Source organism: Nocardia sp. NPDC052566 (assembly GCF_044547285.1).
GTDB lineage: Bacteria > Actinomycetota > Actinomycetes > Mycobacteriales > Mycobacteriaceae > Nocardia.
Window position 1 is genome coordinate 745,673 of the sequence record NZ_JBIUAF010000002.1, and the last position, 57,130, is coordinate 802,802.

The 57,130-nt window shown below is 65.4% G+C and carries 55 protein-coding genes (2 of these 55 cut by a window edge); 43 read left to right on the top strand and 12 right to left on the bottom strand.

All coding sequences use genetic code 11. The features are described 5' to 3' along the window. The 4 genes in view from ACIG5A_RS10415 to ACIG5A_RS10430 are tightly spaced (at most 45 nt apart) and all read left to right on the top strand, a layout consistent with a single transcriptional unit that may run on beyond the window. On the top strand, positions 1–701 hold the 3' portion of the coding sequence (locus ACIG5A_RS10415) for a gamma-aminobutyraldehyde dehydrogenase (RefSeq protein ID WP_397239876.1). Its footprint begins 730 nt before the window's first position; only the last 701 of its 1,431 coding nucleotides appear in the window; its start codon lies off the left edge, out of view; its stop codon occupies positions 699–701. Between the two features lie 13 nt (positions 702–714). After that, on the top strand, positions 715–2,241 hold the full coding sequence (locus ACIG5A_RS10420; RefSeq protein ID WP_397239877.1) for an APC family permease: 1,527 nt from the start codon (positions 715–717) through the stop codon (positions 2,239–2,241). A 45-nt stretch (positions 2,242–2,286) separates the two neighbouring features. Beyond that, entirely contained in the window at positions 2,287–3,627 is a 1,341-nt protein-coding gene (gabT, locus tag ACIG5A_RS10425) for a 4-aminobutyrate--2-oxoglutarate transaminase (RefSeq protein ID WP_397239878.1), read from the top strand. A gap of 19 nt (positions 3,628–3,646) precedes the next feature. Further along, positions 3,647–5,101, top strand: coding sequence for an NAD-dependent succinate-semialdehyde dehydrogenase (locus tag ACIG5A_RS10430; RefSeq protein WP_397239879.1), 1,455 nt, complete (start codon positions 3,647–3,649; stop codon positions 5,099–5,101). On the opposite strand, the gene ACIG5A_RS10435 is transcribed toward ACIG5A_RS10430, so the two are convergent. Further along, positions 5,098–5,805, bottom strand: coding sequence for a DUF2993 domain-containing protein (locus ACIG5A_RS10435; protein ID WP_397239880.1), 708 nt, complete (start codon positions 5,803–5,805; stop codon positions 5,098–5,100). The two genes, ACIG5A_RS10430 and ACIG5A_RS10435, sit on opposite strands and share 4 nt — an antisense overlap. A gap of 150 nt (positions 5,806–5,955) precedes the next feature. On the opposite strand from ACIG5A_RS10435, the gene ACIG5A_RS10440 reads away from it, so the two are divergent. Next, a complete protein-coding gene (locus ACIG5A_RS10440) occupies positions 5,956–6,507 on the top strand; it encodes a hypothetical protein (protein WP_397239881.1) in 552 nt (183 codons plus the stop codon). 8 nt (positions 6,508–6,515) lie between these two features. On the opposite strand, the gene ACIG5A_RS10445 is transcribed toward ACIG5A_RS10440, so the two are convergent. Further along, on the bottom strand, positions 6,516–7,166 hold the full coding sequence (locus tag ACIG5A_RS10445; RefSeq protein WP_397239882.1) for a maleylpyruvate isomerase family mycothiol-dependent enzyme: 651 nt from the start codon (positions 7,164–7,166) through the stop codon (positions 6,516–6,518). A 72-nt stretch (positions 7,167–7,238) separates the two neighbouring features. Between ACIG5A_RS10445 and ACIG5A_RS10450 the strand changes: the two genes are divergently transcribed. The 3 genes from ACIG5A_RS10450 (at position 7,239) to ACIG5A_RS10460 (ending at position 9,675) form a co-directional block, all read left to right on the top strand. Beyond that, entirely contained in the window at positions 7,239–8,162 is a 924-nt protein-coding gene (locus tag ACIG5A_RS10450) for a MerR family transcriptional regulator (protein WP_397239883.1), read from the top strand. A gap of 282 nt (positions 8,163–8,444) precedes the next feature. Beyond that, positions 8,445–9,206, top strand: coding sequence for a glycine-rich protein (locus tag ACIG5A_RS10455; protein ID WP_397239884.1), 762 nt, complete (start codon positions 8,445–8,447; stop codon positions 9,204–9,206). Positions 9,207–9,297: 91 nt separating this feature from the next. Then, entirely contained in the window at positions 9,298–9,675 is a 378-nt protein-coding gene (locus ACIG5A_RS10460; protein WP_397239885.1) for a hypothetical protein, read from the top strand. Positions 9,676–9,826: 151 nt separating this feature from the next. Here the strand turns inward: ACIG5A_RS10460 and ACIG5A_RS10465 are convergent, their stop codons facing one another. From ACIG5A_RS10465 to ACIG5A_RS10480, 4 genes are read right to left on the bottom strand one after another with little or no spacing between them, the layout of a single operon-like run. Beyond that, positions 9,827–11,419, bottom strand: a complete 1,593-nt coding sequence (locus ACIG5A_RS10465; RefSeq protein WP_397239886.1) for an ATP-binding cassette domain-containing protein — start codon at positions 11,417–11,419, stop codon at positions 9,827–9,829. Beyond that, positions 11,416–12,240, bottom strand: coding sequence for an ABC transporter permease (locus ACIG5A_RS10470; RefSeq protein ID WP_397239887.1), 825 nt, complete (start codon positions 12,238–12,240; stop codon positions 11,416–11,418). The genes ACIG5A_RS10465 and ACIG5A_RS10470 overlap by 4 nt, the downstream gene beginning before the upstream one ends. Continuing rightward, positions 12,233–13,177 (bottom strand): ABC transporter permease, encoded by a 945-nt coding sequence (locus ACIG5A_RS10475; protein ID WP_397239888.1) that lies wholly within the window; start codon positions 13,175–13,177, stop codon positions 12,233–12,235. Before ACIG5A_RS10475 ends, ACIG5A_RS10470 begins: the two co-directional genes overlap by 8 nt. 2 nt (positions 13,178–13,179) lie before the next feature. Next, on the bottom strand, positions 13,180–14,796 hold the full coding sequence (locus ACIG5A_RS10480) for an ABC transporter substrate-binding protein (RefSeq protein ID WP_397239889.1): 1,617 nt from the start codon (positions 14,794–14,796) through the stop codon (positions 13,180–13,182). A 229-nt stretch (positions 14,797–15,025) separates the two neighbouring features. Between ACIG5A_RS10480 and ACIG5A_RS10485 the strand changes: the two genes are divergently transcribed. Beyond that, on the top strand, positions 15,026–15,556 hold the full coding sequence (locus ACIG5A_RS10485; protein ID WP_397239890.1) for a hypothetical protein: 531 nt from the start codon (positions 15,026–15,028) through the stop codon (positions 15,554–15,556). Here ACIG5A_RS10485 and ACIG5A_RS10490 read toward each other — a convergent pair. Beyond that, positions 15,542–16,192 carry a ScbR family autoregulator-binding transcription factor gene (locus tag ACIG5A_RS10490; protein ID WP_397239891.1) on the bottom strand — a complete coding sequence of 217 codons (651 nt, stop codon included), beginning with the start codon at positions 16,190–16,192 and terminating at the stop codon, positions 15,542–15,544. The genes ACIG5A_RS10485 and ACIG5A_RS10490 overlap by 15 nt on opposite strands. A gap of 375 nt (positions 16,193–16,567) precedes the next feature. Here ACIG5A_RS10490 and ACIG5A_RS10495 point away from each other — a divergent pair, with 375 nt between their 5' ends. From ACIG5A_RS10495 to ACIG5A_RS10565, 15 genes are all read left to right on the top strand, one after another. Further along, positions 16,568–17,050, top strand: a complete 483-nt coding sequence (locus ACIG5A_RS10495; protein WP_397239892.1) for a helix-turn-helix domain-containing protein — start codon at positions 16,568–16,570, stop codon at positions 17,048–17,050. A gap of 73 nt (positions 17,051–17,123) precedes the next feature. Next, positions 17,124–17,585 carry a hypothetical protein gene (locus ACIG5A_RS10500; protein WP_397239893.1) on the top strand — a complete coding sequence of 154 codons (462 nt, stop codon included), beginning with the start codon at positions 17,124–17,126 and terminating at the stop codon, positions 17,583–17,585. A gap of 38 nt (positions 17,586–17,623) precedes the next feature. Further along, complete coding sequence (locus ACIG5A_RS10505; protein WP_397239894.1) at positions 17,624–18,805, top strand: MAB_1171c family putative transporter; 1,182 nt, start codon at positions 17,624–17,626, stop codon at positions 18,803–18,805. A gap of 209 nt (positions 18,806–19,014) precedes the next feature. Next, a complete protein-coding gene (locus ACIG5A_RS10510; protein ID WP_397239895.1) occupies positions 19,015–19,350 on the top strand; it encodes a DMT family transporter in 336 nt (111 codons plus the stop codon). 9 nt (positions 19,351–19,359) lie between these two features. Then, a complete protein-coding gene (locus tag ACIG5A_RS10515) occupies positions 19,360–20,232 on the top strand; it encodes a class I SAM-dependent methyltransferase (protein WP_397239896.1) in 873 nt (290 codons plus the stop codon). Positions 20,233–20,272: 40 nt separating this feature from the next. Continuing rightward, the gene (locus tag ACIG5A_RS10520; protein WP_397239897.1) at positions 20,273–21,433 is read left to right on the top strand and encodes an acyltransferase family protein; all 1,161 of its coding nucleotides are present in this window, start codon (positions 20,273–20,275) and stop codon (positions 21,431–21,433) included. 44 nt (positions 21,434–21,477) lie between these two features. Then, on the top strand, positions 21,478–22,674 hold the full coding sequence (locus tag ACIG5A_RS10525; RefSeq protein WP_397239898.1) for an aminotransferase class I/II-fold pyridoxal phosphate-dependent enzyme: 1,197 nt from the start codon (positions 21,478–21,480) through the stop codon (positions 22,672–22,674). Then, a complete protein-coding gene (locus tag ACIG5A_RS10530) occupies positions 22,671–23,123 on the top strand; it encodes a DUF5360 family protein (RefSeq protein ID WP_397239899.1) in 453 nt (150 codons plus the stop codon). Before ACIG5A_RS10525 ends, ACIG5A_RS10530 begins: the two co-directional genes overlap by 4 nt. Continuing rightward, positions 23,120–24,334 (top strand): methionine adenosyltransferase, encoded by a 1,215-nt coding sequence (gene metK, locus ACIG5A_RS10535; RefSeq protein WP_397239900.1) that lies wholly within the window; start codon positions 23,120–23,122, stop codon positions 24,332–24,334. Before ACIG5A_RS10530 ends, metK begins: the two co-directional genes overlap by 4 nt. Further along, positions 24,331–25,311, top strand: a complete 981-nt coding sequence (locus tag ACIG5A_RS10540) for a carbohydrate kinase family protein (protein WP_397239901.1) — start codon at positions 24,331–24,333, stop codon at positions 25,309–25,311. The genes metK and ACIG5A_RS10540 overlap by 4 nt, the downstream gene beginning before the upstream one ends. After that, entirely contained in the window at positions 25,308–28,889 is a 3,582-nt protein-coding gene (metH, locus tag ACIG5A_RS10545; RefSeq protein WP_397239902.1) for a methionine synthase, read from the top strand. The genes ACIG5A_RS10540 and metH overlap by 4 nt, the downstream gene beginning before the upstream one ends. 19 nt (positions 28,890–28,908) lie before the next feature. Next, positions 28,909–30,384, top strand: a complete 1,476-nt coding sequence (gene ahcY / locus ACIG5A_RS10550; protein WP_397239903.1) for an adenosylhomocysteinase — start codon at positions 28,909–28,911, stop codon at positions 30,382–30,384. Positions 30,385–30,403: 19 nt separating this feature from the next. Beyond that, on the top strand, positions 30,404–32,257 hold the full coding sequence (locus ACIG5A_RS10555; protein ID WP_397239904.1) for an acyl-CoA dehydrogenase: 1,854 nt from the start codon (positions 30,404–30,406) through the stop codon (positions 32,255–32,257). After that, positions 32,257–33,189 (top strand): methylenetetrahydrofolate reductase, encoded by a 933-nt coding sequence (locus tag ACIG5A_RS10560; RefSeq protein ID WP_397239905.1) that lies wholly within the window; start codon positions 32,257–32,259, stop codon positions 33,187–33,189. The genes ACIG5A_RS10555 and ACIG5A_RS10560 overlap by 1 nt, the downstream gene beginning before the upstream one ends. 258 nt (positions 33,190–33,447) lie before the next feature. Beyond that, on the top strand, positions 33,448–33,999 hold the full coding sequence (locus tag ACIG5A_RS10565) for a hypothetical protein (protein ID WP_397239906.1): 552 nt from the start codon (positions 33,448–33,450) through the stop codon (positions 33,997–33,999). Between the two features lie 17 nt (positions 34,000–34,016). On the opposite strand, the gene ACIG5A_RS10570 is transcribed toward ACIG5A_RS10565, so the two are convergent. Further along, entirely contained in the window at positions 34,017–34,403 is a 387-nt protein-coding gene (locus ACIG5A_RS10570) for a hypothetical protein (RefSeq protein WP_397239907.1), read from the bottom strand. Between the two features lie 372 nt (positions 34,404–34,775). On the opposite strand from ACIG5A_RS10570, the gene ACIG5A_RS10575 reads away from it, so the two are divergent. Next, positions 34,776–35,582 (top strand): LLM class flavin-dependent oxidoreductase, encoded by an 807-nt coding sequence (locus ACIG5A_RS10575; RefSeq protein WP_397239908.1) that lies wholly within the window; start codon positions 34,776–34,778, stop codon positions 35,580–35,582. A 111-nt stretch (positions 35,583–35,693) separates the two neighbouring features. Next, positions 35,694–36,872, top strand: a complete 1,179-nt coding sequence (locus ACIG5A_RS10580; protein ID WP_397239909.1) for a DUF2235 domain-containing protein — start codon at positions 35,694–35,696, stop codon at positions 36,870–36,872. 106 nt (positions 36,873–36,978) lie between these two features. Here ACIG5A_RS10580 and ACIG5A_RS10585 read toward each other — a convergent pair whose 3' ends face one another. Next, positions 36,979–37,371, bottom strand: a complete 393-nt coding sequence (locus ACIG5A_RS10585) for a hypothetical protein (protein WP_397239910.1) — start codon at positions 37,369–37,371, stop codon at positions 36,979–36,981. 115 nt (positions 37,372–37,486) lie between these two features. Further along, positions 37,487–37,957, bottom strand: a complete 471-nt coding sequence (locus ACIG5A_RS10590) for a PPOX class F420-dependent oxidoreductase (RefSeq protein WP_397239911.1) — start codon at positions 37,955–37,957, stop codon at positions 37,487–37,489. Positions 37,958–38,286: 329 nt separating this feature from the next. Here ACIG5A_RS10590 and ACIG5A_RS10595 point away from each other — a divergent pair, with 329 nt between their 5' ends. From ACIG5A_RS10595 to ACIG5A_RS10675, 17 genes are all read left to right on the top strand, one after another. Beyond that, the gene (locus tag ACIG5A_RS10595) at positions 38,287–38,712 is read left to right on the top strand and encodes a MarR family winged helix-turn-helix transcriptional regulator (RefSeq protein WP_397239912.1); all 426 of its coding nucleotides are present in this window, start codon (positions 38,287–38,289) and stop codon (positions 38,710–38,712) included. 186 nt (positions 38,713–38,898) lie between these two features. Next, entirely contained in the window at positions 38,899–39,345 is a 447-nt protein-coding gene (locus ACIG5A_RS10600; RefSeq protein WP_397240589.1) for an SDR family oxidoreductase, read from the top strand. Between the two features lie 621 nt (positions 39,346–39,966). Next, complete coding sequence (locus ACIG5A_RS10605) at positions 39,967–42,873, top strand: BTAD domain-containing putative transcriptional regulator (protein WP_397239913.1); 2,907 nt, start codon at positions 39,967–39,969, stop codon at positions 42,871–42,873. A 132-nt stretch (positions 42,874–43,005) separates the two neighbouring features. Then, positions 43,006–43,713, top strand: a complete 708-nt coding sequence (locus ACIG5A_RS10610; RefSeq protein ID WP_397239914.1) for a hypothetical protein — start codon at positions 43,006–43,008, stop codon at positions 43,711–43,713. A gap of 51 nt (positions 43,714–43,764) precedes the next feature. Then, a complete protein-coding gene (locus ACIG5A_RS10615) occupies positions 43,765–44,055 on the top strand; it encodes a response regulator transcription factor (RefSeq protein ID WP_397239915.1) in 291 nt (96 codons plus the stop codon). Further along, entirely contained in the window at positions 44,052–44,930 is an 879-nt protein-coding gene (locus tag ACIG5A_RS10620) for an HAD hydrolase family protein (protein ID WP_397239916.1), read from the top strand. The genes ACIG5A_RS10615 and ACIG5A_RS10620 overlap by 4 nt, the downstream gene beginning before the upstream one ends. 34 nt (positions 44,931–44,964) lie before the next feature. After that, on the top strand, positions 44,965–45,462 hold the full coding sequence (locus ACIG5A_RS10625) for an NUDIX hydrolase (protein WP_397239917.1): 498 nt from the start codon (positions 44,965–44,967) through the stop codon (positions 45,460–45,462). Between the two features lie 140 nt (positions 45,463–45,602). Further along, the gene (locus ACIG5A_RS10630) at positions 45,603–46,382 is read left to right on the top strand and encodes an SDR family NAD(P)-dependent oxidoreductase (RefSeq protein WP_397239918.1); all 780 of its coding nucleotides are present in this window, start codon (positions 45,603–45,605) and stop codon (positions 46,380–46,382) included. A gap of 7 nt (positions 46,383–46,389) precedes the next feature. After that, positions 46,390–47,196, top strand: coding sequence for a histidinol-phosphatase (locus ACIG5A_RS10635; protein ID WP_397239919.1), 807 nt, complete (start codon positions 46,390–46,392; stop codon positions 47,194–47,196). Positions 47,197–47,244: 48 nt separating this feature from the next. Next, the gene (locus ACIG5A_RS10640) at positions 47,245–48,381 is read left to right on the top strand and encodes an inositol-3-phosphate synthase (RefSeq protein ID WP_397239920.1); all 1,137 of its coding nucleotides are present in this window, start codon (positions 47,245–47,247) and stop codon (positions 48,379–48,381) included. A gap of 1 nt (position 48,382) precedes the next feature. Then, positions 48,383–48,655, top strand: a complete 273-nt coding sequence (locus ACIG5A_RS10645) for an acyl carrier protein (RefSeq protein ID WP_397239921.1) — start codon at positions 48,383–48,385, stop codon at positions 48,653–48,655. Beyond that, the gene (locus tag ACIG5A_RS10650) at positions 48,652–49,656 is read left to right on the top strand and encodes an aminoglycoside phosphotransferase family protein (protein WP_397239922.1); all 1,005 of its coding nucleotides are present in this window, start codon (positions 48,652–48,654) and stop codon (positions 49,654–49,656) included. Before ACIG5A_RS10645 ends, ACIG5A_RS10650 begins: the two co-directional genes overlap by 4 nt. A 4-nt stretch (positions 49,657–49,660) precedes the next feature. Beyond that, a complete protein-coding gene (locus ACIG5A_RS10655) occupies positions 49,661–50,653 on the top strand; it encodes a hypothetical protein (RefSeq protein ID WP_397239923.1) in 993 nt (330 codons plus the stop codon). 36 nt (positions 50,654–50,689) lie between these two features. Then, positions 50,690–51,919, top strand: coding sequence for a methionine adenosyltransferase (locus ACIG5A_RS10660; protein WP_397239924.1), 1,230 nt, complete (start codon positions 50,690–50,692; stop codon positions 51,917–51,919). Continuing rightward, positions 51,916–52,914 carry a hypothetical protein gene (locus ACIG5A_RS10665; RefSeq protein ID WP_397239925.1) on the top strand — a complete coding sequence of 333 codons (999 nt, stop codon included), beginning with the start codon at positions 51,916–51,918 and terminating at the stop codon, positions 52,912–52,914. The genes ACIG5A_RS10660 and ACIG5A_RS10665 overlap by 4 nt, the downstream gene beginning before the upstream one ends. Further along, positions 52,911–53,432, top strand: a complete 522-nt coding sequence (locus ACIG5A_RS10670) for a hypothetical protein (RefSeq protein ID WP_397239926.1) — start codon at positions 52,911–52,913, stop codon at positions 53,430–53,432. The genes ACIG5A_RS10665 and ACIG5A_RS10670 overlap by 4 nt, the downstream gene beginning before the upstream one ends. 35 nt (positions 53,433–53,467) lie before the next feature. Beyond that, the gene (locus ACIG5A_RS10675) at positions 53,468–54,748 is read left to right on the top strand and encodes a DegT/DnrJ/EryC1/StrS family aminotransferase (protein WP_397239927.1); all 1,281 of its coding nucleotides are present in this window, start codon (positions 53,468–53,470) and stop codon (positions 54,746–54,748) included. A gap of 98 nt (positions 54,749–54,846) precedes the next feature. Here the strand turns inward: ACIG5A_RS10675 and ACIG5A_RS10680 are convergent, their stop codons facing one another. Both ACIG5A_RS10680 and ACIG5A_RS10685 read right to left on the bottom strand, forming a co-directional pair. Beyond that, positions 54,847–56,820, bottom strand: coding sequence for a carbamoyltransferase C-terminal domain-containing protein (locus ACIG5A_RS10680; RefSeq protein ID WP_397239928.1), 1,974 nt, complete (start codon positions 56,818–56,820; stop codon positions 54,847–54,849). Continuing rightward, a protein-coding gene (locus ACIG5A_RS10685) for a phytanoyl-CoA dioxygenase family protein (protein ID WP_397239929.1) crosses the window boundary here: on the bottom strand, positions 56,817–57,130 show its final stretch. It continues 736 nt past the right edge of the window; the window shows 314 of its 1,050 coding nt (coding positions 737–1,050); its start codon lies off the right edge, out of view — the gene reads right to left on this strand; its stop codon occupies positions 56,817–56,819. The genes ACIG5A_RS10680 and ACIG5A_RS10685 overlap by 4 nt, the downstream gene beginning before the upstream one ends.

A 57,130-nucleotide genomic window follows, 5' to 3' on the forward strand; every position in this document is an offset into this window, starting at 1 on the left:
AGCGCGCGCACCTCGAACTCGGCGGCAAGGCGCCCGCCGTGGTGTTCGGTGATGTCGATATCGACAGGGCCGCGAGCGGAATCGCGGAGGCGGCCTTCTTCAACGCCGGGCAGGACTGTACGGCGGCCACCCGGGTGCTCGTGCACGAGTCGATCCACGACCAGCTCGTCGACGCGCTGGTGCGCAAGGCGGAGACGCTGAAACCCGGCCTGCCCGACGATCCGGAGACGTTCTACGGTCCGCTGAACAACAGTCGTCACTTCGCCGCGGTGCTCGGCAAACTCGGCGCGCTGCCGTCGCACGCCAAGGTGGTCAGCGGCGGAAACCGGCTGGGCGACACGGGATTCTTCGTCGAACCGACGATCGTCACGCAGGTGCGCCAGGACGACGACATCGTCCAGGACGAGACATTCGGCCCGGTGCTGACCGTGCAGCCGTTCCGCGACGAAGCGCAGGCGATCGAATACGCCAACGGCGTGCGCTACGGCCTGGCCGCCAGCGTGTGGACGAGGGATCACGGCACCGTCGAACGGCTCACCCGCGCACTGGATTTCGGCGCGGTGTGGGTGAACTGCCACATCCCGCTCGTCGCGGAGATGCCGCACGGCGGATTCAAGTACTCCGGCTATGGCAAGGACCTGTCCGCCTACAGCGTCGAGGAATATACGCGCGTCAAGCACGTGATGAGCTCGCACGAGTAACCGGAGCGAGCAGATGAGCAGAACTGACGCCCTGGTCGACAAGGGCCTGGCCGCAGGACAAGTCGGCACGTTCGCCGGTGCGGTGATGGGCGTCTCGACCGTCGCACCCGGCTACACCCTCACCGCGAGTCTCGGTCTGATCGTCGCCGCGGTGGGCTTGAAGCTGCCCGCGATCCTGATCGCGGGCTTCGTCCCGATGTTCCTCACCGCCTACGCCTATCGCGAGCTGAGCGCGCGGATGCCCGACTGCGGCGCGTCGTTCACCTGGTCCACCAAGGCATTCGGGCCGTACGTCGGCTGGATGTGCGGCTGGGGCATGGTGATGGCGACGATCATCGTGCTGTCCAACCTGGCCTCGATCGGCGTCGAATTCCTGTACCTGTTCCTCGCGCGGGTGTCGGGCAATGCGGCGCTGGCCGACCTCGCGGGCAACAAGGCCGCCAACATCGCGACGACACTGTTGTTCATCGCGATCGCCACGGTGGTCGCCGGGCGCGGGGTCACCACCAGTGAGCGGGTGCAGTACGTGCTCGTCGGCTTCCAGATGATCGTGCTGCTCGCCTTCGCGGTGACGGCGCTGGTGCGGGTCGGCGCGGGCGAGGCGCAGAGCGGGCTGAGCTTCGAACTCGACTGGTTCAATCCGTTCACCGGAATCACGGTGAGCGCGTTCGCGATCGGCGTGACCGGATCCATCTTCGCGTTCTGGGGCTGGGATACCTGCCTGACCCTCGGCGAGGAGTCGAAGAATCCCGACAAGGTCCCCGGCCGCGCCGGATTGCTGTGCGTGCTGTCGATTCTGCTGACCTACCTGCTCGTCGCCGTCGCGGTGATGATGTACGCCGGTGTCGGCGAGGACGGTCTCGGCCTCGGCAATTCGGCCAACGCCAACAACGTGTTCGGCGCGCTGGCGGATCCGGTGCTCGGCGGCACGGCCGGGCCGCTGCTGCTGCTCGCGGTGCTCGCCTCCTCGGTGGCGAGCCTGCAGACCACCTTCCTGCCCGCCGCGCGCACCATGCTCGCGATGGGCGCCTACGGCGCGTTCCCGAAGAAGTTCGCCGACGTGAGCCCGCGCTTCCGGGTGCCCGCGTTCAGCACGGTCGTCGCCGGTGTGGTCACCGGAGCCTTCTACACCGTGGTGACACTGCTTTCCGAGCACACGCTGATGGATACCGTTGCCGCACTCGGGATCATGATCTGCTGGTATTACGGCATCACCGCCTTCGCCTGCGTGTGGTACTTCCGCGCCGAGCTGTTCACCAGCCTGCGCAATATCGTGTTCAAGTTCGCGTTCCCGCTGCTCGGCGGGATCATGCTGCTCGCGGTGTTCGTGGTCTCGGTGCGCGAGAGCATGAATCCGGACAACGGCAGCGGTGCCTCGATCGGCGGCATCGGGCTGGTGTTCTTCATGGGCTTCGGGATGCTGTGCCTCGGCGCGGTGCTGATGCTCGCGGCGCGCCGGTGGCATCCCGAATTCTTTCGCGCACGCGTGCCCGTGCGGGACGAGACCGTCACCGCACTGATTCCGGCCGACGCGGCATAGCGCCCGCCAATACTTTTCACCATTCGACCCGAGAGGGAAATTTCGATGCTCGATACTGCCCACCGACTGGCGCAGCGGCGCAATGTGATCACCAGTCTGCCCGGCCCACGGTCGGCGGCGCTCGCCGCACGGCGCAAGGCCGCGGTGGCCGCGGGCGTCGGCTCGTCGGTCCCGGTCTACGCGGCGGACGCGGACGGCGGCATCATCGTCGACGTCGACGGAAACTCGTTGATCGACCTGGGTTCCGGCATCGCGGTGACCAGTGTCGGCGCCGCCCATCCCGCGGTCGTCGCGGCGATCGCCGACCAGGCCGCCCGTTTCACCCACACCTGCTTCATGGTCACCCCTTACGAGGGCTATGTGCAGGTGGCCGAGGAGCTCGCCGCGCTGACGCCGGGTGACCACGAAAAGCGCACGGTCCTGTTCAATTCCGGCGCCGAAGCCGTCGAGAACGCGATCAAGGTGGCGCGCTTGGCAACCGGGAAGAGCGCGATCGTCGCGTTCGACCACGCCTATCACGGGCGCACCAACCTGACCATGGCGCTGACCGCGAAATTCATGCCGTACAAGGCGAATTTCGGGCCGTTCGCGCCGGAGATCCATCGGATGCCGATGTCGTATCCGTACCGCGACGGCGGCCTGTCCGGAGCGGAGGCAGCCAAGCGGGTGATCTCCCGCATCGAGGTGCAGCTCGGCGCCGACGCGGTGGCCGCGCTCGTCATCGAACCGATCCAGGGCGAGGGCGGTTTCATCGTGCCCGCACCGGGATTCCTTCCGGCGCTTGCCGATTGGGCCGCCCGCAACAATGTCGTCTTCATCGCCGACGAGGTGCAGACCGGCTTCGCCCGCACCGGCGCCTGGTTCGCCAGCCAGCACGAGGGTGTGGTGCCCGACATCGTCACCATGGCCAAGGGCATCGCGGGCGGTATGCCACTGGCCGCCATCACCGGCCGGGCCGATCTGCTCGACGCCGTCCACCCCGGCGGGCTCGGCGGCACCTACGGTGGCAATCCGGTCGCCTGCGCCGCCGCACTGGCCACCCTGGCGACGATGCGCGAGCTGAACCTGCCCGCCAGGGCGCGCGCCATCGAGGCCGCCGTGCTGCCGCGGTTGCGGGCGCTGGCCGAAGAGGTCGGCGTGATCGGCGATGTGCGTGGACGCGGCGCGATGCTCGCCATCGAGATCGTCCGGCCCGGCACCGGCGAACCGGATCCCGTACTCACCAAAGCCGTGGCGGCCGAGGCGCTTTCGCGCGGGGTGCTGGTGCTGACCTGCGGCACCTACGGCAACGTCATCCGGCTGCTGCCGCCGCTGGTGATCGAGGACGACCTGCTCGACGACGGCCTCGGCGTGCTCGCCGACGCGCTGCGCGCGCTGACCCGCTGACGGATACGGAGAACCCGGAATGCGTGATGTAACCGCTCTGCTCGCCTCGTTGCCCACCGGGCTGTGGATCGATGGGCAACAGGCAAAGGCGAGCGAAGGGGCCACCTTTCCCGTCCACGATCCGGCGACGGGGGAGGTGCTGCTCGAGGTGGCCGACGCGACGGCAGGCGACGGTGCGCGCGCGCTCGACGCCGCGGCCGCGTGCCAGCGGGAGTGGGCGGCGACGCCGACCCGTGTCCGGGCCGAGATCTTGCGCCGTGCTTGGGAATTGGTGATCGAACGCCGCGACGACTTCGCGCTGCTGATGACACTGGAGATGGGTAAACCGCTCGCGGAGAGCGACGGTGAGGTCACCTACGGCGCCGAATTCCTGCGCTGGTTCAGTGAAGAGGCGGTCCGGGTGCACGGCCGCTTCACCCCGTCGCCGTCGGGCAACGGCCGAATCCTGGTGACCAAACAGCCCGTCGGCCCCACCCTCGCGATCACCCCGTGGAATTTCCCGCTCGCCATGGGCACCCGCAAGATCGCCCCCGCACTCGCGGCGGGCTGCACCATGCTGGTCAAGCCCGCGCCCGAAACCCCGCTGACCATGCTGCTGCTCGGTCAGGTCTTCGCCGACGCGGGCCTACCGCCCGGTGTGCTGTCGATATTGCCGACTTCGCGCGCCGCCCAGCTGACCGACCCGATGTTCGCCGATCCGCGATTGCGCAAGGTGACCTTCACCGGATCGACCGCGGTCGGCAAAATTCTGCTCGCCCAAGCGGCTACGCATGTCCTGCGCACCTCCATGGAACTCGGCGGCAATGCACCCTTCGTCGTCTTCGCCGACGCGAATCTCGACGACGCGGTCGACGGCGCGATGGCCGCGAAGATGCGCAACATCGGCGAGGCGTGCACCGCCGCGAACCGTTTCCACGTCGACAACGCGGTCCGCCAGGAATTCACCGCGAAACTCACCGCACGCATGCGCGCACTGAAGATCGGCCCTGGCCATCTCGACGGCGTCCAGGTCGGCCCGCTGATCAACGAGCGCCAACGGAACACGGTGTCCGAGTTGGTCTTCGACGCGGTGGCCAAGGGCGCGGTGGTCACGACGGGCGGCGCGAGCCAGCCGGGACCCGGCTACTTCTTCGAGCCCACCCTCCTCACCGACGTCCCCGCCGACGCCCGCATCCTGCGCGAGGAGGTCTTCGGCCCGGTGGCCGCGATCACCGGCTTCGACGGCGAAGCCGAGGGCATCGCGGCCGCCAATGACACCGAATTCGGTTTGGCCGCATACATTTACACCACCGACCTGAATCGCGCCCTGCGCGTGGGCGAGTCGCTGGAATCCGGCATGGTCGGCATCAACCGCGGCATCATCTCCGACGTGGCCGCGCCCTTCGGCGGCATCAAACAATCCGGGCTCGGCCGTGAGGCGGGTACCGAGGGCATCGAGGAATACCTGGAAACCAAGTACCTCGCACTGCCCTAGCTCGTGCGCATCGGCAGGTCGGAGAAGCGGACGTTGTGGGCGACGGCCGTCAGGTGGAGGCCGTCCGCGCTCGGCTGAATGGTCGTCAGCTTGGCGCCGAGCGGCAGCCCCTGCAGCGGAATGGTGAATGCGAGCGATTTGCGCAGCGGGCCGAGGGGAATCTTCGGCCCGCCCGCGGTGGACTGGGCCGAGACCGGCGTGACCTGGATGCCTTCGTCGGTCGGTGCGACGGTGACGATGACCGTCGCAGGCACCGGGATCCCCTCCATCGAGAAGGTTCCGGTGATGCGCAAACCGTCCGCGCCGTACGCGATCGACTTCACGCCCGAGGGCGCGAAGCTCTGCACTGTGTCGTAGGGAATCACCGCCGTTGCCGTCGCGGTCGCGGCGACGATATTGGACGTGCGCTTGTCCATCAGGTCGCTCAGCGACGCGGACAGGTCGGTCAGCGCGACATCGAGATCGCGGACGGTGATCTTCTTGTCGGTCCAGTCGCCGACCCGGATGTCGATATCGCGATAGCTGCCGCCGAGCGCCTGCGTCAGGAACGGGAATCCGCCGATATCGACGCTCGGATCGTTCGTGAGTTTGTATTCGGCGGCGATCTGGCGGCCGATCTCGTTCTGCGCCAGCACCACCGCGATCCGGTCGCCGACGATCACCGCGATCGCCAGCACGACGATCGATATCACTAGTACCCGCATGCGCTCACCCGTTCGGCCATCCCACCATCATGCTGTGTCCCAGCCTCGCAGATTGTTCGTACCGGTCACAGCCGGGGAAAGGCATGTCGGAGTCGAGCCCACGGTAGCGGGGGCTGTCGCCGATGCCGACGGGCTGACACACTCGCCGCCGTGGATCTCGACGAAGTACTGCGCTGCCTGGTGGAAGCCGATGCCGGGCGGCTTCGCCCCGAGCTCTGTGAGCGGAGCTATGTGGTCCTGGAATACGTCGACCGCTGGTCGGAGTGCGAGGATAACGGTGATATCGACTGGGACGACGACTTCGACCCGAAGGCAGTCGAAGTGTCCGGTGCGGCGACGTCGCTGTACGGTGCGTTCGACCTGTTGGCGGAAATGATCGCCCGGCCGGGGGAGGACCCGGAGAGCATGACCGCGGACGTCCGGGAGCCCGGCGTGGAGGAGCGCGAGTACGAGAAGTGGCTGGGCGGCTGGGAGCTGCGCCATGTCTCGTCACTGCGTCGGATCCATACGCCAGGGAGGCGGATGCTCGCGTATTACCTCATGGGGATCGCCTCGGCCCCAATGAATCTCATCACTGAAAACTTCCAGAGCGATTACTATCTCGGCGGCGCGGCGACCATGTTCGACGGCGCTCGATTCGTGTTCCTTATCAGTGCGGCGCCGCCGCATCAGGACGAAGCGTATGCGATTCTCGAGCGGTAGCCCTGGGATCAGTCGCCTTTCGCGATGAGCCTCGCCACTCCGTCACCGGTGAGTTGAGCGTGTGCCGCCGTGCGGCCGGTGAGCAGCATGAGGAGGGCGGCGGCGGGGCCTTCGATCGTGGGGCCGTCGCCCGCGGTCCAGTCGGTGTCGGTGGCGACGAGGCGGTAGCCGCTGAATTTCTTGCGTGCGTGGAACGGGGTGCCCATGGTCCAGACGCGCTCGATGGCCGATCGTGTTGCGGCGATGGGCATTTCACGGGTCAGGCCGAGGGGGACCGCGATGTCCTGGCCGTGGACGAGTAGATCCATCAGCCGGTCGGCGGGCGTGGTGCCGACCACGGTGACCCGTGAACCGACGCTCGCGCGCAGCTCGGCGAGCAACTGCCGGGGCGTGCGCTGGCCCGCATGGCGGATGGCGGTGTCTGCGATGAATCGGTCGAGGTTGCCGCGTGCGCGGATCAGCGCGACAACGATCGTGCCGATCTTGGGCTGGGTGGGCAGAATCAGATGTGCGACGACGTCGCGAATCCGCCAGCCCGCGCAGAGCGAGGCGCGGTCCCAGTCGCTTTCGGGCAGGGGTGCCAGCAGGTCGGCCAGGCTCGCGCGCTCGGCGGCGACGGCCTGCCAGATCTGCTCGGTGGTCATCGTGTGCTCGGACATCCGGGTAGCTCCTTGTCGCAGTGCGTGTTCCAGTACGGTAGGAATTCCACTGGGGTGGAGGTTCCAGTAATTGTGACCGAGAACACGCTTCGTGACTTGCTGAGCATCGGTGATTTGTCGCGACTGACCGGCGTGCCCGTCCGCACGCTCCGGTTCTATTGCGACGACGGGATTCTGGAATCACGGCGCAGCGGTGGCGGGCACCGGATGTTCGATCCGGTCACCGCGGTCGACCGGGTGGTGCTGCTGCGCAGGCTCCGTGCGCTCGGCCTGAGCCTGGCCGCGATCACCGAAGTGCTCACCGGCGCACGGTCGATCGGCGAGGTCGTCGCGGCCGAACGTGCCGCGCTCGATACCGAGCTGGGTGTATTGGCATGGCGGCGGGCGTCGTTGCGCGCCGTCGAGGACGCTCCGCATCCCGAGCGTGCCGCGCGCCTGGAATTGCTTGCGGCCGTACAAGACCGGCATCGTGCCCACGACGGCCTGGTCGCGTTCTGGCGGCGACTGCTCACGCCCATTCCGCCCGCGATGTTCGACGGGTTCGTCGCGATGAACATCCCGGACCTGCCCGCCGACCCCGCACCGCGGCAACTCGTCGCCTTCGCCGAACTCGTCACCCGCGCCGCCGATCCCGCGCTGTCCGTGGTGATGTCGCGCCAGCTCTGGCGTGCGAACAGGTCGGAGATCCACGACAGGCCCGGCCTGGTCACCGGCGTGGCCGAGGCCTGCATGTCCGTGGACTCCGATGGACTCATCGACACCGAACCACGACCGGGAGCCGAACTCGACCATTTCATGGCCGCCCACGCCGACGCCCGACGGGTCTGCGACACACCGCGATTCAGGCGTCAGCTGCTCGCCGCGGCAGCGGACGGCGATGAGCGCATCCACCGGTACTGGCAGCTGACCAGCGAGATCACCGAAACATCGAACGCGGGAGCCGCCCTCGATTGGCTGTATCAGGCACTGACACGGTCGGTCGCCGCCGCAGCGTGAAGCGTTGCTGCTCGAGGGCTGACGATGCCCGTGTTCCAGGACGCTGACAGCTCCGAAACGGACAGGCGCCGCCGCTGGTTCTGGGACATGCTCAGGGAAGGGCGCCTGGCGAAAACCATTGCTGCGCAGCGAGTAACGGCTGGTCTCCGTTGCCCGATGGTCCTGGTAGGTCGGGACTTCGACAACAACATACCGGGGATGATCATGTCCGATCGCAGTGTTGGGGTTTTGCCGCACGGCCGACGCGATATGCGTTGGTGGGGAATACGATTCGCCGTCGGGATGATATTGCTGGCCGGATACGTCGCCGCGGCGCCCGATGCGGCCGCGACGGAGTTGCCACCCGGCTGCAGGCAGGTCGATGCCAAGGTGGCCTGCTATTACGAATTCACGGGCGGTGAACAGACATTCGTCGTCCCCGAGGCGGTGGCCGGCGTGACGGTAACCGCGATCGGCGGCCGGGCCGCGTTCAACAACGACTTTCCCGGCGATATGGTCGTCACCCCGCTGGCCGTCGCGCCGGGTGACACCCTCTACGTCGAAGTCGGCGGCGATGGCGGCACCGGCCAGGACCGCGGCGGTTTCAACGGGGGCGGTGCCGGTGGCGTCGGCAACCTACCCGGTGTCGGTGGCGGAGGCGCCTCCGACGTGCGCACCATCGGTTCGAGCGATCCCCGCAGCCTGGCGACGCGCCTGGTCGTCGCCGGAGGCGCGGCGGGCCCGAGCGGCTTCCATCTGATCGGCCGCGGCCACTCCGGCGCCGACGCGACCACCACCGCGGGTGGCGCGGGCGCCGCTCCCGCTCCCGGCGGCCAGCCCGGCACCGACGGAACACTCGCCCTCGGCGGCGCGGGTGGCGCGGGCTACTGCGGTGGCGGCGGAGGTGGCGGCGGCTACTTCGGTGGTGGCGGTGGCGCCTCCGCACCGAACACTCTGACCTGTGGCAACGGCGGCCGAGGCGCCTCGTACGGCCCACCCGGCGCGGTGATCACCCGCCCTCGCCCGGTCGTGGTGGCCATGGTCAAGATCGAATACACCTCCTGAGCAGCGCGCGGTTTGATACCGTGTGAGACCGATTGGTCTGCATCACCCGTTTGCCTGTCGCTGGGCACTTCCGACCAGGAGTGTGGTGATCATGTCGGTTCGTCGTGTACTGATCGTCTGGGTAATGCTTGCGGCCGCCGTACTCGGTGCAGGACCCGTCGGAGCCCAACCACCCGGGCCGTCCGGCAGTTCCGGTACCGGCCCCACCGAGCCCACCCTCACTGTGCGGGTCGATCCCGATACCGCCGGTCCCGGCCAGAATGTCCGAGTCATGGTTTTCGGTTGCCCGACCGCGGAGGGTTCCGCCACCTCGGGCCAATTCCTCCCTGTCACAACCCAATTGATGCCCGCCGCCGACGGTGGCCTATACAGCGAAGCGGCCATCGGCCCCGATCCGATGCCAGGTACCTATCCGGTCGACGTCTCGTGCGGAGGCGTCAGCGGCTCGGCCAACATCACCGTCCGCTGACGCCACAGCGTCCCGGTCCGACACGACGATCGACGGCGTCCTGGTCGCCTGCACTCCAGAACAGGGTGCCCACGTAGGCATCCCGGATCCCGCCGTGCTCGACCTTGCGGACCGGCGGCCGCTATTGATCGCGGAGCACACGGACAGCGGCTCACCTGTGCTCCGTCAACGTGGGGATCGGCAAAGCTGGTACGGCGGCGAGGAGTTCACGGGTATAAGGAGCGGTGGGGTGGGTGAAGAGTTCCTCGGTGGGGCCTGATTCGACTATCTTTCCGGCGCACATGACGATGACCTCGTCGCTGAGGTGGCGGACGACGCCTAGGTCGTGGGAGATGAAGACGAGGGCTACGCCCAGTTTTTCGCGTACCTGTAGCAGAAGGTCCAAGATCTGGGCCTGGACCGAGACGTCGAGGGCGGAGACCGGTTCGTCGCAGACGATGAGGTCGGGGCCGGGGGCCAGGGCGCGTGCGATGGCGACTCGCTGCTGCTGGCCGCCGGACAATTCGAGCGGGCGGCGCGGCAGCACCGAATCGGGGAGGCCGACGGCCGCGAGCAGGCGGCGCGCCTGGGCTGTTCGTTCGCCGCGCCGGACGCCACCGGCCTCGATGGCCTCGTCGAGTACGCGGCGCACGGTGAAGCGGGGATCGAAGGAGCCCAGCGCGTCTTGGAAGATCGCCTGCACGTCGGCGCCGGGCGCGACGGATACCGAACCGGAGTCGAGGGCTTCCAAGCCGAGCAGTACCCGGGCCAATGTGGTTTTGCCGCAACCGGATTCGCCGACCACCCCGACTATCCGGCCGGGCCCGACCGACAGGTCGACCCCGTCGAGTGCGGCGGTCACGCTCGCGTCGGGCCTGCGGAAGGTGCGGCGGGCTTCGCGCACGCGCACCAGCGCACCCGTGGCGGCGCTCACCTGCCGCGCCGGAAGCTGTGTGGCAAGGTCGAATTCGGCGGCGGACAGGCGGGTGCCCCTGGTGTGTGCCGACGGCACCGCCGCGAGCAGTGTCCTGGTGTACTCGTGTCTCGGCCGGGTGAGCACCTCGGCGGTGGGGCCGTGCTCGACGATTCGCCCGTCACGCATCAATGCGACGCGATCGGCGATCTCGGCCACCGTCGCCAGATCGTGGCTGATCAGCAGCAGTCCGGTGCCCGCATCCCGTATCTCGCTCAGCAGGGCGATGATTCGCCGCTGCACCGAGGGGTCGAGCGCGGTGGTCGGCTCGTCCGCGACGAGGAACCGCGGTGCGGCGGCGAGCACGGTCGCGATCAGCGCGCGCTGCCGCAATCCGCCCGACAGTTCGTGCGGATACTGGCGCAGGCGCTGAGCGGCGTCCGGCACACCGACTCGCTCGAGCAGTTGCTCGGCGGCATCGTCGAGATCGGTCCGCGGCACCCGGCGATGCACCTGCAATGTCTCGCGCACCTCCTGGCCGATCCGGCGCAGCGGATCGAGTGATCCCAGCGCGTGCTGCGTCACGTAACCGACGGTCCCGCCGCGTATTCGGCGCCACCGCCGCTGCGACCACGCGCGCGCGTCGTGCCCATCGATGTCGAGCCGCCGCGCCCGCACCCACCCGTCGCGCTGGGTGAGCCCGAGCAGCGCCCGTGCGGCGACACTCTTGCCCGAACCCGATTCGCCCACCAGGGCAACGCATTCGCCCGCTTCGATGCGCAGGGAGATGCCGTGCACGACCTCGGTGCGGCCGAAACCCGCCGCGAGGTCGGCGATATCCAACGCCGTCATCGTGCTGCCCTTCCTTCGGTGACCGCTTGCCAGAACCGGGCAAGCACCGTGATCGACACCACCGAGGCGACCACGAACAATCCTGGGAAGACTCCCATCCACCAGGCGCGGCTGAGCAGATTGCGGCTCTCCGCCAGCATCGAACCCCATTCGGGGTTCGGCGGTAGCGCGCCGAGACCGAGGAAGCTCAGCCCGGCCCCGGCCACGATGCCGGCGCCGACACCGAGCGGAGCGAGTACCAGCAGCGGGGCCAGCGCGTTGGGCAGTATGTGGCGCACCGTGATTCGCCAGCGGCTCTGCCGCAGCGTGCGCGCCGCCTCGACATATCCGCTGCCGCGCACGACCAGCGCCTGCGCGCGCATCAGGCGCGCGTAATACGGCAGCGACGCCACGCCGATGGCGAGCGCGGAGTTGGCGACGCCAGGGCCGGAGACCGCGATCAGTACGAGCGCGAGCAGCAATCCCGGGAAGGCGAGCAGGATCTCGGTCAGGCGCATCAGCACCGCGTCGAGCAATTTCGACGGGCCAGAAGACAGCAGCCCCAGTACCGAGCCGGACACCACGCCGATCACCGTGGCCGCCATGCCGATGCCCAGCGACGTGCGTGTCGCATAGATGGTGCGGGCGTAGACATCTCGGCCGAGCCGGTCGGTGCCGAAGGGATGGGCGCCGCTCGGTGGCTGCAATGTGGACCGCCAATCGGTTGTCGTCGGGTCCGCGGTGGTCAGCAGATGTGGTGCGGCAGCGGCCAATACGAGGAACGACAGGAGTAGGGCGGCGGGCCACACCACGGGCGGCACCGAGCGCAGGCGCTCACGCATGGCCGCTCCTTCTCAGCCGTGGGTCGAGCGCCAGGTACAGCAGGTCGACCGCCAGATTGATCACCACGAAGAGCAGCGCGGCGAGCAGCACCACCGCGTTCACCACCGGAAAGTCCTTGGTGACCACCGCGTTCACCGTGATCCTGCCGATGCCGGGGCGCCCGAACAGCGTCTCGACGAGCATGGTTCCGGTGAGCAGCGTGCCGACCATCCAGCCGGTCATGGTGGCGGTGGCCAGCGAACCGTGGCGCAGGACGTGCCGGACGCGCAGTGCGGGCTCGGACAGCCCGCGTGCCCGCAATGTCGTGATGAACGGCTGTTCCAGCGTCCGGTCCAGTGTCGCGCGCAGCACCTGTCCCAGCTCGCCCGCCATCGGCACCGCGAGGCTGAGCACCGGCAGCACCAGGCTCGCCACGCCGTGATCACCGGCGGAGGGGAACAGGTGGATGCGAAAGGAGAACGCGGTCAACAGCACCAGGCCGAGCCAGAACGAAGGCACCGACACGGCAAGGAGTTCGGCGCCGGAGAACAGGGTCCTGGTGCGGCGGGCCGGTCCGGCGGTCGACAGCGCGGCGGGTACGGCGATCAGCAGCGCCAGCACCGTCGCGCCCACCGTCACCTGCACCGTCGGCCACAGCTGGTCGCCGAGTACCGAGTACACGTCTTGCCCGAGCTGATACGAGTGGCCGAGGTCGCCGGTCAGCGGCTCCAGCACGGCACGCAGATACTGCCGCCACAGCGGTTGATCCAGGCCGAGATCGGCGGCGATCCGGTCGCGCACGCCGGGGGAGGCGTTCGTCTGCGGGCCGAGCAGCGTGGCGATCGGGTCACCCGGCGTCAGCCGCAGGGCGAAGAAGGCCACCGTCTGCGCCGCGAGCAGCACGAGCATCCCGGTCCAGATCCGGTGGGTGATGATTCGAATTACGTTGCGCGTCATGCTCATTCGATCCACGTATCGTAGAAGTCGCTCCAGCCGTTGGTATCGACGCCGAATCCGCGCACCCGTGGGCCCGCCGTATAGGCGCCCGCTGACACATAGACCGGCAGCGAGTAGGCCTGGTTCAAGATCCGCTGTTGCGCCTGGCGGTAGATGCCGAGCCGTTGGGCGGCATCGGTACTGGATCGCCCCTGCGCCAGCAGCAGATCCAGTTGCGGGTCGTGCACCCCGCCCACGTTCGCGCCACCCTGGGCGGGCAGCCGGTCGGACTGGTACAGCGTCGCCAGGATGTCCGGATCCGCGCGGGCCCAGCTCACGCCGATGAGGTCGTAGTCGCCGGCGTAGACGCGAGTGAGATGGGTGCCGTAGTCGACCGGTTCGAGCCGTACCTCGACACCGACCTTCTTCAGATCCTCCTGCACCGCTTGGCTGATCAGCTCGCGCGACTCCCGCTCCGCGTTCGAGGCCCAGGGGAAGGCGATGGTGAAGCGGCGACCGTCGCGGATGCGGTAGCCCTTGGCGTCGCGGCCGAGATATCCGAGCTCGTCGAGCAGCCGATTCGCGGTGGCGAGCGCGAATCCGGAACGCGCGTCGGCGCAACCGCCCGCGCCGGGCGTCGTCGGCGACAGCGGCTCGTAGGCCCTGGCGTACTCGCCGAAATAAATGCTGTCGATCATGCCGGTGAGATCGAGCGCCGCGACCACCGCCTGGCGTGCTCGAATATCGGAGAACGGCGGTCTGGACTGGTTGAAGAACAGGGAGTAGGGCACGCCGGGGGAGTCGCGGCGCAACAGCTGATACTTCCGATCGCGGCCGAGGTCGGCCACGTCGACCGGTGGCGTCCTGGCGATGAGGTCGACGCCGCCACCGCGCAGCGCGCCGGTGCGCACCGCGTCCTCGGTGAGGTAGCGCACCTCGATCTGGTCCAGGTATGCCCGCCCGGTGTGCCGCGCGGTCGCCGGGGCCCAGTCGTAGGCCTCGTTGCGGACGAATGTGATGCCCTGCCCGCGCCTGACCTCGACTTCACGGAACGGTCCCGATCCCACCGCGAAACGGCCACCGCCGCACAGCTTGTCGGGATGCTCGGCGAGCACGGCGGGTGCGTACATGCCGAGATACGAGGTGCTCGCGGCCTGGAGGAACGGAGCGTAGGGCGCGGTGAAACGGATGCGCACGGTGTAGTCGTCGATCAGGTCCGTACCGGCATAGGGGCCGAGCAGGCTCGCCGCGTATTGCGACTTGGTGGCCGGGGCGACGATGTGGTCGAGATTCGCCTGCACCGCGGCGGCGGTGAAAGCCGTGCCGTCGAAGAACTTCACGTCGTGCCGCAGCGCGAAGGTGTACTCGCGGCCGCCGTCGGCGATCTGCCATGACGTGGCCAGCCACGGCACGAAGGATCCGTCCTGTGCGCGAGCCACCAGCGAGTCGAAGACGTTGCGCTGCAATTCGCCGACGATGTCGGCGGGGCTGACATGCGGGTCGAGACACGCGTCCTCGCTGTCGACGGCGAAGGTCAGGCGTCCGCCGGTGGCCGGTGGCCCGGCGGCGTGTGGTGTCTCGGATACCTCGGTCGAACAGGCCGAGAGCAGCAGAACGGCGACGATACCGATAATTCGCATGGCATCTCCTTTTCGTCAGCCCGGAATGGCGCACGGATACACGCTCGCTCGAAGCGGATTCGGCTGTGCGGTTTCCCTCCCTGGCAACGGTGCTCATGCTAACCGCAGCGAGCTACGTGGCACGGAAAACCGGTCCCGCTTGCGCGATCCAAATATATTGGGACCAGCCACTATTCGCAGCGTCAAGAGATCCGATCGTCGAGTTTCTAACTCGCGCAACCATGCCCGGATGACAGACTTGATCTTGATCATTACGCTCGGCCCGGTGACCGGTTACTCACGTCGCTTCCACGCCGAGCTGCGCAGGCGTTGTCGTCGGCGCCTGGCCGAGGCCGGGCTGCTCGGGGCGGGCGACAGCCTGAGCGCCTGTGCCGAATTCGCTTCGCGCAGTGGACGTCCGATCGTTTCGAGTGCGATCACGATGCCGTCCAACTCGATGCACGCGATGCTCGTACGCACCACCGATATCGATTACATCGTGTACGAACGGGATACGACGCGACTGCACCAGCAACATATCATCGCCCACGAATTGGGCCATTTGATCTGGAATCACCGCGGCATTGCCGAATTCGGGGACGGGCAAGAGATAGTCGCGGTACTGGGCCGCGGAAATTACGATCCCGTAGAGGAATTGGAAGCCGAGGTCACCGCGACGCTCCTGCTCGAGCGGCAACGCAGCGTGCTGGGCAGGCCGGTCGGGTCGGACCGGGCGCGCGCCATGGGTGAGGCGCTCGGGTTCGAGTCAGCCCGCCGGTGATTCGGCGGCGGAGCACCAGCGTGCGGCACGCACCTGGTCCGCCTTCCTGCGCCTGCGGCCGGGCATGATGCCGAGCAGGATCGTGTCCCACATTTCGTCCACACGCTGTTCGAGATCACGACGCTCGGTGAGCACCGTCGACACCAGCTGCACGCCCATGAACGCCGAGATCGTGAAACGGGCGAGGATCGGCGGTGACACGGTGTCGATGATGTCGCCCTCCATGATCGCGCGGCGGATCATCTCCTCGCAGGCCATGATGCACCCGAGATACGGCTCCTTGGGGCTGTCCACGAAGGTGAGCTCGAGCGAGAGCCGCACTCCGGCGCGGACGACGGGATCGTTCTTGGTCAGCCGCACCATCTCGTGCGCGAGCATCACGACCTGCTCGATCGCCGGTGTCTTCCCGTCGTCGAGCTTCTGGATCGCCGCGAGTTCGCGCAGCCCCTGTTCCTCCATCACGGCTTTCGCCAGTTCTTCCTTGGTGCGGAAGTGGAAATGCAGCGCCCCACGGGTCGTCCCGGCCGCGGCGACGATCATGCCGATGCTGGCGCCGGCGAAACCCTCGGTATCGAAGACCTCAGCCGCGCCGTGGACGATCTGATTCCGGGTTTCGACCGCACGTTCCTGGACCAATTCCGCTACTCCCTGGTCGATATTCGCGTCGCGATGGCGTGCCTGATGGTTCCGCAATGATACTGGTCCGTCGCATGTCAGCGGCCTGATCCGGCGAGACCAACGGACCATAGCGGGTGCGGCACAGTGCCGCGGCATCTCAGTTGTCAAGCTCAACTGGCCGCCGCCTCGGCGCGGCGACCGATCGACGACTACGGCGGCGACCACGGCGCGCCAGCGGCCGGCGAGCTATCGTATTTTCCGCACTGACAGGGGAATTCGATTGAGGCAGTGTCGATCTACGAGGGTGGGATGAATGCGCAGGTCCGAAGGGTGCGACCGGTCGGTCTGCCAGCTCCAGATGAAAATTTCTACCAGCTGGGTTAGGCTTCGGCCATGATCGAGAGCGGACCGGAACGATCGGCCTCCCTTGCGGAGCGGATTGATCTGCTGTTCAGGCTGTCTCGGCCCGCTGGTCGCTTCTGGACCAATGACGAAGTGGCCGTCGAGGTCAAACGGATCGACCCCTCGGTCCGGGCGAGCGGGGCGTATCTGTCGGCCCTGCGCAACGGCAAGCGAACCAATCCCTCGCAGAGCCTGCTCTCGGCCGTCTGCCGCTTCTTCGGTGTTCCCGATACGTATTTGACGGATCAGCAAGCGGCCGGATCGATTTCGCAACAGCTGGCGGTGCTCGACACGGCGCGGCGCACCGGCGTACACGCGATCGCGTTGCGCGCGGTCGGCCTGAACGACGAGTCGCTGGCCACGGTGGCGGCGGTACTCGACCATATTCGCGAGCTGCAGGGGCTGCCACCGGTCGACGAGCCGGTGGTCGGGGATGGCCGAGGGGTGGAGGATTCGGATGTGGGTCGACCATAGCGGGCCGCTGACCGGTATCGGGGGTCGATACCACAGGCTGCTGCGCCGGCGTTGTCGCCGCAAACTCAGTGCGTTGCGACTGGTGGCGGACGGCGATATGCGCAACGTGTGCGTCGAGCTCGCCGCGCGCCGCGGCCGCGAGATCGTGCTGAGCCCACTCACCATGCCTACCAACGCGATTCACGCCGTACTGGTTCGCACCGCGGATATCGACTACATCGTCTACGAGCGTGACACCACCTGGCTGCATCAGCAGCTGCTCATCGCCCACGAACTCAGTCACCTGATCTGTGAGCACCGTGGCGCACTCGACGGTGCGGCCGATACCGGCGCCGCGCTGCTGCCTGACCTCGATCCGGAGCAGGTGGTCGACGCACTCGGCCGCGGTGATTACGGACCCGAACAAGAACTGGAAGCGGAGACCATGGCGACGCTGCTGCTGGAGCGGCAGCGGCTCCTCTCGGATCGGCAGGCGCGGTCCTGTCGTACTCATGCGATGGGGCAGGCACTCGGGTTCGAGGCCCCGCACAGATAACGACACGGCCGGCACGGGGCGATCGAGAGGCATTTTCGATGACCAACTTGGTAGGGCTGGAGACAGCCGGTAGGAACGCCGAAGTGGGTGCCGCGCTGTTGATGTGGGCGGTCACCGTAGTCCGGCTGCCCGGAGTGATCCGCCGGCCCAAGCATCGGCAGCTGTGGTTGGCCATTGCCGCTGCGGCGGTGGCGTTTTCGTTCGACCTGTCGCTGTTCGCGGAATTCTGCACCACGCTGGCCGGTTCGTGGACCCGGCTCGTCGGTGATCTGTTCGGACTGCTCGCGGCGGCGGCGATACTCGGCTTCAGCATGACGGCGGCCGGGTTCGGCAGGCTGACCAGCGTGATGTGGACGGTCACCGCGGCGGATGCCGTCTTCCTCGCCACCATCGACGTGGCATTCCTGCCACGCCGCGCCGCGGCCGAAATCTATGACTACCGTGGGCTTTCCGCGGGTGCGCTGTATCTGGTCGCGATCGCGGGCGCACACATCGCGGCCTGCACCTCGTGCGCGATCATCTGCTGGATTCGCGGCTGGCGCGAGGCGCACGGTGCGCTGCGCGCGTCGCTGCTGATGTTCGGCACCGGCGCGACGCTGCTCTGTTTCGGCTGGGCGGCCAACGTGCTGTACTTCGCGACGCTGTACCGGCCCTTCCATCTGCTGTCGCCACTGCTCGTCGGCTTGGGCGGCGCGGGATACGCGATGGCGACACAGGTTCCGTTCGTCCAGCGTGGCTGGCGAAACCTGAAGGATATCGGGACGCTGTGGCGGCTGTGGCCGCTGTGGCGTCGGCTGGTCGCGGTCACCCCGGAAGCGACGATGGCGCCGATGACGTCGCCGTTCGGTGGCTTGATGTACTTTGTCCGAGAACCGGGTATCGGCGTGCACCGTATCCTCATCGAGCTCCGCGATTCGCTGCTGTACCTGCGGGGATACGTCTCGTCCGAGACGATCGCCATGGCCGAGTCGGTCCCTCCGGTGGCGCGATTCCCGGACGATCACGCATTGCGGACCGCCTGTTGGATCCGGGTCGCCCTGCGCGCGAAGGTGTCGGGCGAAATACCGGTCCGGCGCGAAAAACCGTCGACCCGCGGCCGGGCCGGTGATTTCGTCGACGAGGTGGCCTTCTTCTCGGATCTGCGCGACAGCCTCGACTCGTGGGAAGCCATCGACTTCGAAAACGATTGCACCGGAGCGCTACTCGCCGCAGCCGCGTGATCGGGTAGGGCCGTAGAACGGTCCCGGGGAGCCGGAGTCGCCTCCCTGCGGGCACGCATGTCCAAAATTGTAAAGATATACGAACATGGGAAACAGGATGATCGACCCTGTTGTTGAAAGTAACAGGACGAACAACCTGTTTCGATGATAGAGTGACTATCGGAAGTGATCGATGTCTCTGAAGCGTGGTTCTACGATAAAGGGGAGAAATGTCACGGTTGGCGCTGGTATATCTGCTCATCGCCATAGTCTGCGAAGTCGCGGCCACGATGGCGCTCAAAGCGACGGACGGATTCAAGAACATCGGACCGGTAGCGCTCGTCGTGGTCGGCTACGGCGGCGCCTTCTTCGCGCTGAGTTTGACGCTCCGTGATCTGTCGGTGGGTGTGGCCTACGCGCTGTGGTCCGCGATCGGAACCGTTCTTCTGACGATTCTCGCTGCCGTCATCTACAAGCAGCAACTCGGCTTGACGACACTGCTCGGCATGGCGCTGACCATCGGCGGTGTCGTCCTGATCAACCTGGGAAGTTCGAACGTTCATTAAGGGGATGAAATGCTTATCTTGAACAAAGCCCGCACCGCGATCAAACATGTCGCGCTGTCGGTACGCGGCCAGTACTCGGACGTCAGGGACGACTACCAGAAGGTGGCGGGAACCTACGACGAATACTATTCGCACAATCTGGAGGCGGCGGCCCAGCAATTCCGGCGACTGCTCCCGTGGGAGGAGCTGAAGCGGCCGAATCTGAATGTGGTCGAGCTCGCGGCGGGGACAGGAGCGATCACCAAGACGCTGTCGGAGGCGCTGTCCGCCGACAGTGTGCTGACCGCCGTCGACATCTCCGAGGCGATGCTGGCGGAGAACCGGCGCAAGACGGAATCCCACCGCGGCACGAACTTCGTGGTCGGCGACGCCGTCGAGTATCTCGTCCAGCAGCCCGCGGATTCCGTCGACGCGCTGGTGTGCGCGTGGGGTGTCTGCTACATGCCGCACCCCAAGCTGAAGAAGGAACTGACCCGTGTGCTCAAGCCGGGTGCGTTCCTCGGCATCATGGAAAACCGCAAGGGCACGCTGAAGGAACTCGAATCGATCCTGCTCGACGTGATCACCAACGATCCTCGGCTGTTGCGCAAGGCCGTGCGGCTCGAGCTGCCGAAAGACAGTGCGTATATCGCACAGCGGATCGTTCCCGACGGTGCACGGGTGGCCGAGAGCTTCGACAGTGAATCGGCGCGGACGGTTGCCGATACCGAAAGCATCCTGGCCTATGTGACCAAATCGGGTGTCGCCTCCGGATATCTCGACGCGATCGCGCCCGATCTGTACGAGGAACTTATCGAGGGTTTGCGAATCCGCATCGACGCGATCGGCCCGCGCAACGTGCCGATCGTGCACCGGTACTCGATCGTGACAGCGAACGTCTAACTCGCTCGAGCGGGGATTTAAAACAGAATAAGGCTTTATCATGACAACGACGACTACGTCGCCGCGGCGGATAGCCATGCCGAAGTCCGTATGGTCGAAGCTGACCGGACTTCGCGGTGTCTGCGCATTCTATGTTCTCATCAGTCATATTTGGTTTCAGGTGTGGCCCGCCGCCGAGCCGCCGCTCGGATATGGAACGCATCCGGACGGGGCGCTCTATTGGCTCACCAGCTGGCTCTATCACGGGCATTTCGCGGTGATCGCCTTCATCGTCGTCAGCGGTTATTCGCTGCAGACCGCGCGTATCGGACGCGGTGAGGCGTATACGACGCTCGGATTCCTCAAACGCCGGTGCCGGAGAATCCTGCCCCCGTATTACGCGGCGATGGTCGCCTCCGCGATCGTCGGCCTGACCGTCGCGGCCACAGTGACCGGGAGCCAATGGGATATCAGTATCCCGGTCACCTGGAGTTCACTGGTGTCGCACACACTACTGCTGCAGGACTTCGTCGACTTCACGAAGATCAACTACGCGCACTGGTCGATCGCCGCGGAATTCCATCTGTACCTGCTGTTTCCGTTCTTCCTCTGGATGATCGGACGCATCGGTGAGCGCTGGGGCACCCTGGCCACCGCGACGGCCGTCGTCGCGCTCGTCGCCTGCCTGATGATCAGCTCCGACGCGCCCGCCTTCTTCGTCGGCCTGATCCTGTACTTCTTCCTCGGTATCGTCACGGCGAACTACGCGGCCCGGTCCGAGTATGCGTTCGCCGCTGACACGCGAAAGCTGTTGCGGCGCACCGCCACCGGAATCCTCATGCTGGTCATGGCGGTATCGGTCGCGGTGGGTTTCGATATCGTCGAGACGATACTGCCGGTCTTCGATCTCGGTGTCGCCGCCGGCATCTGCCTGCTGATCCTCGGGTTCCTGCCGACCACCGAAACGCCAACGGAAAGTGCTACTTCCGTTGGCAGGCAGCTCGTACAGAAATGGATACCCGACGTACTGGAGCGCATGGGGCGGTTCTCCTACAGCCTCTACCTCGTGCACGCACCGATCGTCATGGTCGTGTGGATGTGCCTGGGCGGCAACGACTTGACCAAGCCGACGATGTTCGTGGCCCTGATGGCCACCGCCGTGCCGGCGGCGCTGATCGTCACCTATGTGTTCTACCGAGTTTTCGAGAAGCCGTTCACCTGAGCGGCTCGAGGTAAACGGTTCTGACTTCGATGAGGAGAATGGAAATGAAAGTCGGCTGGCTGGAGCGTGAGTACGAGGGGTTCTTGCAGTTCAAGAGCGGACTCGAGGAAAGCAACGGGTCATTGGCCTACCTGAAGAGTCTGCCGCACGGAAACGTGCACCATTACTGGGCCGAAGAGCGCCGGGTGGTGAACTTCTCGACCTACGACTACCTGGGCCTCGGTGAGAACGAAGAGGTCCGCGAGTACGCGAAGACGTGTATCGACAGGTACGGCGTATCCACGAGCGCGAGCCGCCTGGTCTCCGGCCAGCTCGATATCCACCACGAACTGGAGGAGGCGCTGACGGCCTTCCTCGGCACCGAGGAGACCATCACCTTCGTCAGCGGACACGCGACCAACGTGATGACCCTCGGCTACCTGTTCGGCCCCGAGGACCTGCTGATCTGTGATCAGTACGCGCACAACAGCATCGAGATCGGCGCCAAGCTCTCCGGCGGTGAGGTGCGACGCTTCCGGCACAACGACGTCGGCGAACTGGAGGCGATCCTCGCCGAGGCCGGTACGGGCAGGCGCGTCGTCGTCTGCATCGAAGGCCTCTACAGCATGGACGGCGACCTGCCGCCGCTGCCCGAAATCCTGGCACTGAAGCGCCGATTCGGGTTCGTGCTCTATGTCGACGAGGCCCATTCGATCGGCACGGTCGGCGCGACCGGTCGTGGCGTCACCGAACACTTCGGCGTCGATATCGGTGAGATCGACGTGCTCATGGGGACATTGAGCAAAACCATGGGCAGCTGCGGCGGATTCGTGAGCGGTACCAGGGAGCTGATCGACTACCTGCGCTTCTCCGGCCCCGGCTTCATCTTCAGCACCGGGCTGCCCGGTCCGGCCGCGGGAGCGGCGCTGAAAGCGTTGCAAATTCTGCGGTCTCATCCGGAATACGTCGCCGACCTCCAGCGCAAGTCGCGACTGTTCAGCACGAAACTGCTCGGCGGCGGCACGCACCAGACACCGGTCATTCCGCTGCTCGTCCGGCACGACTGGGTGAACGACTTCGCGCTGCACTGCCAGCAGGCCGGAGTCCGGGTCTTCCCGATTTCGTATCCGGCCGTATCGCGCTCGGCGACCAGAGTGCGGTTCTTCCTGTCCCGCCTGCACACCGACGCTCATCTGCTCGAGGGCGCCGATGTCGTCAATTCCGTGTTCGACGAATTCTCTGCCGAAAGGAGTGCTTCGTGAGGTTGAAGGTAGGAAAGGTTCTCCTGCTTGTCACCGATGCTCTACTGATACTTTATTGGGTCGCCGTCGCCGTCAACGCGATACCGAAAGAGTCGGCGTTCCGCGACTACACCAATCCCATTGTCCAAGCCTGGAACTGGTCGTTCTTCCCGCTCGACCTGGCCGCCTCGATCTTCGGGTTCGCCGGGGTATACCTCGTCCGCATCCGCCATCGGCTCGGCTGGCTCGTCCTCACGATCGGGCTGACGCTGACGTTCTGCGCCGGCTTCATGGCCATCTCGTTCTGGGCCTACTACGGCGATTTCAACTTCACCTGGTGGGCGTCCAACGCGTTGTTGATGATCGTGCCCGCCATCGTCTTCGCCATCCTCGTCTTCGATCGCAGCGCCGGTGCGGAATTCACGCACGAGCAGCACCGCGTCGAACCGGAATTGAAGGAAAACGCATGACTACCTCAGCGATTCGGTCCAGCAGGCTGTTCACCAGCGAATCGGTCACCGAAGGACATCCGGACAAGATCTGCGACGCGATCAGCGACGCCGTCCTCGACGCGCTGCTGACCGCCGATCCCGCCGCCCGTGTCGCGGTGGAGACACTGGTGACCACCGGGCAGGTGCACGTCGCAGGCGAGGTCACCACGACGGCGTACGCCGATATCCCGACCATCGTGCGCGACACCGTCTTACGGATCGGGTACGACAACTCGGGCAAGGGTTTCGACGGCAACACCTGTGGCGTGAACGTCGCCATCGGCGCCCAATCACCGGATATCGCACAGGGCGTGAACCTGGCGTACGAGGCGCGGATCGACGGCGCCGACGATCCCGTCGCCCAGCAGGGCGCCGGTGACCAGGGGCTGATGTTCGGCTACGCCACCTCCGATACGCCCGAGCTGATGCCGTTGCCGATCGCGTTGGCGCACAGGCTGTCCCGGCGGCTGACGGAGGTGCGCAAGGACGGCTCGGTGCCGTATCTGCGGCCGGACGGCAAGACCCAGGTGACCATCGAGTACGAGGGTGACAAGCCGGTGCGGCTGGACACGATCGTGCTGTCGACCCAGCACGCGCCGGGGATCGACCTGGATTCCATGCTCGCGGTGGATGTGCGCCATCACGTCGTCGATCACGTGCTCGCGCACCTGCCGAGCGAGGTCGACACCAGCAACCCGCGGTTGCTGATCAACCCGACCGGCAAGTTCGTCATCGGCGGGCCGATGGGTGACGCGGGACTGACTGGGCGCAAGATCATCGTCGATACCTATGGGGGAATGGCCAGGCACGGCGGTGGCGCGTTCTCCGGCAAGGATCCGTCGAAGGTCGACCGCAGCGCCGCGTACGCGATGCGGTGGGTGGCGAAGAACGCGGTGGCCGCCGGGCTGGCGGACCGCATCGAGGTCCAGGTCGCCTACGCGATCGGCAAGGCTGCGCCGGTCGGGTTGTTCGTCGAGACCTTCGGGACGGAGAACTTCGACCCGGCGAAGATCCGCGATGCCATCTCGCAGGTATTCGATCTGCGGCCCGGCGCCATCATCAGGGATCTGGATCTGCTGCGCCCGATCTACGCGCAGACCGCCGCGTACGGCCACTTCGGCAGGCCCGATCTGGATCTGCCGTGGGAGCGGACCGATCGTGTCGAGCTATTGAAGGCGGCGGTCTTATGATCCTGGTGACCGGGTCCGTCGCGACGGACCATCTGATGAAATTCCCCGGCCGATTCGCCGACCAGCTGCTGCCCGATCATCTCGACCATGTGTCGCTCAGCTTCCTGGTCGACGACCTCGTGGTGCAGCGGGGCGGGGTGGCCGGAAACATCTGCTACGGGCTCGGCGTGCTCGGCCAGCGCCCGGTACTCGCCGCCGCGGTCGGCACCGATTTCCGGGAGTACGAGGTGTGGCTGTCCGGCCACGGCGTCGAGACCGGCGGGGCGTGGGTGTCGTATCAGGCGCACACGGCCCGCTTCACCTGCACGACCGATGACGATCTCGCGCAGCTGGCCAGCTTCTATCCCGGCGCGATGTCCGAGGCGTCGCGAATCTCGCTGGCGGAGTTGGTGGAACGGTTCGGCCGCCCGGAACTGGTCGTCGTCGGCGCCAACGATCCCGCGGCAATGATCAAGCACACCAACGAGGCTCGCGCGCTCGGCATTCCGTTCGCGGCCGATCCCTCGCAGCAACTGGCGCGGCTGGACGCGGCGCAGATACGCGACCTGCTGGACGGGGCGAGTTACCTGCTGACGAACGAATACGAGTGGGGGCTACTGCAATCCAAGGCGGGAGTCACCGCCGAGCAGGTCATCGAGAACTCGACGATCCGGGTGACCACGCTCGGCGCGCAGGGCGTCGAGATCACCGATCGGCAGGGCGCCGTGCTTCACGTACCGGCGGTTGCGGCGAACGCGACGGTGGATCCGACGGGGGTCGGGGACGGGTTCCGCGCGGGCTTCCTGCACGCGCAGGCCAACGGCGCCTCGCTGGCGCGTTCGGCCCAATTGGGTTCGGCCGTCGCGGTTCTGGTGCTCGAGGCCAGCGGTCCGCAGGGGTGGCGATGGGACCGGGAAGCCGCCGTGAAGCGGATCGCCGATGCGTATGGGCGGACCGCGGCCGACGAGATCGAAGCGCTGTGGGCGGATGGGCGATGAGTGGGTTCGACACCACACTGCTGGACACGCTGCGCCGGCGTGTGGTGATCGGGGACGGCGCGATGGGCACGATGCTGCAGGCCGCCGATCTGACGCTGGATGACTTTCGCGGGTTGGAGGGGTGCAACGAGATCCTCAACGAGACCAGGCCTGACGTGCTGCGCCATATTCATCGCGCGTACTTCGAGGCGGGTGCGGACGCGGTCGAGACCAATACGTTCGGCTGCAATCTGCCCAACCTGGCCGATTACGACATCGCCGATCGGATTAGGGATCTGTCGGAGCGCGGCACGCGGCTGGCTCGTGAGGTCGCCGATGAGATGGGGCCGAGTGCCGATGGGACGCCGCGGTATGTGCTCGGCTCGATGGGGCCGGGTACGAAGCTGCCGACGCTGGGGCACGCGCCGTACACCGCGCTGCGTGATGCCTACACCGAGGCGGCTTCGGGCATGCTCGACGGTGGCGCCGACGCCATCCTGGTCGAGACCTGCCAGGATCTCTTGCAGGTCAAGGCCGCGATCACGGGGAGCCAGGCGGCAATGCGGCTGCTCGGCAGGCGGATTCCGATCATCACCCATGTCACCGTGGAGACCACCGGGACGATGCTGGTCGGTAGTGAGATCGGTGCGGCGTTGACGGCGCTGGAGCCGCTCGGGATCGACATGATCGGGCTCAACTGCGCGACCGGGCCCGCGGAGATGAGTGAGCATCTGCGGCATCTGTCGCGGCATGCGCAGATTCCGGTGTCGGTCATGCCCAACGCGGGTCTGCCGGTGCTCGGTGCGAACGGCGCCGAATATCCGCTGACGCCAGAGGAACTCGCGGTCGCGCTGAGCGGGTTCGTGTCCGAGTTCGGGTTGGCGTTGGTCGGTGGGTGCTGTGGCACCACCCCGGAGCACATTCGTCAGGTGACCCAGGCGGTGCGCGAGCTCGAGCCGAGGCTGGCATCGATCGGTGATCGACGCACCCCGGTCCATGAGCCGAGCGTGTCGAGTATGTATACCGCGGTGCCGTTCGAGCAGGACGCGTCGATCATGATGATCGGTGAGCGGACGAATGCGAACGGGTCGAAGGCGTTTCGTGAGGCGATGTTGGCCGAGGATTGGCAGCGGTGCCTGGATATCGCCAAGGATCAGACTCGTGATGGTGCGCACATGCTCGATTTGTGTGTCGATTACGTGGGGCGTGACGGCACCAAGGATATGGAGGCATTGGCCAGCCGTCTCGCTACGTCCTCCACGTTGCCGATCATGCTCGACTCGACCGAAACCCCGGTGCTGCAAGCGGGTTTGGAGCATCTCGGTGGTCGGTGTGCAGTCAACTCGGTGAACTATGAGGACGGTGACGGTCCGGAGTCGCGGTTCCAGCAGACGATGCGACTGGTCGCCGAGCACGGTGCGGCTGTCGTTGCGTTGACCATCGATGAAGAGGGCCAAGCGCGGACCGCGGTGAAGAAGGTGGAGATCGCTGAGCGGTTGATTGCCGATATCACCGGTAATTGGGGGTTGTTGGAGAGCGACATCATCATCGACACCCTGACCTTCACTCTGGGCACCGGTCAGGAAGAGTCGCGCAAGGATGGTATCGAGACCATCGAGGCGATCCGGTTGCTCAAGCAGAAGCATCCGCAGGTGCAGACCACGCTTGGTCTTTCGAATATCTCGTTCGGGTTGAATCCGGCGGCGCGGCAGGTGTTGAACTCGGTGTTCATGCACGAATGTGTGCAGGCTGGACTGGATTCGGCGATCGTGCATGCCTCGAAGATTCTGCCGATGGCGAGGATTCCGGACGAGCAGCGCGAGACCGCGCTCGATCTCGTGTATGACCGCCGCACTGACGATTACGACCCGCTACAGAAGTTGATGGCGTTGTTCGAGGGCGTGTCGGCGTCCTCGTCCAAAGCCTCCCGCGCGGAAGAACTAGCCGCGTTGCCGTTGTTCGAGCGGTTGGCCCGGCGGATCGTCGATGGTGAGAAGGCCGGGATGGATGCCGATCTGGATGCGGCGATGGCCGAGGTGCCGCCGTTGCAGATCATCAACGAAACCTTGCTGTCGGGGATGAAGACCGTGGGTGAGTTGTTCGGGTCCGGGCAGATGCAGTTGCCGTTCGTGTTGCAGTCGGCGGAGGTGATGAAGACCGCTGTGGCTTATCTGGAACCGCATATGGAGGCCACCGACGACTCGGGCAAGGGCCGGATCGTGCTGGCCACGGTCAAGGGTGATGTGCACGATATCGGTAAGAACCTGGTCGACATCATCTTGTCCAACAACGGCTATGAGGTGGTCAACCTCGGGATCAAACAGCCCATCGCGACGATTTTGGATGCGGCGGTGGACAAGAAGGCCGATGTGATCGGTATGTCCGGGCTGTTGGTGAAGTCGACCGTGGTCATGAAGGAAAACCTGCAAGAGCTCAACGCCAAGGGTGTGGCCGAGCAGTTCCCGGTCTTGCTCGGTGGCGCGGCATTGACCCGCGGTTATGTCGAGAACGACTTGACCGAGGTTTACGAGGGCGATGTGCATTATGCCCGTGACGCTTTCGAGGGTTTGCGGTTGATGGATGACATCATGACCCGCAAGCGCGGTGGTGGTGGCGATCCCGACAGCCCGGAAGCGATCGCCGAACGGGAGAAGGCGGCTGAGCGTAAAGCGCGCCACGAACGGTCGAAGCGGATCGCTGAGCAGCGCAAGGCGGTCGAGGTGCCGATCGAGGTGCCCGCGCGTTCTGACGTCGCGGCGGACTTGCCGGTCGCGGTGCCGCCGTTCTGGGGCACCCGGGTGGTGAAAGGTGTGTCGCTGCAGGAGTATTCGGGTCTGCTCGATGAGCGCGCCTTGTTCCTGGGGCAGTGGGGTTTGCGTGGCCAGCGCGGTGGCGAGGGCCCGTCGTATGAGGAACTGGTGGAAACCGAAGGGCGTCCGCGGTTGCGGTATTGGCTGGATCGGCTGTCGACCGAGGGTGTGCTCCAGCATGCGGCGTTGGTGTACGGGTATTTCCCGGCGGTGTCCGATGGTGATGACGTGATCGTGTTGACCGACCCGAATCCGGATGCGCCTGAGCGGTATCGGTTCACTTTCCCGCGTCAGCAGCGTGACCGGTTCTTGTGCATCGCGGACTTCATCCGCTCCCGTGAGCACGCGCGGGTGACGGGGCAGGTGGATGTGTTGCCGTTCCAGTTGGTCACCATGGGCCAGCCGATCGCCGATTTCGCCAACGAGTTGTTCGCCGCCGACAACTATCGTGACTATCTCGAGGTCCACGGTATCGGTGTGCAGCTCACCGAAGCACTCGCCGAGTATTGGCATCGCCGGGTCCGTGAAGAGCTTGTCCTGGAAGGCCATTCGGTCGCCGACTCCGACCCGGCCGATGTGCTGGACTACTTCAAACTCGGTTACCGCGGCGCCCGCTACTCCTTCGGCTACGGCGCCTGCCCCGACCTGGAAGACCGCGCCAAACTCGTCGACCTCCTCGAGGCCGACCGCATCGGCGTCGTCCTGTCCGAAGAACTCCAACTCCACCCGGAACAATCCACCGACGCCTTCGTCCTGCTGCACCCAGAAGCCAAGTACTTCAACGCCTAACGACACCAAGGGATTTCAGATGACGATCGCATTGAGCAGAGAAGTAACAGCCGATGTTCGTAATGGCATCGATTTCAAGGTGGCGGACCTGTCGCTGGCCGAGTTCGGCCGCAAGGAGATTCGTTTGGCTGAGCATGAGATGCCTGGTTTGATGGCGTTGCGCCGTGAGTATGCGGAGGTGCTGCCGTTGCAGGGCGCCCGGATCTCGGGTTCGTTGCATATGACGGTGCAGACCGCGGTGTTGATCGAAACCTTGGTCGCGTTGGGTGCCGAGGTCCGCTGGGCGTCGTGCAACATTTTCTCGACCCAGGACCACGCTGCCGCCGCGGTTGTGGTGGGTCCGCACGGCACTATCGAGGAGCCGAAGGGCACTCCGGTGTTCGCGTGGAAGGGCGAAACCCTGGAGGAGTATTGGTGGGCGGCGGAGCAGATGCTGACCTGGGCGGGTGAGCCGGCGAACATGATCCTCGACGATGGTGGCGACGCGACCATGCTGGTGCTGCGTGGCGCCCAGTTCGAGAAGGCTGGTGTGGTGCCGCCCGAGGATGAGAACCACTCCGCCGAGTACAAGGTGTTCCTCAACCTGCTGCGGGAGCGTTTCGAGACCGACAAGGGCAAGTGGAGCGCGATCGCCGAGAGCGTGAAGGGTGTCACCGAGGAAACCACGACCGGTGTGCTGCGGCTGTATCAGTTCGCCGCTGCCGGGGAACTGGTGTTCCCGGCGATCAATGTCAACGATTCGGTGACGAAGTCGAAGTTCGACAACAAGTACGGCACCCGGCATTCGTTGATCGATGGCATCAACCGTGGCACCGATGTGTTGATCGGTGGCAAGAAGGTGTTGATCTGTGGGTATGGCGATGTGGGTAAGGGGTGTGCGGAATCGCTTGCCGGGCAGGGTGCTCGGGTGCAGGTGACCGAGATCGATCCGATCAACGCGTTGCAGGCGTTGATGGATGGCTATGACGTGGTCACGGTGGAGAAGGCCATCGGTAATGCCGATATCGTGATCACCTCGACGGGGAACAAGGACATCATCACCCTCGAGCATATGAAGGCGATGAAGGATCAGGCGATCCTGGGCAATATCGGTCATTTCGACAACGAGATCGATATGGCCGCCCTGGAGCGTTCCGGTGCGTCGAGGTTGAACATCAAGCCGCAGGTGGATTTGTGGACCTTCGGTGAGTCGGGTAAGTCGATCATCGTGTTGTCCGAGGGCCGGTTGCTGAACCTGGGTAACGCGACCGGGCATCCCTCGTTCGTGATGTCGAACAGCTTCTCCAACCAGGTCATCGCCCAAATCGAACTCTGGACCAAGCCAGCCGACTACGAGAACGAGGTCTTCCGGCTTCCGAAACATCTGGACGAGAAGGTCGCCAAGATCCACGTCGAAGCACTCGGCGGCGAACTCACCAAACTCACCAAGGATCAGGCCGAGTACATCGGTGTCGATGTCGAAGGCCCGTTCAAACCGGACCACTACCGGTACTGAAAGCCATCAAGGAACTGTGATGTCGCACTACAAGAGCAATGTTCGTGATCTGGAGTTCAATTTATTCGAAGTGCTCGGGCTGAACCATGTGCTGGAGTCAGGCGCTTTCGGTAGTCTCGATGCGGGCACCATCGAGGAGATGCTCGATACCGCGCGTCGCTTGGCCGAGGGGCCGCTGGCCGCCTCCTTCGCCGATGCCGACCGCAATCCACCGGTCTTTCATCCCGACACCCACAGCGTCGCACTGCCGGAGTCGTTCAAGCAGAGCTATCGCGCTCTCCAGGACGGTGAATGGCATCGCGTCGGCATCGCACCCGAACTGGGTGGCATCGATGTGCCGAAGGTCGTGCTGTGGTCGATCGCGGAGTTGATCCTCGGCGCACAGCCCGCGGCGTTCATGTACGGCATGGCCGGAAGTCATTTCGCGCAAATATTTTTCGACAACGCGACCGACGAGCAGAAGGAGTGGGCCAAGCTCGCCGTCGAGCAGGGGTGGGGCGCCACCATGGTGCTCACCGAGCCCGACGCCGGATCCGATGTCGGGGCGGGCCGCACCAAAGCGATTGCGCAGGAAGATGGTTCGTGGCACATCGAAGGGGTGAAGCGGTTCATCACCTCGGCCGATTCCGACGACCTGTTCCCGAACATCATGCATCTGGTGCTGGCCCGTCCCGAGAACGCGGGGCCAGGCACCAAGGGCCTGTCGCTGTTCTTCGTGCCGAAGTTCCACTTCGACGAGGACACCGGCGAACTCGGTGCGCGCAATGGCGTATTCGTCACCAATGTCGAGCACAAGATGGGCCTGAAGGCCTCGGCCACCTGTGAGGTCACCTTCGGCGGTCATGGCATCGCGGCCAAGGGCTGGCTGGTCGGTGAGAGGCACGACGGCATCGCGCAGATGTTCCAGATCATCCAGGGGGCACGAATGATGGTCGGCACCAAGGCGGTCGCGACGTTGTCGACCGGCTACTTGAATGCGCTCGACTACGCCAGAACCCGGCTCCAGGGCGCCGATCTGGCTCGGACGGCCGACAGATCGGCGCCGCGGGTACCGATCATCCGCCATCCGGAGGTGCGCCGCTCGCTGATGGCGCAGAAGGCCTACGCGGAGGGCTTGCGCGCGCTGTACCTGTACACCGCGGCACATCAGGACCCGGTTGTGGCACAACAGGTTTCCGGTGCCGACGCCGATCTGGCCGCGCGGGTGACCGATCTGCTGCTGCCGATCGTCAAGGGTGTGGGATCGGAGCGGGCCTACCAGTATCTGGCCGAATCGCTACAGATCTTCGGTGGTTCGGGCTACGTGCAGGATTACCCGATCGAGCAGTACATCCGTGACTCGAAGATCGACTCGCTGTACGAGGGCACCACGGCCATTCAGGCGCAGGACTTCTTCTTCCGCAAGATCGCCCGCGACCGCGGTGTCGCGCTGGCGCAGGTGGCCGGTGAGATCCGGCGGCTCATCGACCGTGAGGGCGGTAACGGGCGGTTGAAGTCCGAGCGTCTGCTGCTCGCCACCGCACTGGACGATGTGCAGGCCATGGCCGCGGCACTGACCGGATATCTGCTCGCCGCCAAGGAGGATTCGAACGAGCTGTACAAGGTCGGCCTTGGATCGGTGCGGTTCCTGCTCGCCGTCGGCGATCTGCTGATCGGCTGGCAACTGCTGCGCCAGGCCGAGATCGCCCTCCGGGCGCTGGACAACGGCGCCGTGTCCGGGGAGATCACGGCCGCCGACTCCGCCTTCTATCACGGCAAAATCGGTGTGGCACAGTTCTTCGCACGCAATGTGCTGCCGGAACTGGCCGCGGTCCGCGCCGTGCTGTCCGATCTCGACGACGACATCATGACACTGGCGGAGGCGGCTTTCTGATGACGACGACCCTGGCTCGTACGACAACGGTGACCGAGCGGATTCGGCAATCCCGTTCCGGCACAACCACTTTCTCACTCGAGTTCATGCCGCCCCGCGATGCCGACGGCGCGGCCCGGCTGTGGCGTGCGCTGCGCACGTTCGAACGCCTGGATCCGGCTTTCGTCTCCGTGACCTACGGGGCGGGCGGGTCGACCAGGGACCGCACCGCCCAGATCGTCAGGGAGATCGCCGAGTCGACGACCTTGCTGCCCGTCGCGCACCTCACCGCGGTGGCGCACAGCGTGGACGAACTGCGCGCCGTCGTCGGCGCGCACGCGGCGAGCGGCGTGCGCAACATCCTTGCGCTGCGCGGCGACCCGCCAGGGGATCCCTTGGGGGAGTGGACAAAACACCCCGAGGGTGTGCAGTATGCCGAGGAACTGGTGCGACTCGTCGACGGCTGGGGCGAATTCCACATCGGCGTCGCCGCCTTCCCCGAAGGCCACCACCGCGCGGCGGACCTGGCTCGCGACACCACCAACCTGGTCGGCAAACTCCGGGCCGGCGCCGAATACTCCATCACCCAAATGTTCTTCGATCCCGACCACTACCTACGCCTGCGCGACCGCGTCGCCGCCGCCGACCCCGCACAGGCCGCCAAACCGATCATCCCCGCGATCCTGCCGATCCTGTCCCTCGCGGGCGTCCAGCGCATGGCCGAACTCTCCGGCGCCACTCTCGCCACGGACATCGTCGACCGCCTGGAACGGGCAGCAGGCCCCGGGCCACACGAGAACAAAGAAGCCGTACGGGAAGTAGGCGTCGGTATCGCCACTCACATAGCCGAAAGGCTCATTGTCGAAGGCGTCCCCTGCCTCCATTTCTGCACCCTCAACACCGCACGGGCGACATCGGAGATCCTGTCGAACCTTGGGCTCGCTGCGCCATGACGAGGCCACGGCCGGGCAACGCCCGGCAAGCCGGTGGGGCCGTCACCGGTGATGGGCTCCGACATTGCGTTACGGCCAACGAGGCCGCGGCCGAGGTAACTGTTTCGCCAAAAATCAAGAACGCCAGCAATTGCTGGGTACATCTTGCGCAAGCCGGGCCGGACCCGGAGAACAACTGAGCAAGAAAGTACGACCATGCGTAGAGCAACGGCGCTCTTCGCCGCATTATTGTTGGCCATTCTCTTTTCCATTGCACACGTGGCGAATCCGCAAGCGCGCGCCGATGATTGCCTGGGTGACTGGGCCATCGGTGTCGGCGGTCTCGGTGACAACACCTCGTCGGTGTTCACACCGTTCGTGAATCAGCCGGTCGGCTACAACTCCGCCGATCCGATGTCGGGGTTGAACGAACTCGACCGGCTGTTCTGGTGGCACCGCAACGAATGCCCGGGTGATCACATCCGGTTGATCGGGCACAGTGAGGGTGCGGCGCTCGTCCACGCCTGGGTCACCGCGCACCAGGACGTCGACAACGCCAATGCGGTTCTCCTGTCGGATCCCAAGCGGGCGCCAGGGCCCGGCTGGGGTGGATTGTCCTCGACTCCCGGCAGTCAGGTCCTGGGTTATCCGCTGGCGGGCGTCGATGATTGGTTCGGCCCCTTCCCGGTGCTGACCGTGTGCAACCACGACGACCAGATCTGCGACACTTCGGCTGGTTGGTGGGGCTATCTCTTCGCGGGCGCGCATAGTCGCTACGATTTCAACGTATGGGATTACGGCGCTTGGGATTCCGGCGTCTGGTACCGGTAGCCGATGAACCATGGGGATCAGTAGCCGTGCGGCACTGGTCCCCATTGGCTGAATCCGTGACCCATCGAAGTGCATACCGCCGCGCCGGTGAAGGTGATTTGGCAATTCGCTCCGGCATAGGTGACCGAGTACTGCGGGTCGTGATAGCTCGCCTGTGTGAGGCGGGTCAACGGCGGATTTCCACCCGGCAGCGTGTGGCTGCCGTTCGAGTCCCACTGCGGGTGTGCGGGCAACATCGCCGAATCGATGACAATGGCAGGCACATTCGGCAACGACACCTGCATTCCGGCGTACAGCACATTCATCGATGCGGCGGGCACCGCGAGGTCACACCCCACGCCACCGCCCGCGTCGATCGAACAGTTCCACCCGCCGAGCGCGAAATACGCTCTGCCGTCTACCACGGTCGGCCCCGGCACCTCCTCCGCCTGCGCGATGCCACTCCCGCATACACACAGAACACTCCCGAGAACCCCTCCGCAAACCCGTACGGCGGTAACCTTCACACCCGTGAACACGGAATCTCCTACCCGCGTGAAAAGTAACAGGTCTAATCGGCCATAGAATGCAAAATATCACTTTACGGCGCAAAAGTGACTGTCCTGTCCAGGGCCCTTTCGCGGAAATGTGCCGCACGGGCCGGATTTCACCGATGCGCGGCCATCTGCGGCCCGTCCCGGCGTGCAGCCTCGAACCATCCCGGGGGCGGTACCGATGAATTTCGGATGGATACGTCGTCGAAGTCTGTGGACATGCCGAAGGAGAGGAACCCGATCATGACCAGACCGTTTCGATTCGGAGTCGTTGCGCCGCTGAGGTCCGACGTCCCCACCTGGCGAGATCACGTGCGCCGCATCGCCGACAGCGGGTACTCGACGCTGCTGGTACCCGATTTCCCACGGCTGCAACCGGCGCCGGGTCCGATGCTGGCCACCGTCGCGGCCCTGACAGACCTGCGCGTCGGCACCTGGGTGTACGCCTCGCCGCTCCGTCCGGCCTGGCTGACAGCGTGGGAAGCGCACTCGCTGTCGCTGCTGACCGACGGCCGTTTCGAGATGGGTATCGGCGTCGGCAGACCGGGCATCGAGGACGAGCTCCGCGAGAAGGGAATGCCTGCCGTACCGCCGCCGAACGAGCGGCTGGCCCAGGTGCGCGAGACTGTCGAGACACTGCGGGTACTCGACGGTCCCGACCGTCACACGCCTGTGGCGATGGCCGTATTCGGTCCGAGAGCCCGGGCGCTGGCGGCCGAGGTCGCGGACACGGTCACCTTCCCGCTGGGGGATCGGCCTCGGGCCGAAGTCGCCCGGCTGACAGACGGCTTCCGTGCCGACGGGAACATCGAACTCGCGCTCGCCGTACCGGTCATCGGCGACACCGTCGCGCCACACATGGCGCCCCCCGACACCGACACCGCCGCACTTCGCGCGGCCGACGCGCTGACCGTCCTTCCGGATGACCCCGCGGCCGCCGCCGAGGAAATCCAGCGCCGCCGCGAGGAATTCGGCTTCTCCTACTTCGTCTTCGGCGCTGCCTTCGCCGACCGATTCGCGCCGATCGTCGCCGAACTCGCCGGACGATGAGTCGATGGCGCGGAGCAGAGCTGCTCGCGAACCGATCTGCCCGTGTATCGCCCGAGGTTGCGCGACGATAGATCCCGGAAAGGTGGATCCGCATGTCCGGCAGGGGGACAGATGAAGCGACTCGTTGTCTGCTGTGACGGGACCTGGCAAGCCGAAACGGCGCCGTACTTCTCGAACATCGCCAAAATCGCACAACTGGTGAAGCACGAAAACACTGTTGTGCGAGAGGGATCGCGAACGCGGCGGATACCGCCGATCGCTCAGCGCGTCACGTATCTTTGCGGGCCGGGCGGCCGCGGGTTTCGCGCCGACCGCTTGTACGGCGGTGTACTGGGGAGAGGAACCGAGGCCAATCTCGTGTCCGCGTATTGGTATCTGGCACTCAACTGGGAACCTGGCGACGAGATCTTTCTGTTCGGGTTCAGTCGTGGTGCGTATACGGTGCGCAGCCTTGCCGGGATGCTCGATGTCCTCGGCCTGATGACACCGGAGGCGTTGCTCGAAGGGCAGTACGGCAACGCGATCGCGGCCTACCGCAAGAAGATTCGTAATCTATACGATCCGCGAGATCCGGTGCGGAGGGAACGGCGAACGTTCCGGAACGCATATTGCAGGCACCCGGTACCGATCCGTTTCATCGGAGCGTTCGACACGGTCGGCGCGCACGGAGTTCCGGGTATGCTCGGCTATCCATTCTCTGGATTCCATAATCTCTACTTGCTCGACAATGTCCAGTGCGCGCGCCATGCGCTCGCGATCGACGAGCGGCGCAGGCACTTCGCGGCATGCTTGTGGGAAGGGCCGCCGCCGTGGAGCAACTATATCCGCGAAGACGGACGCATTATTCTGGACGAAGACCGTCTTCGACAGGTCTGGTTCCGGGGTGTGCATACCGATATCGGCGGCGGCTACCCCGAGTGTGGTTTGTCCGACATCGCTCGCCGCTGGATGATGCGGGAGGCGTCGAAGGTCGGTTTGGAGTTCGATGCACGGCTCGTATCCGGGTTGGATGAGCAGTGCGCGCACCGCGAGAATCATATGGCCGAGCACAATTCACTCAATTCGGCCTACCGAATATTCAACAGCGTCATCTTTGCCAGGTCACCGCACAGCGGCAGCAGGGAGCTCCATTCGAACTCGTGGCGCCGGCTGCTGGCTCCGAGCGCGGTGGGGAACCTCATCGCGGCATCGGCCTTGAACGCCCCCGACTACCAGCCCTTCAATATCGAAATGTTGCGAAGAACCCTCGGCGGAGAGATACCAGGATCGCTTATCGAACAGACCGCGTGAGACAGACCTGGTCGATGCCTGGTGTGTCGGCCCGCGGCCCGCCCGTCGCGGACCACCTCGCTGGTGAGCCGCCGCCATCAGCAACGGTGAAAGCGGTTGCCAGAGGTCAGGGGGATCGTTTGATCCGTGCGCGGGCATCGGCCCACGAGAGGGGAAGCTCGGCGGAAGTCGCGGTGGAGTCGGCGAAATAGGGATTACCGAGACGACCGGCCATGTCCTGCAACATCTTCGCGTGTACGCCGCTGTGCACGAACGCCTCCATGGCCTCCTTGTCGGACCAGGCGGACAGGGTCCAGAAGGTCTTGGTGAACGGCTTCGCGTCCAGCGTGTAGCCCGCGCAGCCCGGCGTGGACTTCAGCTGGGTACGGATTTTCGCGGTCCAGCGCAGGAATCGGGGGATATCTCGATAGCGGGTCAACGGCAGGCAGGTGGTCAGCACATGTAACTGAATTCCGTCGGCGGGTTCGTAGACTCCGGCGGACCAGGGCAGGGCGGGCATCGACGGCCCCTTCCGATCGATGTGAGCGGCCGCGCGAGCAGCTCGGGCACGGTCGCCGAAATCTAAGAATACTCAGGCACTATCGGCCGCCGACTCGAATTCGAGGCCGCTGCGATCAGGAAAACCGTTGGCTGAGCTCCAGATACACCGTCTCTTCCGGCACGCCGCCGAAGAAGACCCGGTCGTACAGTTGCGGCACCAGGCGGTATATCGCATTCCGCGCTTGCGCGGCGCGCGGCCGGTCGGATTCGTCCAGCACGCGCGCCGTGGCCCGCACCGCGGGCCCGAGCGGCTTCCCGCGCACAGTGCACGGCGCGATCAGCGCATGCGGATTGTTCCGTATGCGCTTGACCTTCCCCGACTTCCGCTCGGTGAAGACGTAGACGTGGCCTTCGTCATCCATTCCGAACCAGACCGGTGACGGCACCGGCTCGCCGCTGCGCCGGAAGGTCACGAGCACCGCGTGGCGATGCCCGCGCAGGGCTTCGAAATCCCCTGCCGTCGCGGTTGATTCGGTGATCGAGAACGCGCGGCGATCTCGCATTCTGTCATACACCGCATTCATCCCGGTGCCGAACTTCGCCAAGATGCCCATGATTACCGCCCTCCGGCACCGTATGACATGGCTTGGCACCACGATACGCAAGCTCGCGCCGTCCATTGGTCGAATATCCGATGCGCCTGAACCGAGCGACCAAGTGGTCCGGCGGGTGAGAGCGGCTGCGGCGCAGGGAAATCCGCTACTGCCGACTAGGTGCGGCGCTCAACCGAAAGTCGCGGTTTCGGTGGTGTAGGTGTCGGAGGTGAACCAGCGGGCGGCGTCGGCGATGTCGTCGACCCATACCTCGACGACACCGTCGTAGAAGACGCTGGTGACGCCGGGTCAGGAAGCTCTGGCAGGACCTGCTCACCGACGTGATCGCGCTCCCCTCGGCACTGGACCGTCAGTTGCAGCGCGACGCCGGGATGTCGAACTTCGAGTACAGCGTGCTCGCACGGCTTTCGATGGCGGATCAGGACACCATGCGGCTCAGCGAGCTGGCTCGCGACAGCGACAGCACGCTCCCGCGCCTGTCGAAGCTGATGGACCGTTTCGAAGCCCGAAAGTGGATCACCCGCCGCGGCGACCCGAGCGACGGCCGCTACACCCTGGCCACGCTGACCGCCGCGGGTCGGCAGCAGGTGGTCGACAGCGCGCCCGGACATGTCGCGCAGGTGCGCCGTCTCGTCTTCGACCCACCCACAACCACGCAACGCCGCCACCTCGGCGCGGCGCTCGCCCGCGTCGCCGAGACCGTGCGGCGGGAGATCGCCGTACCTCGGCCGAAAGATTTTGGGTGACATAGGAATTGCCTATGGCATCCGCTCGATTTTCGTCTTTGCCTGTCGTTCTTATGCGGACATACAGTGAAACAGCTCGACGAGGTGCTCATCCGGGCACATCGCTGTCTTTCCGTCGAGCCGACAACACGCAAGCGAAAGGACGCCGTGGCCGCCCAGCAGATGCTCGGCGGGGTGGCGGTCCCCATGGTGGCGCCGCCGTTCCTGCACTACACGACGGCCAAGGCTGCGCTGGAGAACTGCAGCCGGGGATTGGCCACGGAGTTGGACCCGTTCGGAATTCGAGTCAGCACCGTGTCTCCGGGCCGAACCGCCACCCTCGGCGGCGAACCAACGCGGGAACAGTGGGCGCGCCTTGACGCGGGGCCGGGCCGGACAACACCACCCCACCGCTGGGGCGCGATGGTCAGCCCGACGACATCGCCCACGCGGTGCTGTTCCTCGTATCCCACCGCGCGTGGGGACGAGTCATGCGGTAGTGACCGCAAGGCTTCAACCGCTCGGCTGTCGGCAGCTCCGGAGCGTCTCGAAGATTGTAGGCAGACCTGCCGACATCCTTCGTCCGAACCGAGGCGTTTATGGACAATCTGCACCACGCGCGGATCGGGAGCGGGACTGCCCGGCTTCCGTTGACTCCTGATCTGAAGTAGGTAGGGGGCGGTCGCCGCGTGTCCGGTCTGCTCGTGCTCCCTGAAGTGGTTCGTGAATGGCATGAAATTGGCTGTGGGCTATCTCCGACGAATGAGACATTGATCTGGTCCCTCGGAGTTGACCGCCTCGGCCGCGGGTTAGTAGGTAGCGGCAGCGCGCATGGCGACGTAGTTGTGGATGCTGGGGAACAGGCGGCGGGTTGGTTACCTGGTGCGCTTCAACGAGTCTCGGGTCGCTTTGGCCAGGCCTACCGAAAGTGAGTGCGGCGGTATTGCCCCGTTCGGTGGCCGCGCGCCAAGTCTAATCGGCCGTAGAGTGCAAAATATCACTGTACGGCGCAAAGTCTTTGGTTCCATCCAGGGCTCTTTCGTGGAACCGGCTGAAACCCCCGAGTCATCCTTGCTCTCCGGCCGGAATCGCCGAAGTGCTTCGGTTCAGGTGGCGGCAGGCAGTTGCTGAACATACCGACCGATTGGAACTTATTTCCGTAGTCGTGGAATCATTACGACATCATCGTGCCGGGAACTGGCGCCGGATCCCTAGGTCGGGGAATTACTTTCGATAATGCGGTTCGTCGGCGCGATTTGAAGGTGTGGTTCAAAGGTGCGGTTCGAGATATTGGGACCAGTTCGGGCTTGGGGGAACGGGGCGGAGATCGAGATCGGATCGCCGCAGCAGCGCGTGGTGCTCGCCATGCTGTTGTTCGATGCGGGGCGCCCCGTCACCGTCGATCGTCTGGTGGACGGGTTGTGGGGCGAATCGCCACCGAAGCGCGCGGCGCAGGTCACGCGGACGTATGTGTCGCGCCTGCGCAAGATCGTCAACGCGGACCGCAAATTGCTCGTGACGGAGGTCAGCGGTTATGCGCTCCATCCGGGCGACGACGCGATCGATCTGACGGCGTTCGAGTCCGCGTCGGCGGCTGCCGAGGACGCCAGGACCCGAGGTGACCTCACCTGCGCCGATCAGTTACTGGGCCAAGCCCTTTCGCTCTGGCGCGGCGAGCCGCTGGCAGGCCTGCCGGGCCCGTGGGCGGAATCGAACCGTGCCGACCTGGTAGAACGTCGATTGACGACGCGACAGGCGCGGTGCGAGGTCGGATTGGAATTGGGGCGCCATGTACAGGAAGTGGCGGAGCTGACGGAACTGTGCCGGGTCCATCCCTATCGGGAACGGCTGCGCGAACTGTTGATGCTCGCCCTGCATCGATGCGGCCGGACCGCGGAGGCGCTCGGCGTATTCGCCGACACCCGGAAGCTCTTCGATGACGAACTGGGGATAGTGCCGGGCCGGGAACTGTCCACCATGCACGATCGGATCTTGCAGGACGACCCCGAGCTGCTGCTGTGGTCGCGGACCGCGAATCGGATCACCCTTGTGCCCGCGCAATTGCCCGCGGACACAAGGGATTTCACCGGTCGGGCGGAGATGGTGGGCACCCTGGTCGCGGCGCTCGGCAAGGGCGGGACGGTGGTGGTTTCGGGCATGGGCGGCGTCGGTAAGACAACGCTCGCCGTGCACGCCGCGCAATTGGTGCGAGCCGAATTCGGCGATGGGCAACTGTTCGTGAATCTGCGTGGCGCGGGATCTGATCTCGCCGACCCTGTCGCTGTGCTCGGTGCCTTCCTGACCGCGCTGGGGGTGGCCGACCCGGCGATGCCGACCGGTCTGGTCGAGCGGGCCGCGCTGTACCGGACGATGCTGGCGGGCCGGCGTGTACTGGTGCTGCTGGACAACGCGCGCGACGCCGCGCAGGTGCAGCCGCTGCTGCACGGTACGACCGGTTCCGCGGTGCTGGTCACCAGCCGGGCGAGGCACATCGTCATCGAAGGTGCGGTCCACGTCCATCTGGATGTCATGCCCCCCGACGAGGCGCTGTTGCTGCTTCGCGGTGTGGTGGGTGCCAAGCGCGTCGACGCGGAGCGGGAAGCCGCCGCGAAGCTGATCGCGACATGCGGGTTGCTGCCGTTGGCGATTCGCATGGTTGGGTCCCGGCTGGCCGCCCGGCCGGGTTGGTCGATCCTCGACGTCACCGAGCAATTGAGCGACAACCAGCGGATAATGGCACTCGGCACGGGTGATGTTGCGGTTGTTTCGGCGTTCGAACTGAGTTATCGGCAGCTCACGGTCGAGCAGGCGCGTGCGTTCCGGCTGCTGGCCGTTGCCGACGGGCCAGACATCTCGCTCGAGGCGGGTGCGGCGCTGCTCGGCGTCGACAGCCACGCCGCGCAGGTGCTGCTCGAATCCCTGGTCGACGTCAGCCTTCTCGATTCGCCCACCTACGGGCGGTACCGATACCACGGATTGTTGCGCACGTTCGCCCGTCTGCGGCTACCCGACTGCGAGGCGCGGCCCGTGTTCCGGCGTCTGCTCGACTACTATCTCGCCACCGGTTGTACAGCATTTCAGCTGGCCGTGCCGGGGGACCCCGTTACTGAGGTGGTCGATCCGCCGCAGTGCCACGGCGGGTGGATGCCCGACTTCGCCCACGCCGCGAGCTGGGTCGCCGCCAACGCGGACAACCTTGTCGCCGTGGTCTGCCAGGCGGCGACCGCCACCCAGCCCGACCCGATGGCGGTGACCGTCGCGGTGCAACTGCTCGTCGTGCTGTGCCCCTTCAACCAGCAGCTTCGGCATGTGCGGCTGGAGCCGGCGGTCATGGCGCTGTGCCGGGCGGTCTCCGAGGACGATCACCGTCTTGCCGGGCGGGTTTACTTCCTGCGATCGATGGTGGAACTCGGGCTGGGTCGGCCCGCGGATGCGGAGGCGGCGGCCCGGCAAGCGATCGTCTGGTGCCGCGCGGGCGGTGACGCGACCGTCCACTGCCAGGTGCTGAACGTGCTCGGTCGAATCAACCGGCGGCGAAGACACTTCGAAGAGGCGCTCGACTGCTACCGGCAGTCGATCGAGTTCGCCCGAACTGCGGGGCACCGTTCCGTCGAGGCGTTGACCATGGCCAATATCGCCGCCGTACTGGTGGACCGGGGCGACGCCGCCGATGCGGTACCTGTCTGCGAGTCAGCGATGCTGACGGCTACGGACGTCGACGACGTGAATGCCATTGTCTATGCGCGCTACACGCTCGGGGTCGCTCTCCAGCAGTCCGGCCGCTACGCGGAGGCTGCCGATGCGCACCGGCAATGTTTGCGGGCCAGCGATGCCGCGGGCCTGATGGTGTGGGAGGCGCATTCGCTTTATCAGCTGGCGAATTCGCTGCTTCACCTCGAGCAGCCGGCCGCGGCGGGGCGCTATGCCGAGCGTGCGTTGATCCTCTGTCGCGATATCGGTGATCAGGTGGCTGAGGCGCACGCGCTGACCAGCGTGGCGGCGGCGCTGACCCAGACAGGGGATGCCGATCGTGCTCGGTTCTGCCTGCAGAGCGCCTACCAAATATTCCGCGGTCTCGGGATGCCCGCAGCCGAGGACACGCTGCGACGGCTGCGGGATCTGGCCCCGGTCTCGCTCGGTCGCAGCGCCGACGGAACCGGAGGATCGGTCGCCTTGGGGTGAGCCGGGGTGCGGTCCTCGTCACTCCTCTGACCTGCTCGTATACGTGGCGTCGACCCCGTGTGGACAGGGGTTCCCTAGCGTCACTTCGTGATCGGACGTTCCGATCAGGCATTTCACGTGGCAGGGGTTGCGATGGCTACGCGCATCGGATTGAGCTCGGGGACTTTGCCGTCTTCCTCGGCGGGCGAGTTGGCGGCGCGCACGTTGCAGGGCAATGGTGACGCGGTGGATCTGCGGGCCGGAAAGGGCCACGCATGGGAGCGCGCGGGCCTGCGGCGCGGTATCGCCGATATCACCGATCGGGGGGTCACGGTCGTCTTCATCGGTGTCAGTATGGTCGCGGGCGACCCGGAATCCGCAGGCTTCTCGTACCCCGGTGTGCCGGGCTATCCGATAAAGGCATTCTGTGCGGGCACTCCCGATGTCGCAGTGCTCGCCGCGCAAGCCGATGCCGCCGTCGCGGCCGACACCGAGTTGTGGGTGGAACTGCACCGCGGCGGACCGAATGCCGCCGACCTGATCCGGCTCGCCGCCGAAGCCGGTGTCGGCGTGGTGGTCGACCTGCTCGGCCTTGTGGAGACGGGCGGCGCCTGCCAGGACACTCTCCGGGATTTGGCCCCCCATGTGCGCGCCGTCCAGGTCAAAGGGGTGCACACCACGCCGGACCGTCGGCACCGGCATCGTCCGCTGCGGCCGGTCGACCTCGAGCCGCTGCACACGCTACTGGCCGGCGGTGCGAGTCCGGCCGCGATCACCGTCGAGTCGAAGGCCGGTCGGCCGCTGGACGACTTGGCGGTGCTGCGCGCCGAGCTCGGCGATTTCGTCGCGTCCGCCCGATGAGCGGAGCGATGAAGCGTAAGAAACGGTTTCGCTCACAGAACGGTAATACGGTTGATTTCACATGAATATACGAGTTTCGAACGCGAAACTACCACGCAGCAACTATCGGAGTTTCCGCCGACGGCCGATGGCTCTGAGCATCCTTGGCTGCTACTCTCGAAAAGAGAGCAAGAAGTCCTCGCCCTCGTCTCCAGGGGGTTGACTTATGCTGCAGTAGCTCGTAGTCTGCGGATCAGCGTTCATACCGTCGACACTTATCTGCGTCGCATCCGCCGCAAGACGAGTATTTCGAGCATGGCCGAATTGGCTATTGTGGCATACACCGGCTCGTCGAAGTCGTGAATAATGAGATTTCCGCCGCGCCTGTTATTACGTTCGCGGCGTTCGATCTGGATGGCACCCTACTCGACGCCGACGGCAGACTTCCCTCCGCTGTGGACGACAGTCTGATCGGACTGCGAGCGGGCGGGATCACACCGCTGCTGGTGACCGGGCGCACCGTGCGGTCCATGCTCGAGCTGGACCCCGACCACACCGTGCTCAGCGGTTTGGCCAACCAACTCTTGCTGGCCGATGGCTGTGTCGTGTTGGACCGCAGCACCCACACGGTCACAAACCTGCTCGAGGTGCCTCGGCAGGCCGTCGCCCTGCTGCTGCGGGCGGGCGTGGACGAGTTCGTCGTGGATACCGGAACCGACCTGCGGGCGTCCTCGCGGCGGGCAGCGCTGAGCTATGCCCGGGCATACGCGTTGCCGCGCGACGCAATCGATATCGGCCTCGAATCATTCTGGCCGGTAACGGGAATCACCGTATTCGACCAGCCAGCGAAGGTGGCGGAGGCGCTCGCCGGGGTGCCGCACGACACGGACGCGATCGGCCCGTTCGATGCATTGCTGATCAAGCCACGTGGGGCGTGCAAGGCAACCGGCCTGGCCGCCTACCTCGCGCGCTGCCGACCGACGATCGATCTCGACTCGGTCATCGCGTTCGGCGATGCCTACAACGACGGATGCCTGCTCGGTTCCAGCGCGCTCGGTGTCGCGGTGCGCGGAGCCGACGAGACGGCTTGTCGTTGTGCAGATATCCGGTTGCGTCAACCTCTCGCAGCGTTCCTGGCGGATCTGACCCCGGTCGGTATCGCTGCGCTTCGCCTCCGTTTTCGTCGCAACGATATTGCGCGCGGCAGGCCATGCTTCGGCGGCCATCGCAGGCCGTGAAATCCGTCGTCCCTACAAATGATTGGAATGCTCCATGGAGCCGAGATTCGAGCAAGCCGAACTGGTGCCGCGTCCTACCGTGCGAGTGGTGTTACTCGACGAAGAAGACCGGCTGCTCCTGTTCTCCAGCATCGACGACTCCGACGGTCACATCTTCTGGTACCCCGTCGGCGGTGGTCGCGAAGAAGGCGAAACACTGGAACAGACAGCAGTCCGCGAAGCCTTCGAGGAAACCGGTCTCACCGAACTTCAGCTGGGGCCGGAACTTTGGCGTCGTCGAAAGATCGCGTGCTGGGACGGCGTCGCCTATGACTGCCGCGAGAACTACTTCCTCGCCCGCGTCGAGAACTTCGAAGTCGACACGGCGGGTTTCACGGCAACTGAACGTGCGTCGATCAAGGGGTACCGTTGGTGGACACTCGACGAGCTCAATGCGACGCGTGATCGTCTCGTCCCCGATGATCTGCGCACACTCCTGGCCGATCTGCTGATCTGCGGGCCGCCGGCGGAGCCGATCATCCTCACGGCCTGAGAATGTCCGAATATCATTTCGACAGCTGTCACGAGAAGTCGGGACGTTTTTCCGAACGTGCGTCGTGCGATTATTGATTCTACGGCGGTGACACCGACTCGGTCGAACCGGCAAAGTATTTCTATCAATGGGGAGGTGAAATGCGCGGGATCAACGGAAAGATTGCCGTCGTTACCGGAGGTGCCCAGGGAATCGGCCGGGCAGTCACCGAGCGGATTGTCGCCGAGGGTGGCAATGCGATGATCGCCGACAGTAACATGGATCATGGAAAACGCACCGTCGACGAGATAAACGGGCAAGCGGGCCGGGCCGCTGTGTGTTTTCACCCGACCGACGTGGCCGATGAATCCGCCGTAATCGATGTCATCGGCCGAACTGTCCGTGAATTCGGCGGTATCGACCAACTGGTGAATTGTGCGGCAGTTTTCATTATGCGTGGCATCGAGGCTACCGTCGAGGAGTGGCGTCGCATCATGGACGTGAATATCATGGGGCAAGCGCTGTGTGTGAAGCATGCGGTCCCGGAAATGCGTACGCGCGGCGCCGGTTCGATAGTGAACATCGCCTCGATCTCGGGCCACATCGCGCAGCCGGGTTATCTCACCTACAACGCCACCAAAGCGGCAGTCGCCAATATGACGCGTTGCATGGCCATGGATCTTGCCTGCGACGGAATTCGGGTCAATGCGGTCAATCCTGGAACAGTATGGAACAAAAACAACGAGCGTTACCACCGTGCGGAACTCGGCATGAACCGTGCCCAGGCCGACAGCCATCCCGAGATAGGTGGCAAACATATGCTCGGCCGAACCGCCGATCCGGAGGAGATCGCCGCCGCGGTGGTCTTCCTGCTGTCCGACGAGGCCAGCTACATAACCGGCGAGAACCTCATGGTCGACGCTGGATACACGGCGATGTGACACGTTCATGAAATTCGACCTGCATACCCATCATCAGCGATGTGGACACGCTCGCGGCTCGCTACGCGACTACCTCGAGGCAGCGCTCGCGGCCGATCTGGATGTGCTCGGCTGCTCCGACCATTCTCCATTCTTCGGCGAGGAAGCGGATCATTACAAACCATGGGTCGCGATGGCGCGGTCGGAATTCCATTCCTACCTCTCCGAATGTGTCGCGCTGCGCGAAGAATATCGTGGACGTATCGATCTGCGGATCGGTGTCGAATCCGATTTCTTCCCGGAGCACGTCGAAACCTACCGGCGGATCTATGAGGGTCTCGACTTGGACTATGTCATCGGCTCCGTGCACGTGGTCGGTGAGCTGGATATCTTCCACCCCGACCGCTGGATCGACGCTACCGACGAATTTCTGGAGGGGGAGAAGGAGCGCTACTGCGACCTGGTGGCCGAGTCTGCGCGGTCGGGCTTGTACGACATTCTCGGCCATATCGACGCGCTGCGGGGCGACTGCCCCCGGCTGGCGTCGATCGAGACTCCGGCGGTGGACCGCATGATCGAGGCGATCGTCGAGGCCGATGTGGTGGTGGAGGTCAACACCTCCGGAGTGACCAAGCGGTGCGGCGGTTGGTATCCCGATGACGCCCTCCTGATTCGGTTGCGCGACAACGGAATCAGGCTGACCTTTGGTTCCGATGCCCATGACCCGCACCGGGTCGGTGACCAGTTCGAGCGAGTGCGCATCCGGCTGCGCGAGCTCGGTTACCGGGAATGGTACGTGTTCGAGCGTCGCCAACCCCGGGCGATTCCGTTGTGAGCAGCGGCCGGGCCTGCTGTCGCTTTCCTATTTCCCAAGAGGTGTTCCGTGAACAATCGAACTATCAAGATCGCACTGGCGGGGGTGGGCTCCTGCGCGTCCAGCTTCGTCCAGGCGGTCACGTCCGGCCGCGATGCGGTGATCGACCGGCAGCCAGGCGTGATGTACCCCGAGATCGGCGGCTACCGGCTATCCGATCTGGAATGCGTTGCGGCCTTCGAGGTCGACGCGAACAAGATCGGCTGCGATCTGGCCGACGCACTACGGCGGCCGCCGACCGCCGCCGTCCAGCACGTGCATGTACCCGACACCGGGGTGATCGTGCGGCCGGGTCCTGTGCTCGACGGGATCGGGGGACGGCTGGTCGGCGTGGTCGAAGTGGATGAGCGTGCTCGGCAGGCCACGATCGAGGACGTGGCCGCTGAGCTGCGGCGCACCGGCGCCGAGGTGCTCGTGTGCCTCCTGCCGACGGGATCTGTCAAAGCGGTTCAGGCGTACGCCCGAGCCTGCATCGCGACCGGGACCGCGTTCGTCAACGCGACCCCGGAGTCCGTCGCGAACGATCCGGATCTGGCAAGCGCTTTCGCGGAACGTGGCATCCCCCTGCTCGGCGACGACCTGCGCAGCCATCTGGGGGCAACGACACTGCACACCGCGCTGCTGGACCTCCTGCTCGGCCGCGGTCTGGCGATCAAGGACACCTATCAGCTCAATGTGGGTGGTAACACCGACTTCTTGAATTTGGCGGACCCGCTACGGTCTGCCACCAAGCAGACGTCCAAGCGTCGCGCGCTGTCGAACGCTGGCATCGACGCCACCGATGTCGCGGCGGGTCCGAACGGGTACGTCAAATACCTCGGCGACCGGAAGGTGTGCTTTCTACGCATCGAGGCGGAGTCCATCATCGGAGCTCCGGTATCGATGGAGATCCGGCTGGAGGTCGAGGACAGTCCGAACGCCGCCGCGGTGCTCGCGAGCGCGGTCCGGATCGCTCGGGTCGCCGCGGACCAGGGCCGGTCCGGGGTGATCGATGCAGTCTGCGCATTCCTGTTCAAGAGCCCGCCGGTAGGCATGACGGAATCCAGCGGACTCGACAGCTTCCGCGAGTTCATCGCGGCCGCCGCGTCCCACTCCTGGCAGGATTCGCTGAGGGCTGCCGAGCTGGAAATCGCGAGGTTGGCCTGATATGGACGGCAGCAAAGTGCACGACCTGATCAGGGCGGAGCTGGCGCGAGTTCTGGGTCCCGACAAGCGATTCGGCGATCACGACCTGTTGGCCGACCACGGACTGGACTCGATGCGTAGCGTGGAGCTCACGCTCAACCTGGAGGACGTCTTCGCCATCGTGTTCGAGGACGAGGAGCTGGCGTTCGGCAACTTCGCGTCGGTGTCCGCGATCACCGAGCTCGTGTCCGCGAAGGTGGGGACACAGGACGGTGTGAAGGAACGACTCCCATGAGCGCACCCGCCTGGGTGCCGTGCACCGAAGACGATCCCGGCCCCGGCATCGCCCGCGAGCATTGGGGATTGACCGTCCTCGACGCCGAGCGCCTCGATCGCGAGAGCATGAACGGCGTTTGGCGGTTCCGGACCGACGACGGCCGCTTTGTTCTCAAAAGGCTAGGTCTGCCCGCCTCGGCGCGGTGGCTGGACTTCCAGTTGGCGGCCACCGAGGCCGCCGCCCGTGCGGAGATTCCGGCAGCGCGGACGATTCCGTCGATCCGCGGTATCCACACCGAGTCCACGACGATCGGGCAGTGCCAGCTGCGTCGCTACCGCGACGGCCGTTCCTTTACGGCCGGCTCGACCGCTGACATCACCCAGGCCGCGCAGATGCTGCGTTCGCTGCATCGGGTCCCGGTGGCCGGTCTGGCCCAGGTGCCGTGCCCGTCGGCAAACCTGGAGTCCTGGCTCGCCCCGGCAGAAAACGCTCTGCAAGATCTGGAAAAGGTACTGGCAGAGGTGGTTCCGGCTGATCTCGCCGATCGTGCGTTGCACGACTACGGCTCGGCGCTGGACCGCGCCACGCACCGGCTCGGTGCAGTCGGCTACGCGACCTGGCCGGTGGTACTGACCCACGGCGAGATCAGCGGATCGAACCTGGTGTTCGACGCGGAGGGAATGCTCGCGGCCGTGCTGGACTGGGATGCGATCCAGCTACGGCCGCGGGTGTACGACCTGGCGCTGGCCGCCCTCTTCCTCGGGCGCACGAAGCGCGGCAGCCTGAACAACGATCCGGCGGTCGCACGATTCTTCCTCGATCAGGCCACCATCGGAAATCCGTTGAGCGGCAAGGAGATCGATGCTCTTTCCGCTGTGCTCGAGCTGTACTTCGTACCGACTGCAGACCGGTTGGCCCGGTACGCTCATGGCGCGTCGAAGGACGTCGAGCGGTACGTCGGCTGGTCGGCTGAGGGCGCGAGACGATCGCGCGAACTGCTCGCGGCGATAATCGGGTGATCCGATGCCCGATACGAAGGTCACGCTGGACTTTTCGGTTGCCCGCCACCGTGTCGCCCTGACGGCGCCACCGGAGCTGATCGATGACGTCGTGGTCCGGGTAGCCCCGTACCTCACCGCCGGGGCATCGACCGGCACCGCACAGTGGACCGTGCAGTTCGGCGCGGATCCCCGCTTCGACTGCAGTAACAAGCAACAGGTCGTGCTCAGATCCACCACGGAGCCCGAAGCCGTGCTGTGGGTGGATCACCGGATACGTCGGATCGTCGTCGCCCCGTCGACCCCGCCGGGCTTCGCCGCTCACCTTGCCGCTCGTTACCTGCGGATCGTGCTGCGGCTGTGCCTGGCGGCGAGTTCGAACGAAATCTTCCCGCACGCCGGTATGGTGGCACGGCCGCAGCGGGCCGGGGTCGTCGTGCTCGGCCCGAAACGCGCGGGCAAGACCTCGACACTGCTGTCGGCGATGATCTCGGGCGCCGTATTCGTCGGCAACGACGATGTGAGTATCGCCCGTACCGGGTCCGGGTGGATCGGGCGTGGCTGGCCACGGGCGATCTCAGTGCGGCGGGACACCTTCGACGCCTTGGGTATTCGGCCGGAGAACGTCGTCCCGACGGCTTCCGGTCATCCCGGCGACGGCTCCGGCATCGGTTCGGTGATGCTACTGCCGAGTGCGCTGGCCGGAGCGTTGCGCGCGCCCGCGGTTCAGGCGTCGGCTCCGGTGACCGCACTGGTATTTCCGCAATTCGCCGAGGAGTCTCCGCCAAAGCTGCGCCCATTGGCGCGCGCGGAGACCGCTCGGCGCCTGTTGGGTGAACTGCTGCCTCAGCCGGTCAAACAAGCCGACTTCTTGCTACCCCATTTCAGCGCGGCGTCGCGGACCTCGACGACCAGGCTGTGCAACCGACTGGCGGCCGAGGTGCCCGCATTCGAGCTCAGGCAAAACTTCCGGGACCTCCGATCGGGCGCCGCGCGACTGACCACTCTGCTCGACTGACCCCCTGTTCGCTACCACAAAACCTAGGAGCCTGCCATGGCCACGACCATCGAGCGCCACATCGCCGTCTATGCCGACAACGACACGGGAATAGAGGACCTTCCCTATGAGCTCGTCGAACGTAAGGGCGTCGGCCACCCGGACACCATGTGCGACGCGATCGCTGAGCGCGCCTCCCAGCTGTACTCGAGGTACTGCCTGGACAACTTCGGCCGGATCGCGCACCACTGGTTCGACAAGGTGATGATCTTCGGCGGCGAAGCGGATCTCGACTACGGCCGCGGAGAGCTGACGAATCCCTACACCGTGCTGTTCGCTGGCAAGGGCGCCTACCGCGTCGGTGAGCATCAGATCCCGCTGGTGCCGATCCTCACGCAGGCCGCGACCGAGGTGCTGACCGCGGTCAGCACCGGCTTCGATGCCGATCGTCACCTGACCGTCGACTGCCGGATCGTCGACCATCAGGGAGCCGGCCGTGGCAATTCGCGTTACCAGCCCCAGACGCTGGACGACCTCGTCGAGATCGGTGACACCACACTGGTATCCAACGACACCAACCTGCTGCACTCGTACGCCCCGTTCAGTCGCCTCGAGCAGGCCGTGCTGGATATCGAACAGCTGATCAACGGTCCCGCGTTCAAGCAGCGCAACCCCGATACCGGCTGGGACGTGAAGGTATTCGGCAGCCGCAATGTCGAGTCGTTCAGCTTTGTCGTGAACATGCCGTTCCTGGCCAACGGAATTCGCTCGTTCGAGCACTACCTGGAACGCAAGCAGGCCTGCCACGCGGAAATCCTCGCTCTGCTGACCGAGCAGCTCGGCAGCGAGCCCACCCTGCTGGTCAACCCGACCGACCGCAACGGCCGTCCATACCTGACCGCGCTCGGCTCGGTTGCCGACACCGGCGACGTCGGTGCGGTCGGTCGTGGTAACCGCATCACCGGCCTGATCACCCCGATGCGGTCGATGAGCATCGAGGCGCCCGCCGGAAAGAACCCCTTGGATCACACCGGCAAGTTGTACGGCGTCTTGGCCCGCCAGCTCGCGGTGCGGTTGCACGAGTTGCTCGGCAAGCCGGTGGAGACCCACCTCTTCACCTCCAAGGAGGCCCCGCTGGACAATCCCGACGAGGTGGTTGTGCGGGTGCGCGGACTCTCGGACGACCCGGCGGAGACCGAAACCATCCGCAATGAGGTCGAAGCGGCGCTTGGTGCCACCGTCGATCTGACTCGGCGGATCATCGTCACCGGGGTGACGATGTGGTGACGACGACCGCCCTCGCGGACGACATCACCGATGTGGTCCAGCGCGGTGATGGCTGGGTCCGTGGTTATCGGGTTCCCACATCGGGCGATGGCGGACAGTTCCTGATCGTGCTCAAGCCGGAGTTCACCGCCGCGATCCGTCGCGGCACGGCCCCACTGCATCGGACGTTCGAACTGCTGGCTGACTCCGATGTGACGATCGGTGGGGTCCGCGTCGCCAGTACCGAAAAGCTCGCGGCCTTGCGGTTCATCGAAGGGCACTACCCGGTGCTGAATCGGGTGTCCAGGCTGGGTCTCAGCGCAGTGCCGAGAAATGTCCTGCACCGACTCGCCCATGATTACCCGGACATCGTCACGGCGAGCAAATCGAATAGCCGACAGATCCTCGGCGGGCATCAACTGCTCGAAGTCCGGCCGGATCTGACACCGCTTGCGCTGGATACCCTGGCCCGCAACCTACCTATCACCAAGATCGCATCCGGCGTTTATGCGTCCCGGATCGTGCTCGACGAACAGCCGTTGCTGGTTCTCAACGCGTTCCATCCCTGCCAGCTGGAGCACTTCCATCGTCCCGGTGGGAGCCTGGTGTTCCTGACCTGTCACACGAGTAGGCGCACCGACGAACTGCGGCGTGAGGTGATCGGTGCGACCGACCCGGCACAGGCCTGCCCCGGATCCGTCAAGCACCTGCTCTATGCCCTGCGACCGTGGCAGGTGTGCACCCGATTGAACGGGATCCACATTTCGCCGGGCCCGATCGAGGCGATGTTCACCATCCAGCGATACTTCGCCGAGGACTGGGCCGCGATGCCGCTCACCGACACCCAGCTCGGCCGGGAACTGCGGGCCGCGGGCATCGACCTCGAACAGGTCCAGCGGCTGTCGGACAACCCCATGATCGAGCAGGATGGTTTGCTGTTCGATCTCGGCGAGGACCGCACCACTGCTGAGAGCATCGAGCTGCTGCGCCGCATCGTGGGCGACCGACGATCATGACCGGCGGACCGCGACGGATCTGGCTGGTCGGCGCCGCCGGCTCGGGCAAGACGACGCTCGGCCGCGCCTTATCGGCCGAACTCGGCCTGCCGCATCACGAACTGGACGCGCTCTTCTGGCAGCCCGGCTGGCGGCGTGCCGCGGCCGGGCAGTTCCGTGCGTCGGTGGCTGCGATCACCGAGACCGACTCGTGGATCATCGACGGCCAGTACGAGTCCGCGCACCCGACACTCGTGGCCGCCGCGGACACCGTGATCTGGCTGGACGTATCGCTGGTCACCTCCATGCCGCGCATCGTCCGCCGTTCGCTGGGCAGGCTCGTGCGCGGCACGCCGCTGTGGAACGGCAACAGTGAATGCCTTGCCAGCGCGTGGGACCTGCTGACCTGGGCGATCGTCAGCCACCGCGCCACGCGGGCGGTGAACCGGCGGCTGATGGCGGATCTCTCGGCGCTCGGTGTGCGGACCGTCCACGCCACCTCGATCGGGGCGGTGCGCGCTCTCTTACCTATCGACTGACCGAATCACCCATTCGCAGAAGGGGAAAACTCCACGTGGCGACCATCTCGACCGACCTGGCAATACTGGGCGGCACACCGGTAGTCGACAGGATTCCAGCTCTCGGCCCACCTCCAGTCGGCGACCGCGAGCTCGCCCTGATTGCCGACATGGTGCGGCGCGGGGAAACCGCATACGTGGGGCGCGAGGGGCAGGTGGGCCTGCTCGAGCGGGAGTTCGAGCGCTACACCGGATCGACGTACGCCCTGGCGGTCAATTCCGGCACCTCCGCGCTGTACTCCGCCTTCTTCGGGATCGGCTTGACGCCCGGCGACGAGGTGCTGGCGCCCACGTACACGTTTCTGGCGACGGTGATGCCCGTATTCACCGTCAACGCGGTTCCCGTGCTCGTCGACGTCGACGCGTCGACCGGAAACGTCGACCCAGCCGACCTGGAGCGGCATATCACATCACGGACCCGTGCCATCGTCGTCACCCATCTCAACGGCGTTCCCGTCGATATGGGCAGGGTCATGGCGATTGCGCGGCGGCACGACCTCGCCGTGGTCGAAGACTGCTCGCAAGCTCACGGCGCCGTGTGCTCCGGTACAAATGTGGGTCGGTTCGGCGACGTCGGTGCGTTCAGCCTGCAGGCGAAGAAGACCGTTACCGCGGGCACCGGAGGCATCCTCGTCACCGACACGCAACGAGTCTACGAGCGCGCCGTCATGCTGGGGCATTTTCTGGCGCGCGCCGAGGAGGACGTCCGCAGCGAAGAATACGCGCGGTTCGCGACCACCGGTTTCGGCCATAACCTTCGAATGCATCCGTTGGGCGCCGTCTTGGCCCGTGCCTCACTGAGCGGGCTGGACGAGGTACTCGCGGTGCGACAGCGCAACTATGAGCGTATGGATCGACTGCTGACCGGCATTCCCGGCATTCGCCCGCCGGTTCGGCACGATTACATGGATCGACTGTCGTATTACAGCTATCAACCGCTCTATGTACCCGAGGAGCTGGACGGCCTGCCGATCGAGACCTATGTCGAAGCTGTTGTCGCCGAGGGCGTGCCACTGTCGAGGGTACGGTCCGGGGCGATGCACCAGCAATCGGTCTTTCGAGATCCGGCCTGGCACACCCAGACCTTCGGCTCTTCCGCTGCTCGGTACAGACAGTACCGTGGGGACGAATTCCCAGGCGCTGCTTCGTATCTCGCGCACGCTTTGCGGCTCCCCGTCTATTCCGTCGACATCCGTCCCGATCTCGACCGCTGGGCCGAAGCCCTTGCCAAAGTGGCCGCCAACCTGGAAAAGCTGCACCGCGCCGGAACAGTCTGATCGGCGCATTCGGGAGGTGCGGCGCGGATATGTCCGCGCCGCACCAGATTTCAGTTGGCCAGAGGGTACGGTGGCCGATCGATCTGCCGCTTCGGCGGCTATGAGCTGTCGTTCGCAGGGTGGTTTCCGCACACTGCCAGCACCTGTCGCCACCGCGACAGGAAGCGCTCGGCCCTGGTGTGGTAGTCGCTGTCCTGCTGTGCCAGTCGACGGGCGACGGCGCGAAGCCTGGTCAGGCCGGCCGGGCTGTCCATGAATCGGGACATACTGGGCCAGAAATACAGGAGGAACATGACGTCGGCATCAACCGACGGATCGAAGACCGCCGCCGGACGCTCCTGATCCACATAGAACGCATTCAACGGTCGAACCTCGGGATCGTCTACATCGTCATCTCGGCGCAGCGTGTCGAGCAGGAACCGCTGCCGTCCAATGTAAGCCACCTCTATGCCCTTTCGCACGCAGAAGTTCACAGCGTCCGAGGCGTCGTTGGCGATCGGCTCGCCTCGATCATTCAGCGAGGTATTGCAGACGATCGGCACACCCGTCGCCTGATGAAACGCCTTCATTGCGTGCGTTAGAAACGGATCGTCCCGGGTCGACAGCGTCTGAATACGCGCACTGCCGTCCAGATGGGAAATGGCGGGCACAATATCTCGGTACTCCGGCGCCACTTGAAAAGTTTCCAACATGAACGGCGAAGGTCGGCCGCCGACGAACCAGTCCCCGACGAAATCTTCCAGCACGATCGGCGCCACCGGCCGCCACCACTGCCGCTGTTTCACCTCGTTGAGGATCCGCTTCGTGTGCAACGTCCGCGGGTCGCCCAGCAGGCTTCGATGCCCCAGCGCCCGAGGTCCCACCTCGGCGGCGCCGTCTACCCACGCGATCGGGCCCCGTTCCAGATCCTGCACAAAGGTCTGCTCGTCAAAATCTTGGATATCCAATATTCGCGCACCCCAGCGGGATCTCGCCTCCGGAACCCGGAGTCGGTATTCCCCCGCATACGGTAACGCTGTCACTACCTCGCGTGTATGCAGATCGCCGCGCGCATAGAATCCCATCAAGCCGATCCCCAGCGCCTGGCCGGAGTCATTGGCACACGGCGGTGTCAACAGGCCACGGAATCCGTAAGTCGACAACAGGTGCGAATTAGTCGGACAGTTCAATGCATATCCGCCGGAAATCGACAGATATGCTTGGTCCGGTGCCACCTCACCCGCCCTCAGCAGCATATCTACACTGCGCTCGGCAATGGTGATCGAAACCGCTTGAATAATCTTCGATACCGCGCTGGCGACCAGCTCCTCCCGCGAGAAGGCCCGCTCGCCTCGACCACTGCCTGACGTAATTGCCCGCTCCGCGGCATCCCTCATCGCCTGTACCAGTTCATGGCAGCGCCCGATCAAGGCGGATCCGCCCCAGTAACGCTGCGTCACAAGGGGCGCGGGGTCGTACTCGACGGCGACCGAAGTGGCGTGCGCGAGCGCCATCAGCGTTCCCGGCTCCCTGTCGAAGATCCGCTCGGCCGCCGACCACAGCTGTCCCGGGGATTCCACCGGGGTGATGAGGACCGAGCCCTGCCGAGAGATCGCACCCGCGTACCAGTAGTCGTTGCTGACTCCGGTTTCCAGTACGAAGTCCGGGCCTGCGTCCAACGCGAGCGCGATGATCGTGGATTCGCGGAACTTCGCGGAATCCATGCACAACCCGGAAAACAGATGGGCGAGGCTGTGTGTGGGCAGGCCCATGTGGTCGAACTCCGGAAGTACCTCGGCCGTCTCCAGCCCCGGCGTGCCCCACACGTCCGACACATCGGCTCGAGTCAGACCTTCCTGCGCGAGCAGCCGATCAATCAGATCCGCCGGTGAACGCCGGTCATACAGGGGAATCACGTGATGCTTCAGGCCTGACAGACGCTCGATCTCCCAGTATCGGACAAGCGTGACCGCCTGGTCGTCGATACGCCAGAGCGCCACGTTCTGATCGTGACGGCGCGAACTGAAGGCCATCGGCCCGGCGGGGCTCAGGTAGCTGGAGACCACATAGGTCTCCGTGTCGTGGTTGGTCATCCGTCCTCAGCTTCCCTGCGTGGTCCGGGGCGGGTACCGGAGTCGTGCGGGCGCCCGTCAGCGATGTGCCCGCTGATTTCCCGGCTGGACCGGAGCCTGCGCTGGATCTGGGACCGGGAGAGCGGATGCGCTTCGTCCCACTCGATGGTGTTGGCCATCAACTCGCGAAGAGCCGGGTGCACGCTGTGCAGATAGTCGGGGTCTCGGGTGAACCGCCACGACGGACGGGGGCCCGAAGGCTCGTCGTACGCCTGCAGGTTGATGTCCAACGCCCGGCGGGGTGTATCGGTGGTGCACGACCCGCGGTGGA

Excerpts from the sequence above, each read along its gene's own strand:
- ACIG5A_RS10420 (WP_397239877.1), top strand. The coding sequence starts at position 715 with ATGAGCAGAACTGACGCCCTGGTCGACAAGGGCCTGGCCGCAGGACAA.
- gabT (WP_397239878.1), top strand. The coding sequence starts at position 2,287 with ATGCTCGATACTGCCCACCGACTGGCGCAGCGGCGCAATGTGATCACC.
- ACIG5A_RS10430 (WP_397239879.1), top strand. The coding sequence starts at position 3,647 with ATGCGTGATGTAACCGCTCTGCTCGCCTCGTTGCCCACCGGGCTGTGG.
- ACIG5A_RS10435 (WP_397239880.1), bottom strand. The coding sequence starts at position 5,805 with ATGCGGGTACTAGTGATATCGATCGTCGTGCTGGCGATCGCGGTGATC.
- ACIG5A_RS10445 (WP_397239882.1), bottom strand. The coding sequence starts at position 7,166 with ATGTCCGAGCACACGATGACCACCGAGCAGATCTGGCAGGCCGTCGCC.
- ACIG5A_RS10455 (WP_397239884.1), top strand. The coding sequence starts at position 8,445 with ATGATATTGCTGGCCGGATACGTCGCCGCGGCGCCCGATGCGGCCGCG.
- ACIG5A_RS10460 (WP_397239885.1), top strand. The coding sequence starts at position 9,298 with ATGTCGGTTCGTCGTGTACTGATCGTCTGGGTAATGCTTGCGGCCGCC.
- ACIG5A_RS10465 (WP_397239886.1), bottom strand. The coding sequence starts at position 11,419 with ATGACGGCGTTGGATATCGCCGACCTCGCGGCGGGTTTCGGCCGCACC.
- ACIG5A_RS10470 (WP_397239887.1), bottom strand. The coding sequence starts at position 12,240 with ATGCGTGAGCGCCTGCGCTCGGTGCCGCCCGTGGTGTGGCCCGCCGCC.
- ACIG5A_RS10475 (WP_397239888.1), bottom strand. The coding sequence starts at position 13,177 with ATGACGCGCAACGTAATTCGAATCATCACCCACCGGATCTGGACCGGG.
- ACIG5A_RS10480 (WP_397239889.1), bottom strand. The coding sequence starts at position 14,796 with ATGCGAATTATCGGTATCGTCGCCGTTCTGCTGCTCTCGGCCTGTTCG.
- ACIG5A_RS10485 (WP_397239890.1), top strand. The coding sequence starts at position 15,026 with ATGACAGACTTGATCTTGATCATTACGCTCGGCCCGGTGACCGGTTAC.
- ACIG5A_RS10495 (WP_397239892.1), top strand. The coding sequence starts at position 16,568 with ATGATCGAGAGCGGACCGGAACGATCGGCCTCCCTTGCGGAGCGGATT.
- ACIG5A_RS10505 (WP_397239894.1), top strand. The coding sequence starts at position 17,624 with ATGACCAACTTGGTAGGGCTGGAGACAGCCGGTAGGAACGCCGAAGTG.
- ACIG5A_RS10510 (WP_397239895.1), top strand. The coding sequence starts at position 19,015 with ATGTCACGGTTGGCGCTGGTATATCTGCTCATCGCCATAGTCTGCGAA.
- ACIG5A_RS10515 (WP_397239896.1), top strand. The coding sequence starts at position 19,360 with ATGCTTATCTTGAACAAAGCCCGCACCGCGATCAAACATGTCGCGCTG.
- ACIG5A_RS10520 (WP_397239897.1), top strand. The coding sequence starts at position 20,273 with ATGACAACGACGACTACGTCGCCGCGGCGGATAGCCATGCCGAAGTCC.
- ACIG5A_RS10525 (WP_397239898.1), top strand. The coding sequence starts at position 21,478 with ATGAAAGTCGGCTGGCTGGAGCGTGAGTACGAGGGGTTCTTGCAGTTC.
- metK (WP_397239900.1), top strand. The coding sequence starts at position 23,120 with ATGACTACCTCAGCGATTCGGTCCAGCAGGCTGTTCACCAGCGAATCG.
- ACIG5A_RS10540 (WP_397239901.1), top strand. The coding sequence starts at position 24,331 with ATGATCCTGGTGACCGGGTCCGTCGCGACGGACCATCTGATGAAATTC.
- metH (WP_397239902.1), top strand. The coding sequence starts at position 25,308 with ATGAGTGGGTTCGACACCACACTGCTGGACACGCTGCGCCGGCGTGTG.
- ahcY (WP_397239903.1), top strand. The coding sequence starts at position 28,909 with ATGACGATCGCATTGAGCAGAGAAGTAACAGCCGATGTTCGTAATGGC.
- ACIG5A_RS10555 (WP_397239904.1), top strand. The coding sequence starts at position 30,404 with ATGTCGCACTACAAGAGCAATGTTCGTGATCTGGAGTTCAATTTATTC.
- ACIG5A_RS10560 (WP_397239905.1), top strand. The coding sequence starts at position 32,257 with ATGACGACGACCCTGGCTCGTACGACAACGGTGACCGAGCGGATTCGG.
- ACIG5A_RS10575 (WP_397239908.1), top strand. The coding sequence starts at position 34,776 with ATGACCAGACCGTTTCGATTCGGAGTCGTTGCGCCGCTGAGGTCCGAC.
- ACIG5A_RS10580 (WP_397239909.1), top strand. The coding sequence starts at position 35,694 with ATGAAGCGACTCGTTGTCTGCTGTGACGGGACCTGGCAAGCCGAAACG.
- ACIG5A_RS10585 (WP_397239910.1), bottom strand. The coding sequence starts at position 37,371 with ATGCCCGCCCTGCCCTGGTCCGCCGGAGTCTACGAACCCGCCGACGGA.
- ACIG5A_RS10600 (WP_397240589.1), top strand. The coding sequence starts at position 38,899 with ATGGTGGCGCCGCCGTTCCTGCACTACACGACGGCCAAGGCTGCGCTG.
- ACIG5A_RS10610 (WP_397239914.1), top strand. The coding sequence starts at position 43,006 with ATGGCTACGCGCATCGGATTGAGCTCGGGGACTTTGCCGTCTTCCTCG.
- ACIG5A_RS10625 (WP_397239917.1), top strand. The coding sequence starts at position 44,965 with ATGGAGCCGAGATTCGAGCAAGCCGAACTGGTGCCGCGTCCTACCGTG.
- ACIG5A_RS10630 (WP_397239918.1), top strand. The coding sequence starts at position 45,603 with ATGCGCGGGATCAACGGAAAGATTGCCGTCGTTACCGGAGGTGCCCAG.
- ACIG5A_RS10635 (WP_397239919.1), top strand. The coding sequence starts at position 46,390 with ATGAAATTCGACCTGCATACCCATCATCAGCGATGTGGACACGCTCGC.
- ACIG5A_RS10645 (WP_397239921.1), top strand. The coding sequence starts at position 48,383 with ATGGACGGCAGCAAAGTGCACGACCTGATCAGGGCGGAGCTGGCGCGA.
- ACIG5A_RS10650 (WP_397239922.1), top strand. The coding sequence starts at position 48,652 with ATGAGCGCACCCGCCTGGGTGCCGTGCACCGAAGACGATCCCGGCCCC.
- ACIG5A_RS10655 (WP_397239923.1), top strand. The coding sequence starts at position 49,661 with ATGCCCGATACGAAGGTCACGCTGGACTTTTCGGTTGCCCGCCACCGT.
- ACIG5A_RS10660 (WP_397239924.1), top strand. The coding sequence starts at position 50,690 with ATGGCCACGACCATCGAGCGCCACATCGCCGTCTATGCCGACAACGAC.
- ACIG5A_RS10670 (WP_397239926.1), top strand. The coding sequence starts at position 52,911 with ATGACCGGCGGACCGCGACGGATCTGGCTGGTCGGCGCCGCCGGCTCG.
- ACIG5A_RS10680 (WP_397239928.1), bottom strand. The coding sequence starts at position 56,820 with ATGACCAACCACGACACGGAGACCTATGTGGTCTCCAGCTACCTGAGC.